We start from the raw sequence: 56,779 nt of genomic DNA, 5'->3' as shown, positions 1-56,779 counted from the left end.
ATCGAGATCAGGTCGTTGCAGACCGCGTGCACGGTCGCCCGGGTCATCCCGGTCGCCTCGATCAGGCCGGTCCCGGTCATCACCCCGGTCCTGATCAGCACGCCGAGCAGCTTGCCCGCGTTCACCCGGCGCAGCATCGGCGGCGTCGCCGTCGGCGGCGTGGCTGGTGGTTTCGCCATGAAAAAAGCCCTCTTGACCTGGTCGTGGTTCCGTGCGCAGAATACTGCAGATTCTAAATTTAGAGCCTATATAAACATCCGGGCAAGACTGACATCCGAGTGAGGCATCGTGACCAGTCCGCAGACGACCGACCCCGACTGGTGGCGGCAGGCAGTCGTCTACCAGATCTACCCGCGCAGCTTCGCCGACTCCAACGGCGACGGCGTCGGTGACCTGCCGGGCATCATCAGCCGAGTCCCGTACCTGGTGGCGCTGGGCATCGACGCAGTCTGGCTGAGCCCCTTCTACCCGTCCGCGCTCGCCGACGGCGGGTACGACGTCGACGACTACCGCAACGTCGACCCGCGGCTCGGCACCCTGGACGACTTCGACCGGCTGGTCGAGGCACTGCACGCCGAGCACATCAAGCTCATCGTCGACATCGTCCCGAACCACACCTCCGACCGGCACGAGTGGTTCACCGAGGCGCTCGCCGCCGCGAAGGGCGAGCCGGCCCGGGAGCGGTACATCTTCCGCGACGGCGAGGGCGACCAGCCGCCGTCGGACTGGGACTCGGTGTTCGGCGGATCGGCCTGGGCCCGGACCGACGACGGCCAGTGGTACCTGCACATGTTCGCGGCCGAGCAGCCCGACCTGAACTGGGAGCACCCGGAGGTCCGCGCGGACTTCGTCCAGACCCTGCGGTTCTGGTCGGACCGTGGCGTCGACGGGTTCCGGGTCGACGTCGCGCACGCCCTGGTGAAGGACCTGACCGAGCCGTTCCCGTCGAAGGCGACGCTGCCCCGGCAGTCGGAGTCGAACGGGAAGCACCCGCTGTGGGACCAGGACGGCGTCCACGAGATCTACCGCGACTGGCGCATGGTGCTGAACCAGTACGACCCGCCCCGGTCGGCGGTCGCCGAGGCGTTCGTGCCGGCCGCGCGACGGGCCCGGTACGCGAGTGCCGACGGGCTCGGGCAGGCGTTCAACTTCGACCTGCTGCAGGCCGACTGGGAGTACGACAAGTTCCGCAAGGTGATCGAGGAGAACCTCGCGCTCGCCGAGCAGAACGGCTCGTCGTCGACCTGGGTCTTCTCGAACCACGACGTGGTCCGGCACGCGACCCGGTACGGCCTGCCGAAGAACCCGAAGGGCGGCTGGCAGGACGGCAAGGACTGGCTGCTCAGCGACGGCACCGACCCGACGAACGACGTCGCGCTCGGACTGCGCCGGGCCCGGGCCGCGGTCCTGCTGATGCTGGCGCTGCCGGGATCGGCGTACCTGTACCAGGGTGAGGAGCTCGGTCTGCAGGAGGTCGGCGAGCTGCCGGCGGCGAATCTGCAGGACCCGGCGTACTTCCGCTCCAAGGGTGCCGAGAAGGGCCGCGACGGGTGCCGCGTGCCGATCCCGTGGACGATCGGCGGGCTGTCGTTCGGCTTCGGCTCGGGCGGGTCGCACCTGGTCCAGCCGAAGTGGTTCGGCGCGTACTCCGTCGAGGCGCAGGAGGGCGACCCGGGGTCCACGCTCAGCCTGTACCGCAAGGCCCTCGCGGTCCGCCGCGGACTCCAGGCCAGCAACTCGCTGACCTGGGTCGACGACACGGAATGGGTCCTGCACTTCACCCGTCCCGGCGGGTGGCAGTCCATCACGAACTTCGGCGCCGCCCCGGTCGAGCTGCCCGACGCCGCGGTGGTGCTGTCGAGCGGTCCGCTGGAGGGCGACAAGCTCCCGAGTGATACGAGTGCCTGGCTGATCTGATGCGGCAGGATGGGGGTCGTGACCCCCACGCTTGCTGATGTGATCGCCGTCCTCGACCAGCTCTACAACCCCGCCTGGGCGGAGTCGTGGGACGCGGTCGGGCTGGTCACCGGCGACCCCGAGCAAGCGGTACGACGGATCCTGTTCGCCGTGGATCCGATGCGGGCCGTGGTGGACGAGGCGATCGAGGGCGACTTCGATCTCCTCGTCACCCACCACCCCCTGTTGTTGCGCGGGGTCAACAGCGTGGCGGCGACGACGCCGAAGGGCCGGGTCGTGCACGACCTGATCCGGAGCGGTACGGCGTTGCACGTCTGCCACACGAACGCCGACAACGCGAACCCCGGCGTCAGCGACGCACTCGCGGCCACGATCGGCCTGCGGGACACCCGTCCGCTCAAGGCGATGCCCTCCGAGCCGATGGACAAGCTGGTCGTGTTCGTGCCGGCCGGCGAGACGCAGGCGATGCTCGACACGCTGGCCAAGGCCGGCGCCGGGCAGATCGGGGACTACGAGCGAGCCGCCTGGAGCGGTCCGGGCGAAGGCACCTTCCGCCCGCTCGAGGGAGCGAACCCGACCATCGGGCGGGTCGGCGAGATCGAGGTCGTGCCGGAGAACCGTCTGGAGATGATCCTGCCGCGGCGCAAGCGCCGGGCGGTCGTCGAGGCGCTGGTCGCCACACACTCGTACGAGGTACCGGCCTTCGATCTGTACGAGCTGGCGCAACTGCCGAGTGAACGCGGTGGCGGCCGGATCGGCGTCCTCGCGGAACCGTTGCCGCTGAAGGACTTCGGCCGGCTGGTCGCGGAGAGCCTTCCGCGGACGGAGCACGGCGTACGGGTGTCCGGGGATCCGGAGCGGACGATCGAGACCGTCGCCGTGGTCGGGGGAGCGGGCGACTCGGAGTTCGACCGCGTCCGGGCCGCCGGGGTCGACGCCTATCTCACCGCCGACCTCCGGCATCACCCCGCCACCGAGGCTCGTGCGTACGACGACCCCGCGCTGGTCGACGTTGCCCACTGGGCCAGCGAATGGCCGTGGCTGCGCGACGCCGAGCGCCTCCTGGTCGAAGGGTTGGCAGCCCGAGGCAGTACCGTGGACACTCACATCTCGACGCTCTGCACGGACGCATGGACCCTGCGGTTCTGAGCGCTAACTGAACGAACTGAGGTCGTGTCTGGTGGTTCAGCGCCTACTGCGCGGCACTCGGCACGGCACCTCGGCGCACTGGTGCAAAGGCCACGATGCTCCGCATCGAGACCTTCGCCCCAGCGCACCGATGCACCGCACCGAGCACCTGCTCGCTACGGCGCTGAACCACCAGACACGACCTAAGGAGCCGACTCTGAACGCCGAGCCCGCCGTCCAACGCCGGTTGCTGGACCTGCAGGATCTCGACCTGCAGCTGGATCAGGTCGCGCACAAGCGCAAATCACTGCCCGAGCACCAGGCCCTGACCGACCTGCTCGCGGAGAAGACCGTCGTCGATCGCGACCTGGTCACCGCGGACACCGAGGTCAGCGACCTGCAGCGGGAGCAGAAGAAGGCCGACTCCGACGTCGAGCAGGTCCGCCAGCGCCGGGCGCGGAACCAGCAGCGTCTGGACTCCGGTCAGGTCACCTCGCCGAAGGACCTGGAGAACCTGCAGCACGAGATCGGCTCGCTGGAGCGGCGGATCTCCGACCTGGAGGACGCCGAGCTCGAGGTGATGGAGAAGCTGGAGGCGGCCGAGGTCGTCCAGGCCGACCTGCGCACCCGCGCCGAGGCGTTCGCCGGCCGGCAGTCCGAGCTGGAGACGACGCGTGACGCCGCGCTGAAGGAGCTCGACGAGCAGCGCGCCGAGCTCGGCGACAAGCGTGCAACGGTCGCCGCGGAGCTGCCGGATGCGCTGATCACGCAGTACCAGCGGCTCCGGGAGCACAACGGCGGGATCGGTGCCGCGCCGCTGGTCGGCAAGCGCTGCATGGGGTGCCGGATGGAGCTCGCGCCGTCCGACCTGAACGCGATCAAGGCCGCCGCGCCGGACGCCGTACTGCGCTGTGAGGAGTGCGGACGGATCCTGGTGCGGACGCCGGAGAGCGCGGTATGAGCGAGCGGAGCGAGCTCATCATCAAGCACAGCGCGCCTCGTGTCTCATCCGCGCCCGGAGCGAAGCGAGGACGTGGATGAGCAGTCCTTCACACGTCATCGTCGAGGCCGATGGTGGATCGCGCGGGAACCCGGGACCGGCGGCGTACGGCGCTCTGGTGCGGGACCCGGCGACCGGGGCGGTGATCGCGCAGGACGGGAAGACGCTCGGGATCGCGACCAACAACGTCGCCGAGTACTCCGGTCTGATCGCGGGACTGCAGCTGGCCGCGGAGTACGCGCCGGACGCCTCGATCGAGGTCCGGATGGACTCCAAGCTGGTCATCGAGCAGATGGCCGGACGCTGGAAGATCAAGCACCCGGATCTGCAGCCGCTGGCGATCAAGGCGCAGGGCCTGGCGCCGTTCGGGACCGAGTGGACCTGGGTGCCGCGGGCTCAGAACGCGGCCGCCGACGCGTTGGCGAACATGGCGCTGGACGGCGTGGACATCCCGCTGACCCCGGAGGAGACCGGGTCTGCGCCGTCGGTGGCCAAGGAGCCGTCGGACCTGCAGAAGGCGTTGCAGGGCTGGGGTGTGCAGGCCGAGCCGCCGACCCAGCTGATCTTTCTGCGGCACGGCGAGACGCCGCACACCGCGGAGAAGCGATTCTCGGGTTCTGGCGGGGATGACCCTGGTCTGAGCGACACCGGACGGGCGCAGGCTCAGGCGGCGGCGGAGTACCTGTCCCGGATCGGTGGCGTCGACGCGCTGGTCACGTCGCCGATGCGGCGGACCCGCGAGACGGCCGAGGTCGTCGCCGCGAAGCTCGGGCTCGACGCGGCGGTGGACGACAACTGGCGAGAGGTCGCGTTCGGGGACTGGGACGGGCACACGTTCGCCGAGATCCAGCAGAAGTGGCCGGACGCGATGAACGCGTGGCTGGAGTCGACCGCGGTCGCACCGCCCGGAGGCGAGTCGTTCGATACGTGCGCGCGGCGGGCCCGCTCGGCCCGGGACGGGATCCTGGCCAAGTACCCCGGCAAGACCGTCGTCGTGGTCACCCACGTGACGCCGATCAAGCTGATGGTCCGGTCGGTGCTGCAGGCCCCGATGAGCTCGCTGTTCCGGATGGAGTTGCGCCCGGCAACCCTGACCGAGATCCACTGGTATGCCGACGGCCTCGCGTCTTTGCGTTCGTTCAACGTGCAGCCCTCGCTAGTCTGACCTCAGACGCACACCGACGTGCGCTGATGAGGACGGAGAGCTCACGTGCCGTTGCAAAGGGTTCACTTCGCGGAAGCCGTACCTGAGGTCTTCCGGACGTCGCTGCAGGACATCCGGCGTGAGCTCGAGGTGCCGGCGGAGTTCCCACCCGAGGTGGTTGCCGCGGCGCTCACGGCGGCGAAGAACCCACGGCTGCCCGAGCTGGACCGGACGGACCTCGAGTTCGTCACCATCGACCCACCGGACTCGATGGACCTCGACCAGGCGCTGCACATCGAGCGCACCGGCGACGGGTACACGGTGTACTACGCGATCGCCGACGTCGCCGCGTTCGTCCAGCCCGGCGACCCGATCGACCAGGAAGCGCGCCGCCGGGGCGAGACGCTGTACGCCCCGGACAAGCGGACGCCGCTGCATCCGCCGGAGCTGTCCGAGGGTGCGGCGTCGCTGCTGCCCGACCAGGTCCGTCCCGCCTTGCTGTGGACGATCACCGTCGACCCCACCGGCGAAGGTACGGGCGTGGTCTGCGAACGCGCGCTGGTGAAGTCGCGGGCCAAGCTCAACTACGCGGGCGTGCAGAAGGACCTCGACGCCGGCTACGCCTCGGAGTCGCTGCAGTTGCTGCGCGAGGTCGGCAAGCTGCGTGAGCAGCGCGAGCTCGACCGCGGTGGCGTCAACCTGCCCATCCCGGACCAGGAGGTCGTCACCTCCAACCACGGCTGGGGTCTGGAGTTCCGCGCGCCGCTGCCGGTCGAGGGCTGGAACGCGCAGATCTCGCTGCTCACCGGGATGGCCGCGGCGGAGCTGATGATGAAGGGCAGGATCGGCATCCTGCGCACGCTGCCCGAGTCGCACGACGACCTGCGGCGCAAGCTGGGCAACACCGCCAAGGCGCTCGGGATCACCTGGCCGGACGGGACGTCGTACGCCGCCTTCATCCACGGACTTGATCCGAAGGTACCGGCGCACGCGGCGATGCTGGCGGCCTGCACGGTGCTGTTCCGCGGCGCCGGCTACACCGCGTTCGCGGGGAGCGTGCCGGCCAATCCGGAGCATGCCGCGATGAAGGCGGAGTACACGCACGTCACTGCGCCGCTCCGGCGCCTGGTGGATCGGTGGGCCGGCGAGATCTGCGTCGCGCTGTCCGCGGGCACCGAGGTGCCGGCCTGGGTGCGTGAGTCGATGGACGAGATCCCGAAGGTCATGGACGAGGCGGACCGGCGGGCGCACGCGTACGAGCGCTCGATCGTCAGCATGGTCGAGGCGGGTCTGGTGGCCGACCACATCGGGTCGGAGTTCGACGGCGTCATCACCGATGTCGACGACCGCGAGAGCACCCGCGGCATCGTCGCCCTGAGCACGCTCGCGATCGAGGGCCGCATCACCGGCACGACGCCGTTGCCGCTCGGCCAGGCAGTCCGCGTCAAACTCGTCGAAGCCGACATAGCCAAGCGCACCGTGGCTTTCGAGTTAGTCCCGTAGGTAGTCCTCGACCGCCGCGGTCGTGCGGTCGAGGTCGCCGCTGGCGAGCAGGTCGATCAGCGCACCACGCAGCAACGCGAGTACGCCGGTCCGCCGCGCCTCGGCCGCGGCGGATCCTGGATCGGGCTGACTCGCCTTGAGCAGCTCCAGCCAGTCGTCGACGGTCGAGCGACCGTAGTCGGCCCACGGACCGTCCGGGGCGACCAGCGAACGCCCGTACGCCTCGACCCAGAACTTCATCAGCTGCCGCCGCTCCGGCGCCGCCAGCCACGTCCACAGCTCCCGCGCGACCACGGTCAGCCCGGGCGGTTCGTTGTACCGCTCGTCGATCTGCCGGAGGAGCTCGAGCTCGTCGACACGGGCGCGCGCCAGCAGCGCGCGGATCAGGCCGTCCTTGCTGCCGAACAGGAACAGCAGTACGCGCGGGCTGGAGCCGATCGCGGTGGCCAGCGGTCGCAGCGACAGGTCGGCCAGCCCGTGCGTGAGCGAGTAGGCGTACGCGCGCTCGAGCAGTTCCTGCTGGCGCGCGGAAGGGGCTGGCTTCGTGGTCGGCACGGGGCTAGTATCGCTTACTGAAACAGTCGTGTCAGTAGAACGGGCAGGGATTGATGACCACACTGATCAGGAAGCTGGGGACGCCGGGGGATCTCGGCTGGGTGGTGCAGTCGCATGCCGAGATCTACGCGGCCGAGTACGGCTGGGGTCTGCCGTACGAGGTGCTGATCGCGCAGATCGTGTCGGCGTACGGCTCCGAGCATGACGACGAGCGCGAGGCCGCGTGGATCGCCGAGGTGGACGGAGAGCGGGCCGGAAGCATCTTCTGTGTACGCGGTCCGGACGAGGCGACCGCGCAGTTGCGGCTGCTGTTGGTGACGCCGGCCGCGCGCGGTCTCGGCCTCGGTGCCGAGTTGGTCGACACCTGCCTCGATTTCGCCCGCGCGGCCGGGTACAAGCGGATGGTGCTGTGGACCAACGATCCGTTGGTCGCGGCGCGGCACATCTACCTGTCCCGCGGCTTCCGCCTGACCGGCTCCGAACCCCACGAACTGTGGGGCCAGAGCCTGGTCGGTCAGACGTACGAGATCGACCTCTGAGACTAGTCGCCGTTGAGTGGTCGAGTGTCGGTGTTCAGCGAGCGGAAGTAGATCGGGTCCGTGAACGGCCACGGGACGCGGTAGCGGCTCTGGATGATGGTGCTCGTCCCCGCCGCGTGGCCGACGGCGTACTCGTAGGCGTTGCCGGTGTCCTTGTCGATCCCGACCAGGAGACTGCCGTACTGCACGCAGCGGGCCGTGAGCAGTGTCTCGAACGCCTGCCAGGTCGACGTGCGGACCTTCGTCACCACGGGCCTCATGGTGGCCGCGATGGGGATGCGGACGGTGTAGAGCGCGCCGCCGCGGGTGGTCATCAGCAGGGTGTCGTAGCTGCTCGTCTCGCTGAGCACCGTCATCGCCTTCACTGCGGCGAATCCGGACGCCGTACCCAGCGCGGTCCACGTCTGGCTGGCACCACCGGTGGTGGACCAGCGGAACAGCGTGCCGTCGTCCCGGAGTGCGTACTGGTACTGCCGCGCACCGTTCGGCGACTTCGCGCTCTCGTACGCGATGAAGCGATCCCAACCGCCGCCGATCCGGGTGAGCTTGATGTCGTACGGCGTCGGCGCCTGCTGCTGGGGGAGCTTGTAGGTCAGCCGGTACATCGCCGATCCGATCACGACGTTCCCGGACACATTGCTCGGCTCGACGGCGTCGGTGTCCTGGAAGATCGGCCCGCTCATCCGGACCTGCCCCATGGTCAGCACCTTCTCGGCCAGGGTCTGGTCGAGAACCCGCTTCGGCGGTGACGAAGCGGACAGGATCTGCAAACGCTGGTTGCCGGCCGCGGTGAACGAGCCGACGTCGATCGAGCAAGTGTTCGGCTCCGCGGCCTGCGCGGGAGAGGTGACCATCGCCGCGAGGACGACGGACAGTACTGCGGCTGACACGGTCTTGACCATCAGCACTCCTGTCGGGTGGGTCGGTTACCCCACTCGATGCGGCGAGTGCCCGGAAAGTTAGGTCGCGCAGGCGGGCGCGCCCGGGGTCGGGGTGTTGTAGAGCGCGTGCGACAGGAACGTGGTGACGTACCCGTTCTGGACGGTGAGTGCGTGCCGGGAGCCGGCGCTGCCGAGCGGCAGGAACTTCCGCAGCGGGTACGCCAGGTAATAGGCGCCGTAGTCGGTGAAGTTGAAGTGCCGGGTGCCCGGGATCGTCGCGCACCACGACGTACCAGTGCTTGCCTTGAGCAACGAGAGTGCGCGGTCGCGGCCCGCGTCGTTCTTCGCGTCCGGGCCGCAGATGCTGGTGATGCACGAGTCGTCGGCGCCGAGCAGCATGATCGGCGCCCGCACACCCTTGGTCACCACGTCGCCGAACTGCGCACCGTCCAGGTCGACCGCGGCCGCACACCGCTGATCGAGCCGGCAGGCCTCCAACGAAGCCGCTCCGCCGAACGAGTGACCGACGTACGACGTGCCGAGCGCGGGCTCGACGCTGTTCGGGAGTTGCCGGGCGACCATGCCGGCCGCGAACCGCGCGTCCGCGGCCCAGACCCCGACCAGGTGATCGCCGGCCTTCTGCGCCTGCTCGTTGCTCTCGCCGAGGTTCGGCGGGTTGGCATCCGGTCTGCTCCCGATCGACTGCCCGTCGAGGACGGTCAGGTTCGCGCTGTACGTCGGGGTCACGCCGGCGACCAGGTAGCCGTGACTGGCGAGGTCCTCCGCGAGGGTCGCGTACATCGGCGCGGACAGTCCCATCCCCGGCATCAGGACGACGACGGGGAAGCGGCCGGGCGCGACCGCCACGCGATCCAGGGCGCGGTCCTCGAAGGTGTTGAACGGTCCCTGGAACAGCGAGAGCGGTGACTTCAGGCGGAGCCCGTTCCACAGGCCCGGGGCGTACTCGACCTTGCGGCCGGTGGTGCCCTTGACGACCGGGTACCAGAGCCACACCGAGAGCTTCCGCGGGCCGTCGGCGTACGGATCCCGGCGCGGGCTGTCGGTCCACTCGAACGTCCGGCGCCCGACCTGGAAGTTCCCGGTCGGCTCGGGCAGCGATACCGGCTCAGACCGTTTCACCAGGATCCAGCCGACGTACCCGGCGCCGGCGAGCAGGGCGAGGAGCACCAGGATCACGATCCCCGTGCGCATCCGGCGGAGTCCTCTGCGCGCCATACTCCAAGCGTGCCACTCCGGGGGTGTCGAAATCCGGATCTCGGCTCCGACGTCACCGACATCGTTACTGATCGATGGAGGAGCAGGGATGAACCTTCCGGATGTCGTGTCCCGGGACGAGTGGCTGGTCGCGCGCAAGGCGTTACTGGCGGAGGAGAAGGAGTTCACCAAGCAGCGCGACGCGTTGAACACGCGGCGTCGCGAACTGCCGATGGTCCTGGTCGACAAGCCGTACGTCTTCACCGGCCCGGCCGGCCCGGTGAGCCTGGCGGACCTGTTCGAAGGCCGGCCACAACTGGTCGTCTACCACTTCATGTTCCAGCCCGAGTGGGACGCCGGCTGCCCGAACTGCACCGGCTTCGTCGACGAGATCGGCTCGCTGGAGCACCTCCACGGCAGCAACACGACGTTCGCGCTCGTCTCCCGCGCGCCGTACGGGAAACTGACCGCCTACCGGGCCGAGCGCGGCTGGAGCTTCCCCTGGTACTCGTCCCACGGCAGCGACTTCAACTACGACTTCCACGTCACGCTCGACGAGTCGGTCACCCCCTTCGAGTACAACTACCGCACCAAGGCCGAGTGGGACGTCCACCCCAACAACGGCCACACCCAACTCCCACAACCCTTCGACCTCCACGGCCTGAGCTGCTTCCTCCGCACCGACGACACCGTCCACCACACCTACTCCACCTACGGCCGAGGCCCCGACGCCATGACCTTCACCCCCACAGCCCTGGACCTCACCGCCCTAGGCCGCCAAGAACCCTGGGAGAAGCCCGCCGGCCGCATCCCCGCCCCACAACCCGAGGACCACTGCCACTAGGCCAGCCCGGTCCAGCCCACGCGTGCTCCTGCGTTGCACGCGGTCGACGGCTTGGCCGGCCGCCTCCGCGAGGCTGCCGCTAGGCACGTCCTTTGACGATGGCGGCGATCAGCTCCGGGGAGCAGCCGATCGCCGCCGCCAGCGCCGGATAGGTCCACCGCTCCGGATCCTCCGCCCGCAGCTGCTTGATCAGCCGGTTGCGTTGCTCGCGGTGCTGCCGGGCCAACGCCTCGGCCGCAGCCTGCGCGCGATGGAGCTCGCGCGCCTGCTGGGCTCTGGCGTCAGACACCACGGGCGAAGTCGCCGATCAGTCCGGGTACGGCGCTGTCGAAACCGGACACGTCCAGCATTCCGGCATCCGACGGGTCGGCGATCGTCCGGCCGTTCGCGGTCATCGCGACCACCACCAGCCGAGCGTCGATTCCCATCTCCCGACGGTACTGCTGCAGCGCCTGGTGCGGGTGGATGTCCCCGTGCCAGGTCTCGTTGTCGGTGTAGATCACGAACGTGTCGACCGAGATCTTCCGCCGCAGCGCGTGCTGCATCGGCAGCGAGCAGTCGGTCGCGCCGAACGGCAGCTCCGACACCGCCCGGATCGCCGTGTCCAGCCGCAGTCGCGGACTGATCGCGAGCCGGGTCAGCCCGGTGTTGCGGAAGCCGCCGCTGCTGGTGAACCCGACGAGCTCGTACGACGACTCCGTACCCGCCGTGACCAGGGCCAGCGCCGCCGACGCCTCGCGGCAGGTGATCGGCAGACCCGACACCGGCGACGTCATCGACCCGGACACGTCCAGGGCGAGCAGCATCCGCTTCCCGGCCGGCTCGACGGCGTCGTACGCGAAGTAGAACGCCGCGTCGAGCGCGTCGACGATCGGCTGCGACGGGGTCCACTCCCGGGCCCCGCGCGCGCCGTGGCCGGAGGCGTAGGTGCGCTGGGCAACGAGCACGTTGACCGGATGCACCCGCGCCTTCCTCAGGCGTGCGGAGTCCGCAAGCTGGTCGGCGACGATCGGCGCCCACGAACCGAGCGGCTCGAGCACCCCCAGCCGGGTGAGGCGGGGGAGCTGCCGGAGCAGCGCGGTCTGCGGGAGACCGTTCGCGAGCAGAACATCCCAGACCTTCGGCTCGTTCAGGAACCGGTCGGGGATCATCTCCCACGACAGGCCCCGGTTGAGCGCGATGACGTCGACCACCTCGGTCACGTCCGTCGCTGTCTGAATCCGCTCGAAAGCGGTGAGCAGCGGCAGTCCGGACAGGTCGGCCGGGCGACCGTGGATCCAGTCGAACAGCTCCCGCCGTACCGGCTCCGTCGTCTTCGGGTGCGACAGCCGCAGCAGGTCCGCGTGCGACCAGCCGTCCCGCTGGCGGTACTTGAGCACCTGGTAGGCGATCGAGTCGACACCACGGGCCGGGTCGACGTACCAGTTGCCGATCGCCCGTCGCGTGCCGCGGCCCCAACCACCGAACTGCTGCAGGTAGCCGGCGAACAGGAAGAGGTGCGTCCCGGTCCGAGCCACCAGCGGTACGGCGGCCAGCGCGGCCCGGCGCCCGTCGTCGTCACCGAGCTTGGCCGCGGCGGCGAGCGCGAACAGTGCCGGCTGCTGCTTCGGCGCCCGGCCGGTCAGGGAGATGTCCAGTACGGCGGCCACGACCTCGGCGGCGTGCTTCCTTGCCAGCTCCACGACCAGTCCGGCGTTCTCCTGGGTCAGCTCACGCTGGGACGCGTAGTACGTGCCTCCCGTGGTGCCGAGAGTCAGGAACCGGTGCAGCCGGACGAAGTCGTCCTGGACGAAGCTGTAGCCGCCGGCGCGGTTCGGCCGCTGCCGTGGGTCGGCCTGCTCCGCCTGAGGCGTCTGCCGGGTGCTGATCAGAGCCAGCGGGTCGGTGGACATTCCTTTCTCTCCTGTCGGGTCTCCGGGCATGACAAAGACAGGTCCGGGTGGACGTGGTGTGCTGACCGGAGCTGCTCTAGCCATTTGAGCTACGCCGGCGAACCGACGGCGGGACTCGAACCCGCAACACGCCCATTAAGAGTGGTAACCGATCAACTCCGGCCCACCCGGCCTGTCTTGACCTCGACTGTAACGCGTTACAGGTAGCGGTCGCCAACGAATTAAAGGGGATTGGTTTGACCCACGCGTGCTACCACCCACCCGTGCGTTCCTTGCGCGCTGCCGCTTCGCGTCCGGCGGGGCTTGTCGCCCCGCGGTCTGCGGGCTACCGCCCAGCGGGTTGCGGGCTTGCGCCCGCGGGTTGCGTGCTCCTGCGTCGCACGCGGTCGACGGCTTGGCCGGCCGCCTTCACGAGACGACTGATCGCACGGGGCGATAAGCCCGCAGACCGCGGGCGGCAGCCTGCAAGAAAGGTTCGGGCGGGTGGGAGCGCGCGGAGCTGCCGCGTCGAGGAGTGGAGCGACGAGAGCGAGCGGGTGCGGAGCACGCGTGGGTGGACCACGGTTGCTGGAGGAACGGGTCGGTCTGTAAGCCGGATTCTGTGATCGGCGATCATCCATCTACGGTGTCCGTTGCCGGGCACCTCCAGCGGCCTACCCGCGAGCTCGGGCGGGCAGCCCTCGGACGCTCGCGCGGGCGGTGGTTGCCCATCGCCCTTCTTGGCCTTGCTCCACGTGGGGTTTACCGAGCCTCCGCAGTCACCTGCGGAGCTGGTGGTCTCTTACACCACCGTTTCACCCTCACCCGCACTCCCGTGAACCACGGGGTTCACCGGAGCCGCTGGCGGTCTGTTCTCTGTGGCACTGTCCCGCGGGTTGCCCCGGGTGGGCGTTACCCACCACGCTGCCCTGTGGAGTCCGGACTTTCCTCGGCGCCCGCTGTCGCGGACGACGCGATCGCCCGACCGACCCGTTCCGTCTCTCAGGATACGGCCTGCGCGGACACCGCCGGCCAGCGCCCGTCGGAGCCGCGCTCGTACGGGCGTACGTCGACCACCGCATCGAGGTTGAGCGGCCCGTAGATGTGCGGGAACATCTGCTCGCCCACCTGCTCCTCGCACACCGCCGACACCAGCCGCTCGGTGTCGATCACCAACAGGCACAGCGGCTCGTCGACGTCGGCGTACGCGAAGTTCGCCACCGGGGCGACCTGCTCCGGGCGGGACGCATGGATGAACGTCGCGCCGTCGTCGAGGCTCTTGCCGCGCGTCGACCACCGGTAACTGCCGGCCTCCCGAGCGGCCTCCCACTGGTCCACGAACGCGAGGTGAAGAATCGTCGCCATGCCCAAAGGCTAGTGCCGGCAGCGCGCGGAGCCGTGGACCGCAGCCAGCTCGGTGACGTGATCGGCTCCCCGATCGCGGCCGAGTGCAGGAGATCCGGAAGAGAGCGGTGAACTAAGGTGCTCGGCATGGCCACGGAGGAGAACGCTGAGTCCACGTCCACGTCGTCACCGTCGACCGCCGGTACGCCGGCGCCGCCGAAGCCGGTCGACGACCTGGTGACGACGCAGCACTCGCTGACGATCGACGGACAGGAGCTCAACTACACCGCGAGTACCGGACGGATCGTGCTGCGGCAGGAGGTGCTCACCGACGGCAAGTTCGACGGGTACCAGCCGAAGGCCGAGGTGTTCGTGACGGCGTACACGCTGGACGACGCGGATGCGGCCGACCGGCCGGTGACGTTCGCGTTCAACGGCGGACCGGGGTCGTCGAGCATCTGGTTGCATCTCGGTCTGCTCGGACCACGCCGGGTGGTGTCGGGTGACGCCGGTGAGCTCGCGCCCCCGCCGTACTCGCTGGTCGACAACGCCGAGACGCTGCTGCGGCACAGCGACCTGGTCTTCATCGACCCGGTCTCGACCGGGTACTCGCGGGCCGTCGAAGGCGAGAAGCCGGGGGAGTACCACGGGTTCACCCGCGACCTGGAGTCGGTCGGCGAGGTGATCCGGCTGTGGACGTCGCGCAACGGTCGGTGGATGTCGCCGAAGTTCCTGGCCGGCGAGTCGTACGGTACGACGCGCGCCGCCGGACTGGCCGCGCACCTGCAGGAGCGGTACGGCATGTACCTGAACGGGGTGATGCTGATCTCGTCCGTGCTGGAGTTCGGCACCCTCGACTTCACGCCGGGCAACGACCTTCCGTACACGCTGTTCCTGCCGTCGTACGCCGCGATCGCGCACTACCACGGGATGGTCTCGGACCGGTCGCTCGACGACGTGCTCGCCGACGCCGAGCGGTTCGCGGCCGGGCGGTACCCGAATGCGCTTGCCCAGGGCAACCGGATCCCGGCCGACTATCGCGCCGAGGTGGTCAGCCGGCTGGCCGCGCTGACCGGGTTGAGCGAGGACTACATCGACCGGGTGAACCTGCGGATCGAGCACGGCCGGTTCTTCGTCGAGCTGCTCCGCTCGCGACGGCAGGTGGTCGGTCGGCTGGACGGTCGCTTCACCGGGTGGGACGCGGACGCCGGCGGTGAGCGGCAGGGCAACGACCCGTCGTTCAGCGCGATCATCGGGCCGTACACGGCGGCGCTGAACCACTACGTGCGGGTGGAGCTCGAGTACCAGAACGACCTGCCGTACGAGATCCTCAACTTCGAGGCGGCGAAGAACTGGTCGTTCAAGGAGTTCGAGGGGCAGCAGATCAGCGTCGCCGAGAAGCTCGCGGAAGCGATGCGCGTCAACCCGGACCTGAAGGTCCACGTGGCCTCCGGGCACTACGACGGCGCCACGCCGTACTTCGCCACCGAGCACACGCTCTCGCGCCTGCAGATCCCGGCGGAGCTGGTGGGCAACATCGAGACGAAGTACTACGCGGCCGGTCACATGATGTACGTCCACGACGAGTCCCGGGTGCAGCAGTCCGCGGACCTGGCCGCGTTCATCCGGTCGGCGTCGAACCGGTGAATCTGCCGGAGGAGGTCGAGGCGATCACGTCGCAGTACCTCGCGCTGGTCGACGACGTACTGCCGGGCCGGGTCGTCGGGTTCTACCTCACCGGGTCGATTCCCGTGGGCGACTTCCGTCCCGGGCGCAGCGACATCGACGGGGTGGTGATCGTCGACGCGCCGGTGACGGAGGCCGAGGTTCGGCCGGTCCACGAGAAGCTTCCCGAGCGTCCGTACTTCGACGTCACGTATCTGACCGCGGCCGCGGTGGCTGTTCCGCCGGATCGCAGTATGCCGGTCGTCCACACGATCGATGGGGAGTTCAAGGACCCGGCGCATGGTGGGCCGGTGAGTCCGGTGCTGTGGTCGGAGTTGGCGCGGCAGTCGCTGGCGATCCGGGAGGTGCCGGGGCTGACGGTCCACGACGACCACCAGGCCTTGGTCGACCACACTCGCGCAAACCTCACGTTGTACTGGACGCCGATGCTCGACCGCCTCGAACAGCACTTCGCCGACGTCGCGGACGATCAGGTGATCGACGGCTGGATCATCCCTTGGTACGTCCTCGGCATCCCGCGCCTGCACGCATTACTTGCCACCGGCAACATCATCTCGAAGACCGCCGCCGGCGAACACGCTCGCACCACCTTCCCGCAGTACACCACCCTCTGCACCCAAGCCATCAACCACCGAGCCGGCGCCGAGCTCACCTTCACGGCCGCCGACGCCCGCGAGACCATCAGCTTCGGCCGGACGGTGATCGCTGCGGCTGGGTGAGGGTCACGGGAGGGTGAGGACCTCGGCGCCGGTGTCGGTGACTACGAGGGTGTGTTCGAACTGGGCGGTGCGGGACTTGTCCTTGGTGGTGGCGGTCCAGCCGTCGTCCCACAGGTCGTAGTCGTAGGTGCCCAGGGTGAGCATCGGCTCGATGGTGAACGTCATGCCGGGCTCGATCACGTCGTCGAAGCGTTCGTCGTCGTAGTGCGGGATGATCAGGCCGGAGTGGAACGACGTCGCGATGCCGTGACCGGTGAAGTCGCGGACGACGCCGTACCCGAAGCGCTTGGCGTAGGACTCGATCACGCGGCCGATGATGCTGACCTTGCGCCCGGGCTTGACCGCCTTGATGCCGCGGTTCAGCGCCTCGTGCGTACGCTCGACCAGCAGCCGGCTCTCCTCGTCCACGTCCCCGACCAGGAACGTCGCGTTGGTGTCGCCGTGGACGCCGTCCAGGAACGCCGTGATGTCGACGTTGACGATGTCGCCGTCCTCGAGCGGACGGTCGTCGGGGATGCCGTGGCAGATCACCTCGTTCACCGAGGTACACAGCGACTTCGGGTAGCCGCGGTAGCCGAGCGTCGACGGGTACGCACCGCGCTCGATCAGGTACTCGTGACCGATCGCGTCCAGCTCGTCCGTGGTGACTCCGGGCTTCGCCGCCGCACCGACCGCCTGCAGTGCCTGCGCGGCCAGCTTGCTCGCGACCCGCATCCGGTCCACCAGTTCGGGTGCTGTCACGTACGAACCGTCGTACGGCGTGGGGGCCGGTTTGCCGACGTACTCGGGACGTGGGATGGACGCGGGGACTTCGCGGCGCGGCGAGATGATGCCGGGAGTGATAGTCGACATGGTGAGATCATTCTAGTGAGCTGCGACAAGACTCCCAGGAGGTGGTCATCCAGATGAGCGACGATCACAGCAACGAGTGGTACTACAACACCAAGACCGGCAAGGTGGAGCAATACCAGGGGGCGAAGTCGGGCGACCGGCTCGGCCCGTACAGCTCCCCGGAGGAAGCCGCGCGGGCGCTGGAGAAAGTCCAGGAACGCAACGAGGCCTGGGACAACGACCCCAACTGGAACGACGACTGACACCCCGCTCCGCGGGGTGGATGCGCTGACGGGAACGACGACCGTCGCACCCCGCTGCGCGGGGTGGTTGTGCATCGCGCAGGGTGGTTGTGTAGGAGGAACGCCAACACCTCGCGATGCGGGGAGGTTGTGATGACGCACCGAGGGGCACCACCGGATGAGGTGGTGCCCCTCGGGTTTGTCGTGATTGGCGTCGCTGGTGTGCCGACGCCGGGATCAGCGGGTGACCCGCCGGGTTGCGGTCTTCCGGGCCGGCGCCTTGCGGGCCGGGGTCTTCTTCGCCGCGACCTTGCGCACCGGCGCCTTCTTGGCGGCGGTCCGCTTCGCCGGGGCCTTCTTGGCGGCGACCTTCGTGGCCGGGGCCTTCTTGGCGACGGTCTTCTTGGCGGGCGCCTTCTTCGCGACCGTCTTCTTCGCCGGCGCCTTCTTGGCCACGGTCTTCTTCGCCGTCGTCTTCTTGGCCACGGTCTTCGTGGCCGGCGCCTTCTTCGCCACGGTCTTACGGGCCGGGGCCTTCTTCGCCGGGGCCTTCGCGACGGTCTTCCGGGCGGCGACCTTCTTGGCCGGCGCCTTCTTCGCCACCGTCTTCTTGGCGGCGGTCTTCTTTGCCGCACTCACCTTCTTCGTCACTGTCTTCTTCGCTGCGCTGACCTTGCGCGCGGTTGTCGTCTTCGCGGCGCTGGCCTTCTTGGCGACAGTCTTCTTGGCGGGAGAAGCCTTTTTGGCTGTCGCCTTCCCTGCGGCTGCCTTCTTGGCTGGCACTCTGCCTCCTTGGTGCGGCTGAGGAAAACCACGGTGGATTCCTCGTCGTCATGATGATGACAACACTTGGTGCCTACGTAAAGCACCCGAAACGTCCGCAGGTTAAGGCGTGTGAGCCGCAAAGCGGCAGGCAAATGCCGAAAATCCTTGTGCAGAAGGGATTCCGCCGCGCTCCGAGCATGCCTGAGGTGCTCAAGAAATTCTTGGCGACACGCGCACAATCTGCGTGCCGAACCGTGCAATCGGACAGTGTTGTCGTCGGCAACGTCCTCGGCGAACAGAGGTGACAGACGTGCGAGAGAGCCCCTCCGACGACCTCGGCAACGTCGTCGCGATGCCGTCGGAAGTGACGCGCGTGGTCAGCATCGTGCCCTCGTTGACGGAGTCGATCGCAGCCACGCACGCGTCGTTGATCGTTGGTGCGACCGACTACTGCACACATCCCGCGGACCTCGACGTGACACGTGTTCGCGGTACCAAGAATCCCGATCTCGACCGCATCCGCGAGCTCGCTCCCGACGTCGTACTCGCGAACGCCGAGGAGAATCGCGCGGTCGATCTGGACGCGTTGCGCGCGAGCGGAATCGCGGTGTGGGTGACCGCGCCGACGACCGTCGGCGAATCACTCGACTCACTGACGCGCATGCTGTCCGCGATCATCGGTGACGTTCCCCGGTGGCTGCACGACGCGCGCGATGTGTGGAGTACGCCGTACGACGGGAAGCGGCGGCGGGCCGTCGTACCAATCTGGCGTAGACCATGGATGGCATTGGGACGGGACACGTTCGCGGGTGATCTGCTCAGCCGTATCGGTATCGACAACGTGCTGCGTGATTCCGGTGAACGTTATCCGCGGATCGACCCGGATGTGTTACCCGCCCACGACATCGTGGTGTTGCCGGACGAGCCTTATGCCTTTTCACCGGACGACGGACCGGAGGCATTCACCCGGCCGGCGAAGTGTGTGTCCGGGCGGCATCTCACCTGGTACGGGCCGTCGCTCGTGGAGGCGCGGGCGATGCTGCTCGGACAGCTGGAGTGACGTGCGACACGATCCTTGCCGGCTCAGGTAGACGGTTAGGTATGCCTCACCTACACTCGCTGCGTGCCGTCGATGACCGCGAAGAAGAAGTGCTGCAAGGACAAGCCGAGGTGCAAGAAGTGCCCGGTCGTCCTGCTGCGCCTGTCGAAGGCCGGCTGCGCCGAGCGGCTCGATCGCGTGCACTACAAGGTCGACAAGAAGGTCCCGAAGAAGGTCCTGAAGGACGCCCGCAAGCGCTGACCAGGGCTCCGCTGCAGGATGTGCTGATCAGGGGTGCGCTGATCAGGGGTGCGCGGATCAGGACGCGCGGCGGAGGGTGATCGCGTCGGCGGCCTGGCGGAGCAGTCCGGGGATGGTGACGTGCGCGGCCTGGCCGGTCGCTTCGAGGTCGTCGCCGTACCACCAGCCGTGCGCGCTGATCGTCTGCAGCTCGAGCTCTTCCTGGTTGGCGAACGTCACGTCGACCCCCTCCACCGCGACCGCGAAGAACGTCTGGTGCTGGATGATCGGGCACCCGCCCCACTCGAACTCGATCGTGTTCGTCGCCACCGGTGCGCCGAGCGCGTCGGCCGGCAGCAGGATGCCGACCTCTTCGCGCAGTTCCCGGCTCGCCGCCTGCGTGACTGTCTCGCCGGCTTCCACGCCACCGCCGATCGTGAACCAGTACGGCGTCTGTGGCTTCAGCGGATCCCACCCGTGCAGCAGCAACACCTTGCCGTCGGGACGCACCGGCAGCACGCGGGCCGTCGTACGACGTACGACGGTGCCAGGTGGTGGCAATCGGGATTCGCTCACACAACAAAACGCTAGACGACACAGGCCGTTCCGCGTCGCCCGATGCGGCGCGTCTCACAGTGGTTGCCGGGGACACCTAGGATCGGCACCATGGCAACCATCGGTCTGGGGCTCGCGGCACTCGGGCGTCCTGGGTACATCAATCTCGGTCATGACGAGGACCTGTCGGCGGGACGGGCGGTGGAGGATCTTCGGGCGCGCACGCACCAGCTGCTCGAGCAGGCGTGGCAGGCCGGAGTTCGGTACTTCGACGCCGCGCGTTCGTACGGACTTGCCGAGACGTTCCTCGGCGAATGGCTGACGCCGGAGCGACGTACGCAGCTGACTGTCGGGTCGAAGTGGGGTTACACGTACGTGGCCGACTGGCGGCAGGACGTGGCGACGCACGAGGTGAAGGACCACACCCTCGCGACGTTCGAACGACAATGGCCGGAGACCCTTCAAGCGCTGGGTGGGCCGCCGGACTTCTACCTCGTCCACAGCCTCACGTCGGACAGCCCGGCCCTCCGCGACAAGCCGTTGCTCGATCGGCTGCGGGAGCTCGCGGACAGCGGCGTACGCGTCGGTCTGTCGACGAGCGGACCACACCAGGCCGAGACACTGCGGCGGGCGCTGTCGTCGCACACTCCGTTCACAGCTGTGCAAGCGACGTGGAACGTCCTCGAGACATCGGTCGGCCCCGCTCTGGCCGAGGCGCACGCCGCCGGTTGGTTCGTGGTGATCAAGGAGGTTGTCGCGAACGGCCGCTTGACGTCGAAGGCCGGCGAGACACCCTTCAACGAGTTCGCCCGCCAGCACGGAGTCGCCCCCGACGCCCTCGCGATCGGCGCGGCCGCCGCCCAACCATGGGCCGACGTCGTCCTCAGCGGCGCAATCACAGCCGAACAACTCGAAAGCAACCTCGCCCACGCCACCGCCGGCCCTCTCACCGAGTTCATCCAACAACCCGAGGAGTACTGGACGGAACGCTCCGCCCTCCCGTGGATCTAGCAGCCCACGCGTGCTCCCGCAGTCACTCCTTCGTCGTGCCTGCTGCGCGCGCTCCCACCCGCCCGTTGTTTCCGTGCGGGCTGCCGCCCGCGGTGTGCGCGCTGCCGCGCGCGTGTGTGACAGCGCAGGCTGGCGTGGTCCGCGAGACGACTGTGGGTCACGGCCGACCAAAAGGGCACCCTCGCGCGGGGATATCCGGCTGTCGTGTCGTTCCCGTGCGGACGCGGACATGTGGCACTCACCAACTGCGTGGGTTCGAAGTGGATCACGCTCAGCTCGTGGGTTGTGATGGCTGGGCGTTGGTGAGTGGGACAGGTCCGCCCTGGCAGTCGGCGTCGCACGGATAGGTTCCCGGAGGAGGTTGGTGTGCGCTACTACCAAGCGGAGCATGAGTCTGCGTATCGCGAGATCGAACGGCTTGGGTATACGCAGTGGAACGACCTGTTCGACAGCGGTGCGTGGACCTACGACAACTTCCAGAACCGTGCGTTCCTCGAGCGTGTGCTTCCGCGGCTCGACCTTGGACCCGGTGCACGCGTGCTCGAGTACGGCTGCGGCACAGGTCCCGCGGCGTGCTTCCTCGCCGCTCGTGGCTTTGAGGTGGACGCGATCGACCTCATCCCCGAGGCGATCACGCTCGCGCGGCGGATGGCCGACGAGCGGGGCGTGGGTGTGAACTTCAGCGTGGCGGACATCTGTGCCCTGGCATCCGAACCGACGAGCAGCCGCTATGACCTCGTCCTCGACAGCTTCTGCCTGCAGTCGATCGTCACCGATCAAGATCGCGGCGCTGTGTTTGCGGCCGTTCGGGCTCGACTGAAGCCTGGCGGGTACTACGTGGTTTCGACGGCAGTGCACGTGCCAGGACGTGAAGACGAGCCTGGTTTCTACCACGACGCGTCCACCGGGACCTACTACCGCGAGGTCCCGGCCGACTCGACCGTCGATGAGGTCGTAGAGATCGACGGGCACTGGTACGTCCCTCACCGAAGGCACCTCTCAGCAGACGCGCTTCGGGATGAGCTGATCTCAGCGGGCTTCCAGGTCCTCAGCCTGGAGAGCTCAGACGCCGCCGACGTCGTCTGTCGCATCAGCCCGTCATAAGGCGCGACGACCGGCCCACGACGTGCGGGACCAGACGTGGGCTGGAGCCGGCCGGGACGACAGCAGCCGTGCGGGCGGGCGCTAGCCAAGCAGTCAGCCGCGCGCGGCAGCGCGCAGGGTCGTGGGCGGTAGCCCGCAACCAAACGACGGGTGGGTGGGAGCGCGCGTAGCAGGCGCGACGCAGGAGCGACTGCGGGAGCACGCGTGGGCTGGACCCGGCTGCCGGGACGACAGCGGCCGTGCGTGCGGGCGCCGGCCAAGCAGTCAACCGCGCGCGGTAGCGCGCAGACCGTGGGCGGTAGCCCGCAGGGAAACGACGGGTGGGTGGGAGCGCGCGTAGCAGGCGCGACGTAGGAGCGACTGCTGTAGCACGCGTGGGTAGGAACCGGGTAGGAACTAGAAGGTGTGTTCGTCGGCGGGGAAGGCTCCGGAGGCTACGTCGGCGGCGTAGGTGGTGGCGGCGGTGGTGAGGATGCCGCGGAGGTCGGCGTACTGCTTGACGAAGCGGGGCATGGTGCCTGAGCGGAGGCCGGCCATGTCTTGCCACACGAGGACCTGGGCGTCCGTGTCGCGGCCCGCGCCGATGCCGATGGTGGGGATGGAGACGCGTTTGGTGATCTCGGCGGCGACGTCGCCGGGCACCATCTCGAGGACGACGGAGAACGCGCCGGCCTCGGCGAGGGCGACGGCGTCGTCGATCAGGCCGGCTGCCTGGTCGCCGCGGCCCTGTACGCGGTAGCCGCCGATGCTGTGCTCGCTCTGCGGTGTGAAGCCGATGTGTGCCATCACCGGGATGCCGGACTGGGTCAGCTTCTCGACCATGGGGACCATGGTGCGGCCGCCTTCCAGCTTCACCGCGTGTACGCCGGCTTCCTTCATGAACCGTACGGCGGTGTGGAACGCCTGCTCGGGTGACGCCTGGTACGAACCGAAGGGCAGATCGGCGACGACCAGCGCACGCTCGACCGCGCCGGCGACGGCCCGGGCGAGTGGGATGAGTTCGTCGACGGTGACGCGGAGCGTGGTGTCGTAGCCGTAGACGTTGTTGGCGGCGGAGTCGCCGACCAACAGCACCGGGATGCCGGACTGGTCGAAGATCTCGGCGGTGTACTGGTCGTACGCCGTGAGCATCGCCCACTTCTCGCCGCGGCTCTTCATGTCGCGGAGGTGGTGCACCCGGTACCTGCGCGGCCGCTTGCTGCCGTCACCCGATCCGCCGCCGGAACCGCCACCGTCGGCCGGCTTGTTCTGCGATGGGGCCGACTGACCGCCGAGCTCCGAGGGTGCGGTGCTCGCCGTTGCCTGAGCCCTGCGGGCCGCGCGGTGCGACGCGGAGTGCTCGATCTGGCTCGGGGCATCCTGCTGGACGTCCGCGCGGCGTCGTCCGCCGACTGGCTTGGGTTCGCTCACTGGTGCGTTGCTCTCGTACTCCGCGCTCGGATCCGACAGGTAGCCGTTGTCCTGCTTCTGACCGGCCTCCTGCTGGTAGGACTCGATGGTGTCCGGCATGTACGCCGTGATGGTCGGAGCGTCCACGTAGTTCGCCGGGGGAGTGGCGGGCGCGGCCGGACGCGGCGGCTGCTGCGGCGTCTGGTTCTGCGCCGGGGCAGGTGGTGGCGTCTGCTGCTGCGGCGTGGGCGGCTGCTGTGGCGGGGTCACACCGTTGCTGCTGTGCCCGTTGCTCAGTCCATTGCTCTGAGCCGGCGGCGCAGGCGAAGGCGTCGGGGCCGGACTGCTCCAGCTGGTGCTCCCGTTCGAGCTGTGCGGTGCGGGCGGTCGCTGCGTCACGCCGTTGCTCGACTGCGGCGGTGCCGACGGGCGCTGGGCCTGCCGCGGCGGTCCGGCCGGCGGCTGCTGTGGCCCGGTCTGCGGCTGACGGTTCGGCGGGGTGCCGTTGCTGCCGGGACCGAACGGACTCGGCCGGCCCTGTGACGGCGGTGGTGTCTGCTGTGCAGGCGGCTGCGGTCGGAACGGGTTCTGGTCCGGGTACGCCGGCTGTCCGTACTCCTCACGCTCGCCACGGAGCTCACGCTCACGCTCTCGGGCGCGCTCACGCTCGGCGTAGTACTCCGGCCGCTGCGGCTGATCGCCGTACGGGCGGCCTTGCGGCTGGTCGCCGTACCGCTGCTGCTGGGGTTGCTGCGCCGGCGGTGGCGGTGCGGCCGGCAGGTACGGCGGTTTGGGCACGTACGGCTGCTGCGGGACCGGGCCGCGCTCGTACGACCGTGGTGCGTTCGGCAGTGACGGCGATGGGTCGAGACCGAGCCCGTTCGGCCGGTCCCGCCAGTTGTCGTCGCCGTAGTCCCCGCGACGCTGCTCTTCGGTTGTCCGGTTCTTCGGTCCGGTCCCGTACGGCGACGGCAGCTCCTCGTCGTCACCTGGGGTACCGGCCGACAGGAAGTTGTCAACCATGCCTTCATCGTCCCACCGTTGCGGAGGGTGAGCGCCACCGCCTGTGGGTGAGCGATCGCTCACATCGTCGGAGGGCAGGCCGGAGCGGCCGGGGGGCTCCTCGGTCGAGCCCCACGGGATGTCGGTGGAAGGGCGGTACCGCCAGGAGTCGCTCAGTGCTCGGCTGCCTTTCGTGCGTCCTCACGCCATGCGCTGGTGATCGGCAGTCGCCGGTCCCGGCCGAAGGCCTTGTGGGTGATCTTCGGACCCGGAGGATACTGCCGCCGCTTGTACTCCGCACGGTCGACCAGCTGGATCACCTTCGTGACCAGCTCGGTGTCGAACCCGGCGGCGACCAGTTCCGCGCTGCCGCGGTCCTGCTCGACGTAGTCGTCCAGCATGTCGTCGAGCAGGTCGTACGGCGGCAGCGAGTCGGTGTCCTTCTGCCCGGGGCGCAACTCGGCCGACGGCGGTTTGGCGATCGCGTTCTCGGGGATCGGCGGCTGCTGGCCGCGTTCCTTCGCGTCGGCGTTCCGCCACTTCGCCAGCCGCCAGACCAGGGTCTTCGGGACGTCCTTCAGCGGCGCGTACCCGCCGACCGCGTCGCCGTAGATGGTGGAGTAGCCGACGGACAGCTCGGATTTGTTGCCGCAGGCAAGCACCAGGTGGCCGTCGGCGTTCGACAGGCCCATCCAGATCACCGCGCGGACCCGGGCCTGCAGGTTCTCCTCGGCCAGGCCGGTCAGGCCGAGCGTGTCGAGGAACGGCTGGACCATCGGCTGGATCGGCACCACCCGGTAGTTGAGGCCGGTCCGCGCGGCCAGCTCGGCGGCGTCGTCCTTGGAATGGTCGCTGGAGTAGACGCTCGGGTTGGAGATACCGAACACGTGCTCGGCGCCGATCGCGTCACAGGCGATCGCGGCGACCAGCGACGAGTCGATGCCGCCGGAGAGCCCGAGCAGGACGGACTTGAACCCGTTCTTCTGGACGTAGTCACGCAGGCCGGTGACGATCGCGCCGTACATCTCGGCCTCGTCGGACAGCCGCGGCGCGACCGCGGGGTCCATCGGCTCGTACGGCGCCAGCGCGTCCTCGTGGAGCACGGTGTGGACGATCTCGATGCCCTCGTGGGTGCCTTCCGGCGTCCCCGACGCGGCGGGGAGGTCGAGGTCGACGACCATGCTGCCCTGCTCGAACTGCGGGGCGCGGGCGAACACCGTGCCCTCGGCATCGGCGATCAGCGAGTCGCCGTCGAAGACGAGCTCGTCCTGGCCGCCGACCAGGTTGACGTAGGCGAGCGAGCAGCCGGCCTCGCGGGCGCGGCGGCGGACCAGGTCACCGCGGACGTCGTCCTTGTTGGCCTCGTACGGCGAGCTGTTGACGACGAGCAGCAGACCGGCGCCGGCGGCCTTGGTGACGGCGACCGGGCCGCCGTCCTGCCAGAGGTCCTCGCAGATGACGAGGGCGACGTCGATGCCGTGGATCCGGATCACCTGCAGGGTGTTGCCGGGGACGAAGTGCCGGAACTCGTCGAAGACGCCGTAGTTCGGCAGGTGGTGCTTGACCGCGCTGGTGACGACCCGGCCCTGGTGGATCACCGCGGCGGCGTTGGTCGGGGAGCCCTTGGGACGGCCGAGCCGGTCGATGCCCATCGCCGTACCGCCGGCGCGGTCGAGGTAGCCGCAGACCACCACGATGTCGCCGAGGCCCTCGTCGGCCAGCCGCTTCGCCAGGGTCTTGATCTTGGCCTGGGAGGCGTCCACGAACGACGCCCGCAGCGCCAGGTCCTCCACCGGGTAGCCGGTCAGCCCGAGCTCCGGAAACGCCACCACGTGCGCGCCGCGCTCGACAGCGTTCCGGGTCCACGCGACGATCTTGTCCGCGTTCCCGTCAATGTCACCCACGGTCACATTGAGCTGAGCAAGAGCTACCCGAAGCTGAGGCACGGGAGCACATTACTGGTTCGCTGGCTCGAACCCACGCCCGATGCACTCGTTGATCAAATGCAGGTCTCGCGGCGGGCGCCCGGCCGGCATCCGGTCGCCGACGACGAAGGTCTCCCGGGCGGGGACTTTCGTTGGATGTGGGGGGTGGGGGTGGTGGATTGACTGGGGGTATGAGTGGACCTACGGGGTTGGGGGAGCGGGCGTTGGGGCCGGACTTGGCCCGGGGATTCATGTTGTTGTTCATTGCCTTGGCCAACTCGCATTACTTCGTCTACGGGGACCGTGTGTTCGGGGGATTCCCGGTCGATGCCGGGGTGGTGGGGATGGCGATCTCGACGTTCGTCGATGGGCGGGCGTTCCCGATGTTCGGGGTGTTGTTCGGGTACGGCGTCGCGCAGATCGTCCGCCGCCAGCGGGAGGACGGGGTGGAGTGGTGGCCGATCCGGCAGCTGTTGTGGCGGCGGAGTCTGGTGCTCGTGGCGCTCGGGTTCCTGCACGCGATGCTGCTCTACATCGGCGACATCCTGGCGGCGTACGGCGTACTCCTCTTCCTCGGCGTGTGGGCGCTGCGCTGGAAGGACCGCTGGCTGTTCATCGTCGCCGCGCTCGTACTCGTGCTCACGGCCCTGCCCAGTGACGATTCCTTGGCGACCGCGTCCGACGCGGCGGATCCGTCGATGCTGCCGCCGGACTTCCTGGGGCAGTTCGGTGACCGCATCGTCGTCCAGCCGTTCATCGCCGGACTCGGCTGGATCGGGTTCGTTACGCCGTTCCTGATCGGGCTCTGGGCCGGCCGGCGGCGCATCCTCGAGCGGCCCGCTGAGCACCGGACGGTGCTGATCACGACGGCGATCGTCGGCCTGACCATCGCCGTGGCCGGCGCTCTCCCGGTCTCACTCGTCGTCGGCGGCTTCATCGACCAGCCGAGCGACCACGCGCTGAGCTTCCTCGGCCCCTTGCACGACGCGTCCGGCGTCTTCGGCGGTTTCGGGTACGCCGCCCTCATCGTGCTGATCGCGCACCGGCTCAGCGATCGCGAGGGCCCGATCACCCTGGCGATCGCCGCCGTCGGCCAGCGTTCGCTGACGTGCTACCTCTCTCAGTCCGTGGTGTGGGCTGTCGTCTTCACGCCGTACCTGCTCGACCTGTCCCGCACGCTCACCACGACCACCACGGCGCTGCTCGCCGTCGCGACCTGGCTGGCGACCGTGCTGATGGCCGACCGGATGCGGCGCGCCGCCTACCGCGGGCCGTTCGAGCTGCTGATCCGGCGGATCACCTATCAGCCGAGCATCACCGCGGCCACGCGGTCGCGCAGCTCCGGCAGCCGGGCGTAGAACACGTCACCCGGGCACTGCGTCGAGTTGTTGTCGCGGTGGTACGCCGGGACATCCGGGCGCGTTGGATATTTTCTGGGACGGTCATGTCTTGGAAAATTCCCTACCAGTGACCTCTCGAAACCGAGGATGGTCTAATGACGGGCGTGACAGAAGGTGTACGGACGGGGGACGTCCGGCTGGGCCGAGTGGGCAAGGGCGTGCGGGTGGCGGTCGCCCTGGTCGGGATCGGCCTGCTGATCAACGGATCGGTGCGGGCCTCCGACGACGCCTGGCCGTTCGGCCCCATGTCGCAGTACGCCGGTTCGGTCGCGGACGACGCCGCGATCACGTTCACCCGGATCAGCGCGCGGACGGATGCCGGTACGACGGTCGACGTACCGCTGAACATCGAGGGTGCCGGTGTCGCCCGGGCCGAGATCGAGGCGCGGACCGGTGAGATCGTCAAGGATCCGTCGCTGCTGCAGGCGGTGGCCGACGGGTGGGCGCGGAAGCATCCGGGCAAGCCGAAGTACGTGAAGCTCGAGCTGATCCGGGACACCACGCAGCTGGTCAAGGGCCGGGTCGAGGGCCCGCCGACGTCCGAGGTCCTCGCCACCTGGGTGGTGCGCAAGTGAGCGCCGCCGAGACCGCGGGCCGGACCACCGACGGCCGGACCACCGACGGCCAGTCGACCTCCGGCCGGTCCGTCGCCGGTCGGGTTGCCGACTGGTTCACTCCGGGGATCGCCGTCGCCCGGATCGCGTGGCTGCGGACGATCCTCTACCTGTTCGTCATCCTCGACATGCACGCCTTCGTCCGCGACACCCGTGACAAGGGCGAGCACCCCGGCCTGTACCAGCCCCTACTCCTCGCCCGGCTGCTCGACCTCCCCAGGCCGTCGGTCGCGAACACGACCACCCTGTACGTCGTCCTCCTCGTGTTCTGCCTGATCGGCGCGACCAACCGGTTGCCGCGACTCGCGGGCTGGATCGTCGCCCCTGCGTTCACCTGGTGGGTGCTGATCGGGATGAGCGACGGCAAGGTCGACCACGACCATCTCGCCCTCGTCGTTGCGCTCTGGGTGCTGCCGACGGTGGCGCCCCGGACCGGCGGCTGGAACCTGCGCTGGCGCCGGGAGATCTCGCCGTACGCCGATCAGACGAAGTCCGAGGCGGCCGGCTGGGCGATCCGGTGCATCCAGATCTCGGTGATCGCGACCTACTTCCTGTCCGCGATCGCCAAGCTGCGGGGCGCCGGGTGGACGCTCGCCTGGCCGAGCAGCGCGATCCTGACGTGGGCGATCGTACGGCGGCCGCACCCGGTCGGAGAGTGGTTGCTGCACCACCCGTGGATGCTGCACGTGATGCAGTGGGTCGGCATCACCGCGGAGTTCCTCTCACCGGTGATCCTCTGGCTCAAGGGCCGGTGGCAGTTGCTCGGGGCGCTCTTCTTCCTCGGCTTCCACGCGGCGAACACGGCGATCCTGCTGATCCACTTCCTGCCGACCGTGGTCTGCTGGCTCGCGTTCGCGCCGCTCGAGCGGGTGGTGCCGTGGTTCAAGGCGCGGTCAGATCGCAACGCCCGACAGACCGAAGACCAGGCCGAAGAGAGCCGGCAGACCGAGCAGCAGGCCGGCGCGTAGCCGGAACCGGCGCCCGCCCGGGCCCGGTGTGCGGACGATCCGCGACAGCACGGCACCGGCGTACCCGAAGACCAGGGCGGCGAGCAGGATCTGCTTGGTCGGCAGATCGTCGGCGTTGTGGTGGGTCAGGCCGAGCGTGACCAGGCCCGGGCAGCAGAACGCGCACATGCCGAACCCGAGCTCCGGGATCGGCAGCCAGCGGCGACCGAGGACATCCCGCTCGGCCGGCCGCTTACGCCGTACCGACTGGACGAAGCGGCCGGTGCTGAGCAGGAGATCGCTCACACACAGCAGCGCGGCCACGATCAGGGCGACCTGGTAGCCGGCGCCGAAGATCGTCTGCACAACGGAACACGTTAGGCCCTGAGAGAGCTCCTGTCCGCCCGAGCACGTAACGTCTGCTTAACAGAGCCGGGGCACACTGTGTGCGGGCTTCACACCTGGAGGTGGACTGATGGACAAGCAGCAGGAGTTCGTGCTGCGCGCCCTGGAGGAGCGCGACGTACGCTTCGTGCGGCTCTGGTTCACCGACGTGCTCGGGTTCCTCAAGTCGGTGGCGGTGGCGCCGGCCGAGCTCGAGGGCGCGTTCGCCGAGGGGATCGGCTTCGACGGCTCCGCGATCGAGGGGTTCGCCCGGGTGACCGAGGCGGACATGCTGGCCAAGCCGGACCCGTCGACGTTCCAGATCCTGCCCTGGCGCGGCGAGACCATGGGCACCGCGCGGATGTTCTGCGACATCAACATGCCTGACGGGTCCGCCTCCTTCGCCGACCCGCGGCACGTCCTGAAGCGGACCCTGTCCAAGGCCGCCGACCTCGGGTTCACCTTCTACACGCACCCCGAGATCGAGTTCTACCTGTTCAAGTCGCTCGTCGGCGCCCCCGGTACGACGCCGGAGCCGGTCGACTCGTCCGGGTACTTCGACCACACGCCGCAGGGCATCGGCAACGACTTCCGCCGCGAGGCGATCACGATGCTCGAATCGATGGGCATCTCCGTCGAATTCAGCCACCACGAGGGCGGCCCGGGCCAGCAGGAGATCGACCTGCGGTACGCCGACGCGCTGTCGACCGCCGACAACATCATGACGTTCCGCGTGGTCGTGAAGGAGGTCGCGCTGTCGCAGGGCATCTACGCGTCCTTCATGCCGAAGCCGCTGTCCGACCAGCCCGGGTCCGGGATGCACACCCACATGTCGCTGTTCGAGGGCGACCGGAACGCGTTCTTCGAGGGCGGGGCGCAGTACCAGCTGTCGAAGACCGGGCGGGCGTTCATCGCCGGGCTGCTGCATCACGCGGCCGAGATCACCGCTGTGACGAATCAGTGGGTGAACTCGTACAAGCGGCTCGCGGTCGGTGACGAGGCGCCGTCGTTCATCTCGTGGGGGCACAACAACCGGTCCGCTCTGGTGCGGGTGCCGATGTACAAGCCGCACAAGGGGCAGTCCTCACGGGTCGAGTTCCGGTCGCTGGACTCCGCCGCCAACCCGTATCTGGCGTTCGCGTTGATGCTGGCGGCTGGGCTCAAGGGCATCGAGGAAGGCTACGAACTGCCGCGGGAGGCGGAGGACGACGTCTGGTCGCTGACGCCTCGCGAGCGGAAGGCGCTCGGGATCAAGCCGCTGCCGAGCAGTCTCGCCGAGGCGATCTCCGCGATGGAGGACAGCGAGCTCGTCGCTGAGACTCTCGGGGAGCACGTCTTCGACTTCTTCCTCCGCAACAAGCGCGCCGAGTGGCAGGACTACCGCCGCCAGGTCACCCCCTTCGAACTCAACAAACTCCTACCTGTTCTGTAGGTACTGCGGTCTGTCCCACGCGTGCTTTCGCCGTCGCTCCTCCGCCGCGCCGGCTATGCGCGCTCCCACCCGCCCATGCGTTCCTTGCGATGCTGCCGCCCCGCGGTCTACGGGCTGTCGCCCGCGGTCTACGGGCTGTCGCCCGCGTGCTGCGTGCTGTCGCCCGCGGTCGAGGGCCGGGGCGTCGCCCGTGGGGTGGGCGACTGTGGTCACGGCGCGCGTGGAGTTGTCCCACGCGTGCTATCGCAGTCGCTGCTCCGTGGCGCGCTTCCACCCGCCCGGATGTTCCTTGCTGCTGGCGCTCCCCGGTGAGCGGGCTTTCGCCCGCGTGCTGGCGGGCTGTCGCCCGTCGTGCTGCGGGGTTTGTCGCCCACGGTCGAGGGCTGGGGTCGGCGCCCGTTGGGGTGGATGGATGTGGTCACGGTGGGCGTGGGGTTTGACCAACGCGTGCTTACGCCGTCGCTCCGTCGCGCCGGCTACGCGCGCTGCCAGCGCTGTAGGTTCCCGCGGGCTGCCGCCGCCGCGGTGAGCGGGCTGCCGCCCGCTGCGTTGCGGGGGCTTTCGCCCGTGCGCTGCATGGTCTTGCGCTGCACGCGGTTGAGCGCCGGGGCGGCGGCGTCCGTGGGTTGGATGGCTGTGGTCGCGGGTTGGGTGGGTTGACCCACGCGTGCTTTCGCGCGCTCCAATCTGGCCGGTCGGAGTGGCCGCGCGGAGCGGGCTGGGGTTTGCGGAAAGAATTGGGCGCCAGGTGACCAGGATTCTCCGGAAAGCCGCGCAACCTGCGGGCTCGTCGCGCGGTGGAGTGCGGAGGGGGTGCCCGCGGGGTGGGTGCCCGTGAGATGGGGGCTGTGGCGTGGGTGCTCGTGGGATGGGTGCTCGCGGGGTTACTGGGGTTGGGAGGGGCGCGATGGGGCACGTGGTGCTGTCGCGGGCGGGTCGTGGACGATGCCGCGGTCGTCGGCGAGGTCGTGGGTGGGTGCTTGGGTGCGGGCGGTTGGTGGCCAGGCGGTGGATCTAGAATCGGCGGGATGCCGGAGCTGACTGTGGGTGGTGCGCGTGGGTAGGGCGCGCTCGCTTGCTGAGGTTTATCGGCGGTTCGGTGAGGTCGACGCGGCCAAGACGTCGCCGCTGTATGGACGCATCGCCGTGGCACTGAGCGAGTCTGACGAGGCCTTGCGGGCGATCGAGGCGGCGCCGGCGCGGAAGCGGAATCCTGCGTTGATGTTTGCCGCGCTGCATGATCTTGCGCTCGCCGGACATGCTCCGGCGCTGGCCGCGGCGTATGCGGCCGGCGACTCCCATGCAGCGGCGGACGCGGCGATCGACACGCTGGTGCGGATGACCGACTCGGTCGTGGCCATCGCCACAAACCGGCAGCCGCGGACTCATGAGACCGGACGCGGGCCGGTGCTGTATCCGGCCATCGCCGAGGTGGCCCGCCGGGTCGGCGCCGACGCGATCGGCCTGATCGACATCGGCTGTTCGGCGGGTTTCAATCTCACCGTCGATCGCGTCGGCATCAGCTACAGCAACGGGCAATCGCTGGGCGATCCGGCATCCCCGGTGCAGCTGTCCGCGAGGGTAGTGGGAGACCGGCCTATCCCGAGGACAGCGATGCCAGAAGTTGTCGCACGGATCGGTGTCGACCTCGACCCGATCGACGTGACCGACGTGGATGAAGCGCGATGGTTGCGTGCCTGCCTGCCACCTGATCAGCCGGAGCAGCTCGCAACGCTGGAAGCGGAGCTCGCGCTGGCGGCGACGGATCCTCCACTGCTCCTGCAAGGCGACGCAATCGAGATCCTGCCCGACGCCTTGGCCCGAGTGCCCGCGGACGTCCTGCCGATCGTCACCACGACCTGGGCGCTGGCGAAGTTCCCGCTCGAGGGTCGGCTGCGGTTCCTGCAGTGCCTCGATGCAGCGGCCACCCACCGACCGATCGCCTGGGTGTCGGCTGAGGGGGTCGGCGTCGCGCCGGCGATCCCGACCTTCGGCGACCGTCGCGCCTCCGGACACAGCATCATCGGACTGGCGGTGTTCGACCACTCGACCCTGCGCACCGAAGCGGTCGGCCGCTGCTGGTCGCAGGGCCGCCTGCTGGCCTGGCTCGCAGACGCCTAGCAGGCGGAAAAGTGGCGATTTGCCGCGTCATGGCGGCAAATAGTTTCCTGAGTCGTCATCCAGTGGTCGCCGGGGTCGCGTGGGATCAGGTCCCATGCGGCGTCTGCTGGTGGTCACCGGGTTGTTGCTCCTGCTCTTCCTGACCGGAGCCTCGTCGGCGTCGGCGCACGTGATCGCGTCGACCGGTTACTCCTCGGTCCACCAGGACGGCGGCCGCGTGACCTGGTTGCTCAGCCTCGAGTACGACGTACTCACGCGAGCCGTCGATCTCGGCGCACCCGTGAACGACGACGGGCAGCGGGCGCTGGCGCTGGACGCGGCCAAGGACCGGATCGCCGAGTACTTGCACGACCGCGTGGTCGTCTCCGTCGACGGTGCCGCGTGCGAGTCGGCGCTCGAGACGACCGCGGTCGGTCAGCGGGCGACCAAGGCGTACGCCGAGCTCGGCCTGGTGTTCGACTGCCCGGGATCGACCGGAGCGTTCAGCTTGAAGTACGACGTCTTCGACACCGCCGAGGCGGTCGCGGACGATCACACCAACCTGGTCGAGTACACGTTCGCCGACACGTCCGGCCGGACCGTCTTCGACCGGTCGCACCATGACTTCATCGTCGGCGACAACACGATGGCCAGTTCGAGCCTGCAGTTCGGGAAGATGGGCGTCGAGCACATCCTGCTCGGGCTGGATCACGTGCTCTTCGTCGTCGCGCTCATCCTCGGTGCCGGCAGTCTGCGCGGCCTGGTCCAGGTGATCTCGATGTTCACCGTGGCGCACAGCGTCACGCTCGTCTCCACGCTGCTGGGCGGGATCGCCGTACCCGCGGTGATCGTCGAACCGCTGATCGCGCTCTCGATCGCGTTCGTCGCGGTGGAGAACCTGCTCGGCTCCACCCGCCACCGGCTTCCGGTGGTCTTCGGTTTCGGTCTTCTGCACGGACTCGGCTTCGCCGGGTCGTTGCGGATCACCGATCAGGTCAGTCCGGAACTGCTCGTCTCGCTGCTGAGCTTCAACGTCGGCATCGAGGTGGGTCAGGCGTTGCTACTGCTCGCCGTGTTTCCGCTGGTCCTGATGATTCGCCGGACCCGCGTCGCGGTTCCGGCGGTTCGCTCGGCGACCGGGGTCGTCGCCGCCTTCGGCCTCTACTGGTTCGCAGAAAGGTTTTTCCTCACATGATCCGCCTGTCACACAGGTCGAACGATCATTCACCCGCCACAACGAAGTGGCACAAACTCTTGTACGGCGTTACTGGCGGGCTGGCCGTGATGGTCGTTGCCGTACCGCTCAGCGGCGTAGTCGCGGATGCCGTTGACGGGCCTAGCGCCACCATCACCGGCACGGTCTTCGAGGATCGGGATGCCGACAACCGGATCGACAACGGTGAGGTCGGGATCCCCGGCGTCAGCGTGTCGGACGGTCAGCAGAGTGTCGTGACCGACGCCAGCGGGCGCTACACGTTCACGACCGACGTCGAGCGTCGTGACGTCGACCTGGTGTTCGTCACCCAGCCGGCCGGCTACTCGGTCGGCACCGACGACACCATGACGCCGAAGTTCTACCGGAACCTCGGTCAGCTGGCCGACGGCGCCAGCCAGGAGGTGAACTTCGGCCTCCGCAAGGACAAGGAGTCCGCGAGCGGTGGCTTCACCTTCGCCAACGTCGCCGACCCGCACGTCAACGCGCAACTGCCCGAGCAGATCACCGAGATCAACTCGACCCAGCAGAAGCTCGCGTTCATCCAGGTCAGCGGCGACCTGACGAACAACGCCACCGACGCGGAGTTCGACACCTACCAGCGGGGGACCGCGAACTCGAAGGTCCCGGTCTGGCCGGCCGTCGGCAACCACGAGTACGCCGCGGGAGCGACGTACGCCGAGCGGATCAACAACTACCGCAAGCACGTCGGCCCGGAGTGGTACTCGTTCGACTACAGCGACCGGCACTTCCTGGTGCTGGAGAACAACGGCGCCGCGCCGTTCGCCGAGCAACTCGAGTGGGTCAAGGCCGACCTCGCCCGGAACATGAAGCGCGGCAAGCACCTGGTCGTGCTGACCCACCAGCCGATGAACGTGCCGTTCGGTTCGCCGTCGGTGTACGACGAGTACGGCAAGGTGCTGGAGCAGTACGGCGCCGAGCTGATCCTGGTCGGCCACGAGCACTCGAACGACGTGGAGCCGAAGAGCGACTTCGCCGGCACCGCGAAGCACATCCAGACGGTGTCCAGCTCGTACACGATCGACAACTCGCCGCGCGGGTTCCGGTTCGTGCACATGGACAACAAGGCCTTCGACAACCCGTTCCGGATCTACGGCGCGGAGAAGGACCTGACCGTCGTCTCGCCGGCCCCGGGCACCGCGGTCCCGCTGGACAAGTTCCCGGGCATCCAGGTGAACGCCTACGACACGACGGACAACCCGGTCCGGGTTCGGTACCGGATCGACAATCGCGAGTGGCAGCCGTTGCAGTCGACCGGTGAGTTCACCTGGTACGCCGACCTGCCGCACGGCACCAAGGCCGGCAAGCACCGGATCGTGGTGGAGGCCGCGGACAAGACCGGTGCGACCTGGACCCGGACGTCGGACTTCACCCTGACCGGGGAGAAGGCGATCCAGCCGGTCGCCGGAGCCAACTGGTCGCAGCACCACGGCGACGCCTCGCACAGCGGTGTCGCCACCGACGCGATCGCCGCCGGTCAGCGGCTGGCCTGGTCGTACCGGACCAAGGGCACGTTCCTCACCGGCTCGCCGGCGATCGTGGACGGCGTCGTGTACGCCGGAACGCGGGACGAGAACGGTGACGGCAACAGCGCGGTCCACGCGGTCTCGCTGGCCACCGGCAAGAAGTTGTGGAGCTACACCGTGCCGTCGTCGGTGCACGGCAGCGTGGCGGTGTCGGACGGTCTCGTCTACGTCCCGACCCTGCGCGGCACGCTGTTCGCGGTGGACGCCAAGACCGGCACGCTGAAGTGGCGGCACGACCCGGAGGCCGCGCCGGACGGCAACAACCAGCGCACCTACGGCTACTACGGCGTGACGGTTGCCGACGGCAAGGTGTTGTTCCCGTACCAGACCCGGTTCGGTGAGGCGGCGACCGGCCTGCTGCTGGCCCTCGACGCCAAGACAGGTCAGCGTGTCTGGGCCTCGCCGATGGCGGGCAACACGATGAGCGACGGTACGCCGGCAGTCGCCGACGGTCGCGTGTACGTCGGGAACCAGGACGGCAGCGTGGTCATCGCCTACGACCTGGCGACCGGCGCGAAGCTGTGGCAGGGCACCGACACCCTCGGCGGCTGGCAGGACGGCGTCCCGTCCGCGGCCGACGGCAAGGTGTTCATCGGTTCGAACAACGGCATCGTCGCCCGCGACGGTGCGACCGGCGCCGTGTTGTGGAGCTACACCAGCTCGCACCCGTCGCTGGTGAGCAGCGGCGCGACGCCGTCCGCCGCGGCGATCAAGGGCAACACGGTCTACATGTCCTTCCCGAGTGGCGCGGTCACCGCGCTGAACGCGACCACGGGTGCCGTGATCTGGGACCAGTTGCTGCCGGGTTCGCAGTACCGGGGTGGCTCGTTCACCTCGCCGGCGTTGTCCGGGAACACGCTGTTCGTCGGCGCGAACAGTGGCGGGTTCTACGCGCTCGACGCGCGGACCGGTCAGCCGTTGTGGTCGCAGGACATCGGCACCTGGGTGTCGGCCGGACCGGCGGTCAGCGGAAACACGGTGGTCGCCGGCGCGTTCGACGGCAACCTGTACGCCTTCACCCCGGGCGGCCCGACCGCCAAGGCCTGGCCGCTGGTGGCCGGAACGGTGAAGAACAAGACCACCGGCGCACCTGCCGCGAACAGCACCGTCCTGGTCGTGCAGGACGGTACGGCGATCGGCCGCACCACGACCGATGTCGCCGGCAACTACCAGGTCGGTCTCTCGCAGGGCGCGGGCAAGTACACCATCCAGGTGGCGCAGCTCGGGTTCGCGACCGCGGCCAAGGAGGTCGAGGCCGGCGACAGCGGAACCTACCAGGCCGATCTCGAGGTGGCGCCGGTCAACGTCGACGCGAGTATCGGCAAGCGGCTGCCCAGCGGTCTGGTCGAGGCCGGCGTCGGTGACATCGTGATCGAGAACAAGCACCTGGCGATGGCGATCGCGAAGGTCTTCCAGGACTCGCAGATGAGTCCGTCCACCCCGGGCAAGGTCGTCGACATGGCGATCACCGGGCAGCCGGACCAGCTGGACTGGATCAACCTGCCGTACGTGAGCACCACCGAGCCGACCGGCGGCAGTGCCTGGCAGCAGTTGCAGGTGCGGTCGACCGACATCCGGATCGTCGAGAACACCGGCGAGAAGGCGGTCGTCCAGGTCACCGGGACCTCGGCGGAGAACGCGAACCTCAAGGTGGTCACGACGTACACCGCGACCGCCGACGAGCAGTTCGTCACCGCGGCGACGACGTTCACCAACGCGACGGGTGCGCCGCTGACGGTGTGGGCCGGTGACGCGCTCGACCACGACGGTGCGGGCTCCCGCTCGGCGGTGTCGGGCAACGCCCCGGTCACCAGCGGTGGTCCGTTCGCCCAGACGCCGGACGCGAAGCGCTGGATCGGCCAGTCCGGGACCGGCGCGGACAACCAGACCTACGGGTTGGTGTACGGCGCCGACAGCGGGGCGTTCACCGGGTACTCGCAGGCGATCTGGACGATGAGCAAGTTCAAGCTGGACCTGCCGGCCGGTGGTGCACACACCATCACCCGGCGCGTCGTCGCGGTCTCCAACGGAGGCGCGGCGGACAAGTTCGCAGTACTGAACCAGTTCGCCTTCTGATCAACCGATCAGGACCGCGAGCACCCTGACGGGCTGCCGGGGCGAGGCCGAGATCCGGTCGAGCACCGGCAGCCCGTTGCTCACGGCACCGATGACGGTGGAGTCCTTCGGGACGCCGTCCAGCGACGCAGACAACCGAAGGCAACGCCTGGGTAGGCGGATTGCAACAGAGTGTGTTCAGACCCTGGCCGGCTCGGGCGGCGCGTCGTCGGAGGCGTGCTTCGAGGTCCACCGGGATGCCGCGGTGGAGTGCCGGTACGGCGTCTCGCCCGGGGAAGGCGGCGTGATGACCGGGGCCGGCGGGTCCTCCACGCGTGCGACCACCGGGGTGCCGTCCGCGGCGAGGGCGTGCACTTCTTCGACCGTGAGCAGCCCGACCGGGCGAACCCCTTCGGTGATCACTACCATGCACCCGGGGATCACCTGCTGGGCACGGTTTCCCTTGCCTGGCACGAGAATCCCTTCGGCCGGCGTCCGCCAGGCGCCCGGCGCGAACCGGCGCAGCGCGATCCCGGCCTGACCGTCCTCCGCCGTCCGCGGCGGCAGGTAGGCGGTGGCTGTGTAGTCGTAGTCGTAGTCCGGCTCAGGCGGCCCGGACACTCGCCCGCCCTGCTGGGGCGTCAACCAGACCACCGTGCCCCGAACAGCGAGCGACCCCGTCATCATGACCATGAGAAGCCATCATGCCGATTACTGAGCGAATCCGCTACACGACACCGTGTATTGACCGCAATCATCCCGCGATCTCTTCGCGATCTCATAACACTGAGTATGAGGGCTCCGGCAGAGGTTGAGCCCGGGCGTATCGCGACGGGGGCGTTTGGGTAGCCTGCAGAGGTGGCTGAGGCTCGGCGGGGTTCGTGGGAGGGACGGCTGGTCCGGCTTGGTTTCGCGGACCCGCGGCGGGCCGGGGTGATGCTGGAGCAACTGGACAGCCTCGATGTGCGCAGCCCGATGGCGACCCAGCAGTTGATCACCACCTTGTCGGAGTCGGCGGATCCGGATCTCGCGCTGCACGGGCTGTGCGGGATGGTCGAGGCGCTGCACCGGCACCAGTACGACCTCCCCGCCTTCGCGCGGACACTCGAGATGGACGACGGCTTCCGGCGCCGCCTGGTCTACGTGCTCGGCGCGAGCGAGGCGCTCGGTCGGCATCTCGGCGTGCACCCACGGCACTGGTACGACCTGGCCGATCCCGCGCTGGCCGGCGCGCGGCCGTCGGTCGAGGACGTCGCCGCGAAACTCGCCAAGGCCGTCGACGCCGAGAACCCGGTCGACGCGCTCCGGGTCGAGTACCGGCGGCTCCTGCTCCGGCTGGCCGCCCGCGACCTGGCCGAAGGGCTGCTGGTCGACGAGGTGGCCGCGGTCCTGGCCGACCTGGCCGGGGGAGCGCTCGAGACCGCGCTCCACATCGCCCGCAACGACTACTTCGCCGCCCATCCGGGTGCCGCGGACTGCCGCCTCGCGATCATTGCCATGGGCAAGTGTGGTGGCCGCGAGCTGAACTACGTCAGCGACGTCGACGTCCTCTTCGTCGCCGAGCCGCTCGACGGCGAGCCGGAGGCGCCCGCGCTCAAGACCGCGAGCCTGCTGGCCGCCGCGGCGATGCGGATCTGCTCGGAGCACACTGGCGAGGGCACGCTCTGGCCGGTCGACGCGGCCCTGCGTCCGGAGGGCAAGTCCGGCCCGCTGGTCCGCACCCTCGACAGCCACCTCGCCTACTACCAGCGCTGGGCCAAGACGTGGGAGTTCCAGGCCCTCCTCAAGGCCCGTCCGGTCGCGGGCGACGCGAAGCTCGGTCAGCTGTACGCCGAGAAGACCGCCGAGCTGGTGTGGTCGGCGGCCGACCGCGAGGGCTTCGTCGGCGACGTCCAGGCGATGCGGCGGCGGGTCATCGACCACATCCCCGCGGCCGACGTCGATCGCCAGCTCAAGCTCGGTCCGGGCGGCCTGCGCGACGTGGAGTTCGCCGTACAACTCCTGCAGCTCGTCCACGGCCGTAGCGACGAAGCGGTCCGCAGCGGTACGACGCTCGTCGCGCTGGAGTCGCTCACCACGAACGGGTATGTCGGCCGCACGGATGGCGCCGTACTCGCGGATGCCTATCGGTTCCTGCGGTCGATGGAGCACCGCATCCAGTTGTACCGGTTACGCCGTACCCATCACGTCCCGGACGACGAAGCCGACCTGCGCCGGCTCGGTCGCTCGCTCGGGTTCACGAAGAACCCGGTCGCCGACCTGACCGCGGCCTGGAAGAAGCACGCGCTCGAGGTCCGGCGGCTGCACGAGAAGCTGTTCTACCGGCCACTGCTCGCGGCCGTCGCGCGGATCCCCGGCGGTGAGGTGCGGCTGACACCCGAAGCCGCGAAGCAGCGGCTGACCGCTCTCGGGTACGCCGATCCCGCGTCCGCGCTGCGGCACATCGAGGCACTGTCCGAGGGGGTGTCGAGGCGGTCGTCGATCCAGAAGGCGCTGCTGCCGGCGATGCTCGGGTGGTTCGCGGAGTCGCCGGACCCGGACGCCGGGCTGCTCGCCTTCCGGACCATCTCCGACTCGCTCGGGTCCACTCCGTGGTACCTGCGTCAGCTCCGCGACGAGGGCGCGTCGGCAGAGCGGCTCGCCCACCTGCTCGCGAGCGGCCGGTACGCCGTCGACCTGTTGCAGCGCGCGCCCGAGGCGACCGCGATGCTCGCCGACGAACGCGAACTCGTGCCGCGGACCCAGGAAGCCTTGCTGACGGAGATGTCCGCGGCGGCCGGGCGGCAGGACGAGCCCGAGGCGGCGGTGGCCGCGATCCGGGCGGTCCGGCGGCGTGAGCTGTTCCGGGTGGCCGCGGCGGATCTGTCGGGGCTGCTCGACGTCGAGCAGGTCGGGCTGGCGCTGACGGTGATCTCGGTCGGCACGCTGTCGACCGCGCTGGAGGTGGCCCGGCGAGCGGTGGCGAAGGGGCAGCCGGAGCCGACTCGGATGGCGATCGTCGCGATGGGCCGGTTCGGCGGGCACGAGCTCGGATACGGCAGCGACGCGGACGTGATGTTCGTCCACGACCCGAAGCCGGGCGCGGACGAGAAGGCGGCGACCGATTTCGCCACGCAGGCGGCGACCGAGCTGCGGCGGTTGCTGGCGTTGCCCGGCGCGGATCCGGCGGTCGCGGTCGATGCCGATCTGCGTCCCGAGGGCCGCCAAGGACCGTTGGTCCGGACGCTGGCGTCGTACGCGTCCTACTACGCGCGTTGGTCGGCGGTGTGGGAGGCGCAGGCGTTATTGCGTGCCGATCCGCTGTGTGGCGACGCCGAGCTGTGTCAGTCGTTCCGTGAACTGATCGACCCGTTGCGCTACCCGGCGAACGGGATCAGTGAGCGCGACGTGATGGAGATCCGCCGGATCAAGGCCCGCGTCGACGCCGAGCGGCTCCCGCGTGGCGCCGACCCGGCCACACACACGAAGCTCGGCCGCGGCGGACTCGCCGACATCGAGTGGACCGTGCAGCTTCTGCAGTTGCGCGAGGCACACCGGATTCCCGCTCTCCGGACGACCCGCACCCTCGGCGCACTGCACGCCGGGGTCGAGGCCGGCCTGGTCGACCCGACCGAGGCGGACACCCTCCGCGTGGCCTGGGAGATGGCCACCCGGATCCGCAACGCGATCATGCTCGTCCGCGGCCGCCCCGGCGACTCCCTGCCCCGCGACCCGCGCGACCTGGCTGCCGTCGCCCAGATCTGCGGCTACCCACCCGGCGAGACCAGCCGCTTCTCCGACGACTACCTCCGCCTGACCCGCCGTGCCTCCAACACCGTCGCGCACCTGTTCTGGGACGACTGACGTACCGAAGAACGGGTAGTGGTCGACCGCACCCCACCCGCCGGCCCGGTGTCCCGCCTCACCACCCCCCGCGCTGAGCCTGCGCGGCCGCCCACTACCCGTCCTTCGGTACACATCCCTCGTTCTTCTAGACTCGTGCCGGTGAGTTCGGTGGATCAGGTCAGGCAGGAAGGTGTGTTCAGCCACGTCCGGCGGAGTGTGCGGATGACGGTTGGACAGAAGCGTGTCTGGGAGACGCACTGGTCCGAGTTGGGGCGCCGGCTTGAGGATTTGCCGCCGGGTCAGGTCGACCTCGTCGCGTGGTTCGAGCGGGACGCGCCGACCGTGCTGGAGATCGGGTCGGGGATGGGTGACGCGACCGCCCAACTTGCGGTGGCGGCGCCGGACGTGAATCACCTGGCCGCGGAGGTGTACCCGGCCGGGCTCGGGCAGCTGATGTTGTGGGTCGAGAAGTACGACCTGGACAACGTCCGGCTGCTGCACGGCGACGCGCTCGACTTCCTCCGGGACCACGTGGCCCCCGGCACACTGGCCGGCGTGCGGATCTACTTCCCGGACCCGTGGCCGAAGAAGCGGCACCACAAGCGGCGCCTGGTCACCCCGCCGTTCGTCGCGCTGGTGGCGTCCCGGCTGCAGCCGGGCGGGACGTTGCACCTGGCAACCGATTGGGCGGACTACGCGGACCGGATGCTCGAGATCTGCGAGGCCGAGCCGCTGCTGCGCAACCAGTACGACGGCTGGGCCCCGCGACCCGAATGGCGGCCGGTGACCAAGTTCGAGACCCGCGCGCAGGCCGAGGGCCGCGAGTGCCGCGACCTCCTCTACACCCGGGTCACGCCGAGCGGCTCGTGAAGTTCCACTGCCCGGCCGGCACCGTGTAGATCGTGTAGCCATCCTCGTACGCCGGTTCGCCCACGAACGGACCCGGTACGGCGGTGACGTCCGAGGCAGCCGCGGACGGTACGTGGACCTCGGCCGTCGTCCCGACCGGGACCTGCACCTCGATCGACAGCACCCGGCTCACCTTCTTCCATGCGACCGCGACCCGGCCGCGGATCGTCTCGGTGCGGATGCTCGCCGAGTCCACGTCGGCCCGCGCGTCCGGCCGGACCACGATCCGCTCCCAGCCGGCGTCGACGTTGCGGAGGCCGGCGACGTTCTCGAAGATCCACTGCACAACGGTGCCCTGGAAGTAGTGGTTCCGCGAGCGTGCGTCGTCCTCCCACATCTCCCACATGGTGTCCGCGCCGAGCTCGAACCAGTAGCCCCAGCTCGGATACGTCCGCTGCAGCGCGACCTTCATCGCGACCTCGCCGTACCCGTGTGCGGTGAGAACCGGCAGCAGCACGCCGACGCCCAGGCAGCCGGTGTTGAGATGGAATCCGCGTGCCTCGACGTCCGCGGCCAGGTTGGCGGCGACCCGCTCGACGAGTTCCTCGGGCACGATCCCGAACGCCAGCGGTACGGCGTTGGACGTCTGCCGGTAGTCGGGATCGTCGGCGGACCGGTAGCGACCGGCCTCGCGATCCAGGAACGCGCGGTTCAGACCGTCGGCGAGCTCGGCCGCGGCCTTGCGATAGTCGTTGGGACGGCCAATGATGTCGCCGATCTCCGCCGCCGCGAGCACGGCCCGGTACAGGTACGCCGTTCCCGTCAGCCGCCGGTCCTCCGGCGCCGGCCCGCTGCCGTAGCCCGGTGGCAGCCAGTCGCCGAGCACGCTCACGGACAGCCCGTCCTCGACCCGGTCGAGCTCCCACGCCAGGTAACGGGTGAGCGGTTCCCAGTGCTCGCGCAGCAGCCGGTCGTCGCCGTACGAGCGGTGCATCTCGCGGAGCAGGAACGGGTAGACGGTCGGCCACTCGGTCGCGGGGGAGAGGTCGGTGAATCCCCAGCCGCTGGAGGGCACGATCACCGGCAGCTGCCCCGACGCGGCCTGGCTGTCCCGGATGTCGCCGAGCCACTTGGTGAAGAACCGGGCCAGGTCGAACGTGGCCAGCATCGTCGGCCCGCCCACCTGCGCGTCACCGGTCCACCCGTTCTTCTCGAAGAACGGCGTATCGGTCGGGATCCCGTGCAGATTGCTGAGGATCGTCCGGCGCATCGCCTGGTCGAACTGCTCGTACGACGGTTGCGTCGAGGTGAACCGGGTGACCGCGCGAACGTCGGAGTTGACGACCCGCATCTCCACGTCCGGACGATCCGTGAGTCCCTCGATCTGGACGTAACGGAAACCCTTGTAGGAGAAGCGCGGCTCCCAGGTCTCCACGCCGGCGCCGGCGGCGATGTACTCGTCCCGCTGGATCCGGTCGCCCTCGACGTGCCGGTTGACCGCGACCACGTTGCCATCGGCAACCGTTTCGCCGTGGGTCAGGCTGATCGTCGTCCCGGCGGGAGCGGTCACCGTGAGTTTGGTCCAGCCGGCTCCGGTCCGGCCGAAGTCGGCGACCCACACACCGGGGGCGGCTGCGGTGACGTCGACCGGCTCGACGGTCTCGATCACCCGGATGGGTTCGTGCGCCTGGGCGACCAGCTTGCCCTTCGGTGCGTCGACGACGGTCGCTGCGGACCACGCTGAGGCGTCGAAGGCCGGCGTGTCCCAGCCTGGGAGGGCGCGGCGGGCGTCGTACGTCTCGCCGAGGTAGAGGGAGTCCGAGAGGGTTGGGCCGCCGGTGAGGTGCCAGGTCTCGTCGGTGACCACCTCGGTCGTGCGGCCGTCGGCGTACTCGATCACCAGGCGCGCGATCAGGCGTGGGTCGGCGGTCCAGGGGGTCTGGTGCCAGCGCCAGACGTTGGGGCTGGTGAGGCCGAAGAATCCGCGGCCGAGCTCTGCGCCGACCACGTTGTCGCCGGCGTGCAGGAGGTCGGTGACGTCGTGCGTGGTGTAGAGGACGGTGTGGTCGTACGCGGTGAAGCCGGGGTCGAGGACGGCGTCACTCACGGCCTGACCGTTGAGCCGGAGGTCGGCGTACCCGAGGCCGCTGGCGTACAGCCGCGCTCGCCGTACGGTCCCGTCGACCTCGAAGGCCCGGCGGAGGAGTGGAGCGCTGTCGACCGTGCCGCCGATCCAGCGACCCTCGGCGAAGCCCTCGTCGAGGAGAGCGGTCTCGAACCATTCCGGTGCGGCCCACTCGCCGATGCGGTCGAGGCCGTCCCACAGCCGCACCGTCCAGTGGTAGCGCGTGCGGGGTGCCGCCGGGCCGTCGTACTCGATGCCGAAGGTCCGCGCCGACGTCATCTTGCCGGAGTCCCACACATCCGCGCTCTCCGGCGTCAGCAGGTCCGGCGAGGTGGCGACGAGGACCTGGTACGCCGACTGCGTCGCGCCGTACCCCGGAGCCGTGGCGACCCAGCTCAGCCGCGGCTTGGTCACGTCGGTGCCCAACGGCCGGACGGTGTACTCGGTCTCGAGGGATCGGGCGGTCAGCGGACCACCAGGCGTCCATCCGTCCGGCTCGTGCATCAGGCGGCTCCTCAGGCTCGTCTCGGCACCCCGAGGACCCTAGGCAGCCGGGTCGCGCGCTTTCAACCGTGTGACCAGATCCGGCCGCTGATCGAAAATGATCGTTTGTCTCACTTCGCGATTTGTCGTCTCACATCGCGAAACCTGAGCATGTTGCTCGACTTTGTCCGCTTTCATGGAGGCATGCAGGTCACCTCGAACGCTCCCGGCGATGCGCTGACGCGCCGCCGGCACGTCGACCTGCTGCGCGTGAACTCCTCGGGTTGTTGACCTCGGCGTAGGACCTCCGCCGTCCCGTCCGCGTCTCCTCCCGACCCGTAGGAGCAGTTCCGTGCGTCGTCTCATCCTGATCGCACTGCTGGGCTCGATCGCCCAGCTGGTCGACGGAACCCTTGGCATGGCCTACGGCGTCACCGCCAGCACGGCCCTGCTGATCACCGGGATCACCCCGGCCGTCGCGTCCGCGTCCGTTCATCTCGCCGAGGTCGGCACCACGCTCGCCTCCGGGCTGTCGCACTGGCGGTTCGGCAACGTCGACTGGCGCGTGGTCGCGCTGATCGGGGTGCCGGGTGGGGTCGGCGCGTTCGCCGGCGCGACGTTCCTGTCCAGCCTGTCGACCGAGTCCGCCTCGGTCTGGGTGGCCGGTCTGCTGCTCCTGCTCGGCGTCTACATCCTGGCCCGGTTCGGGACCGGGCGGGTGCGCGCCATCGTCGAGGGTCGTCCGGCCGGCAGGTTCCTCGGCCCGCTGGGTCTGGTGGCCGGGTTCATCGACGCCACCGGTGGTGGCGGCTGGGGCCCGGTCGCGAACTCGGCACTGCTGAGCAGCGGCAAGCTGGCGCCCCGGCGCGCGGTCGGCTCGGTGAACGCCGCCGAGTTCATCGTCTCGGTCGCGGCCAGTGTCGGGTTCCTGTTCGGCCTCGGCCGGCAGAACCTGCCGTTCAGCATCGTCGGCGCCCTGCTGGTCGGTGGCGTCCTCGTGGCGCCGCTGGCGGCCTGGCTGGTGTCCCGGCTGGCCACCCGGTGGCTCGGGGTCGGTGTCGGCCTGGTGCTGATCCTGACCAACGCGCGCACGCTCCTCAACGGCCTCGACGTGGCAACGACGCCCCGCTACGCCGTGTACGGCGCTCTCGTCCTCGGCTGGGCCGCGGTCGTCGGCTACGGCGTTCGCTTCGCCGGCCGCCGCGCGGTCGCCGAGGCCGAGCGTCTGCTCGACGACGAGCGCGACCTCGAAACCGTCTCCTGACCTGCTCTTCTCTTCCGCTCGCGGCCACCCGGCCGCCCGCCACAAAGGTCTTCCTGTGAGCATCTCCAGCATCCGTCCTGCCCGTCTGCTCGTCGCCGCCCTGGCCCTCGCGGTCACCGCCGCCGGCTGCTCCCGGGCGGACCGGGACGAGGCCCCGGCCGCCTCGGCCGACAAGGGTCCGGCCACCGAGCTCCGGCTCGGCTACTTCCCGAACGTCACCCACGCCGCCGCCCTGGTCGGTCTCGGCAAGGGCCTGTTCACCAAGGAGCTCGGCAGCACCAAGCTGGTGCCGACCAAGTTCAACGCCGGCCCGGAGGCGGTCGGCGCGCTGCTCGGCGGCTCGCTGGACGCGTCGTTCATCGGCTCCGGTCCCGCGATCAACGCCTACGCGAAGTCGAACGGCGAGGCGGTCCGCCTGATCGCCGGTACGACGTCCGGCGGCGCGCAGCTCGTGGTCAAGCCGACGATCACCAAGCCGGAGGACCTGGTCGGCAAGACCGTCGTCACCCCGCAGCTCGGCAACACCCAGGACGTCTCGCTGAAGAAGTGGCTGGCCGAGAAGAACCTGACCGGCAAGGTCAAGGTGACCAACCTGGAGAACGCCCAGACCCTGGACGCGTTCAAGAAGGGTGACATCGACGCCGCCTGGCTGCCCGAGCCCTGGTCGTCGCGACTCGTCCTCGACGCCGGCGCGAAGGTGCTGCTCGACGAGGCCACGCTCTGGCCGGACGGCAAGTTCCCGACCACGGTGCTGATCGTCCGGACCCAGTTCCTGCAGGAGCACCCGGAGACGGTGAAGGCGCTGCTCACCGGGCTGGTCGCCTCGATCGACTTCGCCAACACCGACAAGACGGCGGCCAAGGCCGTGGTGAACGCGCAGCTGCTGGAGGCGACCGGCAAGGCGCTGAAGCCGGCCGTGATCGACCGGGCGTTCGAGAACATCCAGATCACCGCGGACCCGATCGCGTCCACGTTCCCGCAGCTGGCCAAGGACCAGGTCACCGCGGGGATCGCCAAGGAGGCGCCGGCGGTGGCAGGGTTCGCCGACCTCGGCCCGCTGAACGACGTACTGAGCAAGGCAGGCAAGCCGGCCGTCGACGCAGCCGGTCTGGACACGAAGTAACTCACGCAGTCACCGAGGAGGCAGCCATGACCGCGATCGTCGAGACCGACCGGACCGTGTCGGACAGTGTGGTGAGTCCCGTGCGGTTCCACCAAGTGGGCAAAGCGTTCGGGACCGGCCGGAAGGCGGTCGTGGCGCTGGACGGCGTGGATCTCGAGGTCGCGGCCGGCGAGTTCGTCTGCCTGCTCGGGGCCTCGGGCTGCGGCAAGACCACGTTGCTCAACCTGGTCGCGGGCCTGGACCAGCCAACGGGCGGCCGGATCGAGCTGAACTCGTCGCGGCCGGCCGTCGTGTTCCAGGAGCCCGCGCTGATGCCTTGGCTGACGGCCGCCGGGAATGTCGAGCTGCCGTTGCGGATGGCCGGCGTACCGAAGTCGCAGCGGCGGGCGAAGGCGGCCGAGCTGCTCGAGTTGGTCAGGCTGGCCGGGTTGGGTGACAAGCGGCCGCACGAGCTGTCCGGTGGTATGCGGCAGCGCGTTGCGCTGGCCCGGGCGCTTGCCTCGACGACGGACAACACCGGAGCCGGCGCGGGCAAGCCGTCGTTGCTGCTGATGGACGAGCCGTTCTCGGCGCTCGACGCGATCACGCGTGACGTGCTGCAGGGCGAGCTGCTGCGGATCTGGCGTGCCACGGGTACGGCGATCCTGTTCGTGACGCACGACGTCCGCGAGGCCGTGCGGCTCGGGCAGCGCGTCGTACTGCTCTCGTCGCGGCCCGGCCGGGTCGTGCGGCAGTGGAACGTCGACACGCTGTCCGAGGCCGACGCGGTGGACGAGATCAACGCCGCGCTGCGGAAGGTGATCAGCAGTCATGCCGCAGCCTGACCTTCGGGAAGAGGTGTACGACGCCGGGTCGGTGGAGGCCGGCCTGGATGCGCTGGACACTCCGGTCGTCACGTCGGAGGGCTCACGGACCCGGCGGATCGCTGCCCGCGTGCTGCCGCCGGTCGTGGCGATCGCGCTGCTCGTGCTGGTGTGGCAGGTGCTGTGGGCGGCCGCGTTCTGGCCCGAGTTCAAGCTGCCCGCGCCGGCCGACGTGTGGGGGCAGATCTGGCAACTCGTGACGAGCGGCGAGATCGTCGAGCTGTTCTGGGTATCGGTGCACCGGGCCGTGATCGGGTTCGCGATCGCGCTGGTGATCGCCGTACCGCTGGGCCTGGCGATCGCCAACATCAAGGTGGTCCGCCGCGGGATCGGGTCGCTGGTCTCGGGGTTGCAGAGCCTGCCGTCGGTGGCCTGGGTGCCGGCCGCGATCCTGTGGTTCGGGCTGAACGACGCCGCGATCTACTGGGTCGTGCTGCTGGGCGCCGTACCGTCGATCGCGAACGGGCTGGTGTCCGGGCTGGACCAGGTGCCGCCGATCCTGCCGCGGGTCGGCAAGGCGCTCGGTGCCGGCCGGCTGGGCGGCATCCGGTACATCCTGCTGCCGGCGGCACTCCCCGGGTTCCTCGGTGGCCTCAAGCAGGGCTGGGCGTTCTCGTGGCGGTCGCTGATGGCGGCCGAGCTGATCGCGACCTCGCCCGAACTCGGCGAGGGCCTCGGCCAGTACCTGCACAACGGGATGTCGCTGTCGGACATCTCGATGGTGTTCGCCGGGATCATGCTGATCTTCGTGGTCGGCGTCGGCATCGAACTGCTGGTGTTCCGGCCTCTGGAGAACTCGGTGCTGCGAGCGCGCGGACTGACCTCATCGGCCAACTGAGCCCGGGCCGCCTCCGGTTACGGGTTGGCTTCTTGACCGTCGTGCCGCGGGCGTGTTGCCGGATCCGCCGTACTGTTGGAGCGTGGTCCGATTCCTGCCGTTCCTGATCAGCCTGGTGCTCAGCGTCTACGCGCTGTTCTCCTGCATCCAGACGCCCGACGAGGACGTGCCGCACCTGCCCAAGCTGGTGTGGATCGTCCTGATCGTGTTCGTCCCGTTCGTCGGGCCGATCGTCTGGCTGCTTATGTCGCGGAACCGGTCCGGCCGCGCGGACGGCGCCGTCCGGCCGTCGAAGCCGGCAACCCGCCCCGTCGCGCCCGACGACGATCCGGACTTCCTCAAGTCGCTGGATCGCTACCGGGACCCGCGCACGACGATCAAGCCGCCGGAGCGCCCGAAGGACGTGCCGAAGGAACCGAAGCGCCCCAAGGACAAGGACAGGGACAAGTCCAAGGACAAGGAGGCGCCGACGGAGGAGACTCCGTCCGAGCCGGACGACGGTAAGGCCTGAGCTTTCGCCCGGGCCTCACCGGCCGGAACGTGGTGGGTGAAGAAGCAGCTCCCCGCTACGCGGACTTTCGGTGCTCGGGCAGGAGGGTGTTGTCGCGCTCGGACTCCGTGGTGCCGCCCCAGACGCCGTACGGCTCACCGACCGACAGGGCGTGCTGACGGCACTCGGGCTGGACCGGGCAGGTGCCGCAGAGCGACTTGGCCACCATCTCGCGGGCGCGTTTGCGAACGCCACGCTCCGATTCGGGCGAGAAGAAGAGCTCCGGGTTGACGTCCCGGCAGGCGGCTTGTGACTGCCAGTCCCACAGATCCATGAGCGGGCGGGGCAGGCGAGGCATCCCTCTCGACATGGCAACCTCCTTGACTCACCGTGAGCGCGGACGGGCGCTCGGTGAAAACTATGCTCAACTCACACCGAGTTCAACCCTTGTTGTCTCGAAGTTCGGTCCATTCGTTATCGCGGAGTTCGCTCGCGGGGGCGTCGCAGGCCGTGATCGGCGCTTTTCACGCGGCGCGGGTGTTCACGTCACCACGCGATGTGACATGGGTCACGTGGCGAGCCAGACGCCGAGGACGGCGGCCAGCAGACCCGTTCCGAGGTTGAGTACGACGTTGAGCACCGCCATGCCACGGCGTCCGGCAGCGGCCAGTGCGGTCGTCTCGGCGGCGAACGTGCTGTACGTCGTGAACGCGCCACAGAACCCGACGCCGACGAGCAAAGCGATCGTGTGATTGCCGACGCCGGTGAGCAGTCCGAGCAGCAAGCTGCCAAGGATGTTGACGGTGAAGGTTCCCCAGGGCAACGGGGTCCGGATCCGGGTGCCGAGCAACAACCGGGCGACCATGTGCTTGTCCACCAGGAAGCGCAGGGGCGCGCCGACCGCGGCGCCGAGGGCAACGAGCAGGACGCTCATCGCGCTCGGCCGTTCACCCGGCCGAGCCGGCCCCACTCGCCGAGCGCCGCGGCCAGCATCGCCGCGGTGACCGTGCCGAAGTAGTAGACCAGGGCAACGAGCATGTGCCCGTGCAGCAACTTCTCGGTGTCGACCGCGAACGTCGAGAACGTCGTGAAGCCGCCGAGGATCCCGGTGCCGAGGAACGGCCGCAGCAACGGATGCGATCGCGGCGTGAGCCGGGCCAGCAGGACGCCGATCGCGAAACAGCCCAGCACGTTCGTCGCGAACGTCGCCCAGGGGAAGTCGCCCGGCCCGTGCGGGAACGCCTCGGCCAGCCCGTAGCGGGCCAGCGAACCGATGATCCCGCCGAGCGCCACCACACCCACGATGCGAGGTAGTTCGGAGTCAGCCATTCTCCGCCGGATCGTAGCGGTAGTACTCATGCCCGCCGTGCGGAGTCCCGGTCTCACCGGTCAGCGCCCGGATCACCATCGCGTGCGTGATCGCGAGGACCGGGCCGTCGGTGCTGGCCGTGTGCCGGGCGAGCGCCGTACGAGCCCGCTCACGGACCCTGGACAGCGGCTCCCACGGCCGCTGGATCCCCTCAGGCCACTCCCCGTCGTAGGCCTCGAATTCGGCCTGAGCGGCCCGTACGTCGGCCACGCCGCGCCACGACCCGGTGTGGTCCGGCAGCCAGTCCCGGAGGTCGTAGTCGACCCGCACGCCGAGAGCCAGCCGGTGCCCGATGATCGCGGCACTCTGCAGCGCCCGGGTGAACGGCGAGCTCACCAGGTACGTCGCGCCGATCCCGCTGAGCAGGTCGGCAAGCTCCTGCGCCTGCTTCGCGCCCAGAGCAGTCAGCGGGGCGGAATCGGCCGCCATCCCCGGCCACCCCCGGGAATCGATCGGCGCGTAGTCCGCCTCCCCATGCCGGACCAGGTAAATCTGCGTCACGCCCATGTTCTACCGGAGATGGCGGGCGCCTGCCCATCCGCGGGCGTGGCTGGGTGCGGGCGGATCGGTCAGGGCGGTGGGTGGGCGGACCTGGTGGAGGTCGTCGAAGAGGTGGTCGATGCCCGCGGCGGCCGGCGGTTGTGGATCGATCCAGCGGACCTCGGTCGCGCCCTGGTGGCCGTGCACGGCGAGGACGGAGGTCAGATCCGGCCAGACCGCGGTCGCGGGGTTGTCACCTCGCCAGCGCAGCGCCACCGACCCGTCGCTGAACTCACATCCCTCGGCGACCACACCCGTCCCGGACACCCCACTCGGATCCCGGTATCGCACCAACTCGAAGGTTCGCGGCCCCACCACCGTGCTGCACTCCTCGTTGTCTCGACCCGTCGTTGCAGCCCTCAACGAGTCCGAACCACCTCCGGTTACTGACGGGCAACCGGACGGCGCCTGAAGATCCGTTCCGCCGGGTCCAGCCCGAACGCCGTCTCCCCGGCGATCACCCAGAGCCGGCCGGCCGTACGGAAGTGTTCGAAGACCTCGAGGTGCTGGAGGAGCGGGAGCTCGTCGGTCCGCGCCGGACGGATGTTCACCGGGTGAGACAACCATGACCAGGGCTCGGATGCCATCGGATTCCGTCCGGGTGCTATCGTCGTACTCGTGAAGCGCAGCTATTGGCGATTTTTTGAGTGGCCGGCCCTGGTGCCGGGCAGCTCAGCCGCTAGCTGACGCCCGACCGAAGACACCAGAGCCGGCACGAAGGCAAGGACATCCGTCCTTGCCTTTTCTCGTTCCCAGCCGGCTGCTGCGACCTTCCGCGGTCATCCGGCGGAAAGGTCCCCACTCATGAACACCCTTCCTCAGCAGGCCGGTCAGGCGGCCGTCGTCGACCGGCGGATCGAGAAGACGGTCCCGCTGATCACACCGCTCGCGTTGCACGACGAGCTGCCGCTGAACGACGCCCTGGCCCGGACCGTGGTCGACGGTCGCCAGGCCGCGGCCGACGTCCTGAACGGCGTCGACGACCGTCTGCTGGTCGTCGTCGGCCCATGCTCGGTGCACGACGCCAAGGCGGCCCTCGAGTACGCCGAGCGCCTGCGACCGGTCGCCGAGCGACTCTCCGACGGACTGCTCGTGGTGATGCGCGTGTACTTCGAGAAGCCGCGCTCGACCCTGGGCTGGAAGGGCCTGATCAACGACCCGGGCCTGGACGGCTCCGGCGACGTGAACCGCGGCCTGCGGACCGCTCGGCAGTTGCTGCTGCAGGTGCTCGAGCTCGGCCTGCCGGTCGGCTGTGAGTTCCTCGACCCGATCACCCCGCAGTACATCGCCGACACCGTCGGGTGGGGTGCGATCGGCGCGCGGACGGTCGAGAGCCAGGTGCACCGCCAGCTGTCGTCCGGCCTGTCGATGCCGATCGGGATGAAGAACCGGCCCGACGGCTCCATCGGTACGGCGGTCGACGCGATCAAGGCCGCCGCCGTACCGCACGTGTTCACCGGTATCGACCACGACGGCGCGCCCGCGATCCTGCACACCCGCGGAAACCCGGACTGCCACCTGGTCCTGCGCGGATCCGACAGCGGACCGAACTACGACGCGGAGTCCGTGGCCGGCGCTACCGAGCTCCTGCGCAAGGCCGGGCTGCCCGAGCGTGTGGTCGTCGACGCGAGCCACGGCAACAGCCGCAAGGACCACCGCCGGCAGCCGGTGGTGGCCGAGGAGATCGGCGCGCAGGTCGCGGCGGGCAACCGGGCGATCGTCGGCGTGATGCTCGAGTCGTTCCTGCAGGAGGGTCGCCAGGACCTCGACCCGACCCGGGAGCTGACCTACGGGCAGTCGATCACCGACGCGTGCATGGGTTGGGAGACCACCGAGGTGGTGCTCGAAAAACTGCGGGACGCCGCGGTCACGCGGCGCGGCTAGCGGGGGACAGCTGTTCATCTGGAGGTCTCGCAGCGGCTACAGGGCGACCCTAGGGTGCCGACCATGACTGAGATCTCCCGGCGCCTGGTGCTCGGTTCGGCGGTGGGTGGGGCAGCGGTCTCGCTGCTCCCACCCTCCGTCCATACCGCGATGGCGCAACCTGTGCGGCGCGGTGGTCTGCGAGCGATCGAGCACGTCATCGTGCTGATGCAGGAGAACCGCTCGTTCGACCACTACTACGGCACGCTCCGCGGGGTCCGCGGCTACGGCGACCGGCAGCCGTTGCGGCTGCGGGACGGCAAGAGCGTCTTCCACCAGCCGAAGACCGGCGGCGGCGAGGTGCTGCCGTTCTCGATCCGCAGGGCGGCCGCAGACGCGGGCCGCAACCCCGACGACATCCAGTACCTGGGCGCGCTGGCCCACGGCTACAAGGACGCCACCCAAGCCTGGGCGAACGGCTGGCACGACGACTGGGTGCAGGCGAAGACGTCCGCCACCATGACCCACTACGAGCGCCGCGACATCCCGTTGCAGTACGAGCTCGCCGAGACCTTCACGATCTGCGACGCGTACCACTGCTCGGTCAACGGCTCGACGAACCCGAACCGCAACTACCTGTGGTCCGGCACCACCGGCTACGAGCCCGGTACGACGCAGCGCGCGGTCACGAACGCGGCGTACTCCTACGACCACGCCGGCTACGACTGGACGTCGTACCCGGAACGGCTGGAGAAGGCCGGGGTGTCCTGGCAGATCTACCAGGAGTGGGACAACTTCACCGACAACGCGGTCGAGTACTTCAAGACCTTCAAGGAGCTCGGGCACCGGATCCTGGCGTCGGTGCCGGGTGGTTACCGGACCACCGAGGAGTTCTACGACAAGCTCTTCGCGAAGACGCCCGCGGAGCAGGCAGAGGCGCTGCAGCAGTTGAAGGCGGCGGTCGACAAGCTGCCGGCCACGGACCAGAAGCTGTTCCGCAAGGCGATGTACCGGTCCGAGCCGGAGTCGCTGATCCCGCGGCTGCGCGCCGACATCAAGGCCGGCACGCTGCCCCGGGTGAGCTGGCTGGTGCCGTCCGCGGTCGACTCCGAACACCCCGGATCGTCCACGCCGGTGGGCAGCGCGAACCTCGTGTACGACCTGCTCGACGCGATCGCGGCGGACCCGGAGACCTGGTCCAAGACCGTGCTTTTCATCAACTTCGACGAGAACGACGGGTACTTCGACCACGTTCCGCCGCCGGTCGCGCCCCGGCCCGACTCGGGTGCGGGCGACGACTGGTACGCCGGTCAGCCGATCGGGCTCGGCCCGCGCGTGCCGATGACGGTGGTGTCGCCGTGGTCGATCGGTGGACATGTGAACTCGCAGGTGTTCGACCACACGTCGGTGATCCGTTTCCTCGAGGAGTGGACCGGCGTCCGCGAGCCGAACATCAGCAAGTGGCGGCGGACCGCGTGTGGCGACCTGACGACGGCGTTCGACTTCCAGCGCTCGTACCGGCAGCCGTCGGTCGACAAGCCGGGTCCGGTGCCCGCTCCGATCGCTCGGTGGAAGCCGACCCCTCCGGTCGACCAGGCGGTTCCGCAGCAGGAGCCGGGTCGCCGGCCGGCCCGCGCGATCCCTTACCAGCCGTCGGTTTCCGGTCTCGTTGCTGATGGCAAGTTGATGTTGACCCTCGGCAACGACGCGGCCGAGGCGGCGCACTTCGCGATCTATCCGTACGGCGGTGAGCTGCCGGCGCCGGCGCATGTCGACGTCCGGTGGTCGCAGGTCGAGAAGATCGCGGTGGACGGCCCGTTCGAGCTGGCGGTGCAGGGACCGAACCGGTTCTGGGTCGAGCTGGCCGGCTCGGTCGACGGCGCGGCCGCCGGACTCGACGTCCGCGTGGACCGGCACGGCGACTCGCTGGAGCTCGAGCTGGTCAACACGTCACGCAAGCCGCTCACCCTCAAGGTGAAGGCCCGCGGCTACGGCAGCAAGACGTCCGTGGTCGAGCTGCGCGGCAAGCAGACCCGGTCACTGCCCTGGCCGACCGACCACGGCTGGTACGACGTCGAGGTCACGGTCGTCGAGGACACGACGTACCGTCGCCGGCTCACCGGGCACCTGGAGACCGGCAAGCCGAGCATCACCGGCTGATCGCAGGGTCGACGTACGGCGGTCAGCGGGCGATGGCCGCCGTACTCGCCCTGGTGATGGCGATCAGGTCGGTGGGGGACAGGCCGATGTCGAGGCCGCGGCGGCCGCCGGAGACGTAGACCGTGGCGTGGCCGGTGGCGGTGTCGTCGACGACCGTGGGCAGCGGGCGCTTCTGGCCGATCGGGCTGATGCCGCCGACGACGTACCCGGTCGTCCGCTCGGCGGCGGCCGGGTCGGCCATCACCGCCTTCTTGCCGCCGGCCGCGGCCGCGATCGCCTTCAGATCAAGCTGTTTGTCCACCGGTACGACGCCGACCGTGAGCTTGCCGTCGACCTCGACGAGCAGCGTCTTGAACACCTGCTCCGGCGCCAGGCCCAACGCCTCGGCCGCCTCCAGCCCGTACGACTTGGTGCCCGGGTCGTGGTCGTACGCATGCGTCGTGAACGCGATCTTCGCCTTCGTCAACGCCACCGTCGCCGGCGTCCCCGCCGCCTGCTTACTCTTCGCCACCCGCCGAGCTTAATCCGGCCGGTTCCAGGCGGACGCAGCAGTGGCCGGGGGTCGGGACGAGGCGGGCTTCGTACGGGATGTCGAGGGTGCTGACCAGGCCCGCCAGGAGATGCAGGTTCATGCCGCAGACGAGCTGAGGCTGCTCGGCGGCGATGCGCTGGAACGGGCAGTTCGCGAGCGCGATGCCGCCTTTGTCGGGACGGGGTTCGAAGCCGTGGGCGGCCAGGATGTCGGTGAGCGGCGCCTCACCGGCCGAGCGTCCGATGACTTCGCCGTACTCGCGGGCCCGGCGGTTCACCGCCTCGCGAGGTGAGGTCCCGGTCGACTCGGCGTCC

The 56,779-nt window shown here is 69.3% G+C and carries 54 protein-coding genes and 1 other RNA gene (2 of these 55 cut by a window edge); 30 read left to right on the top strand and 25 right to left on the bottom strand.

Going from position 1 to position 56,779, the window contains the following annotated elements; translation table 11 throughout:
* Nucleotides 1-179, bottom strand: partial view of an ROK family protein gene (locus ACZ6O0_RS33655; RefSeq protein WP_465769062.1) — the 5' end (the start) only. 1,036 nt of this gene lie to the left of the window's left edge; only the first 179 of its 1,215 coding nucleotides appear in the window; its start codon is at nt 177-179; its stop codon lies off the left edge, out of view.
* Between the two features lie 109 nt (nt 180-288).
* Between ACZ6O0_RS33655 and ACZ6O0_RS33650 the strand changes: the two genes are divergently transcribed.
* From ACZ6O0_RS33650 to ACZ6O0_RS33630, 5 genes are all read left to right on the top strand, one after another.
* Nucleotides 289-1,917 (top strand): glycoside hydrolase family 13 protein, encoded by a 1,629-nt coding sequence (locus ACZ6O0_RS33650; RefSeq protein ID WP_465769061.1) that lies wholly within the window; start codon nt 289-291, stop codon nt 1,915-1,917.
* Between the two features lie 18 nt (nt 1,918-1,935).
* Nucleotides 1,936-3,066, top strand: a complete 1,131-nt coding sequence (locus tag ACZ6O0_RS33645) for a Nif3-like dinuclear metal center hexameric protein (RefSeq protein ID WP_465769060.1) — start codon at nt 1,936-1,938, stop codon at nt 3,064-3,066.
* A 130-nt stretch (nt 3,067-3,196) separates the two neighbouring features.
* Complete coding sequence (locus ACZ6O0_RS33640; protein ID WP_465769059.1) at nt 3,197-4,006, top strand: zinc ribbon domain-containing protein; 810 nt, start codon at nt 3,197-3,199, stop codon at nt 4,004-4,006.
* A gap of 76 nt (nt 4,007-4,082) precedes the next feature.
* Nucleotides 4,083-5,210: a bifunctional RNase H/acid phosphatase gene (locus ACZ6O0_RS33635; RefSeq protein WP_465769058.1), complete on the top strand. Its 1,128-nt coding sequence runs from the start codon at nt 4,083-4,085 to the stop codon at nt 5,208-5,210.
* 45 nt (nt 5,211-5,255) lie between these two features.
* Entirely contained in the window at nt 5,256-6,692 is a 1,437-nt protein-coding gene (locus ACZ6O0_RS33630; protein WP_465769057.1) for an RNB domain-containing ribonuclease, read from the top strand.
* On the opposite strand, the gene ACZ6O0_RS33625 is transcribed toward ACZ6O0_RS33630, so the two are convergent.
* On the bottom strand, nt 6,681-7,247 hold the full coding sequence (locus ACZ6O0_RS33625) for a TetR/AcrR family transcriptional regulator (protein WP_465769056.1): 567 nt from the start codon (nt 7,245-7,247) through the stop codon (nt 6,681-6,683). The genes ACZ6O0_RS33630 and ACZ6O0_RS33625 overlap by 12 nt on opposite strands.
* 53 nt (nt 7,248-7,300) lie before the next feature.
* On the opposite strand from ACZ6O0_RS33625, the gene ACZ6O0_RS33620 reads away from it, so the two are divergent.
* The gene (locus ACZ6O0_RS33620; RefSeq protein ID WP_465769055.1) at nt 7,301-7,786 is read left to right on the top strand and encodes a GNAT family N-acetyltransferase; all 486 of its coding nucleotides are present in this window, start codon (nt 7,301-7,303) and stop codon (nt 7,784-7,786) included.
* 2 nt (nt 7,787-7,788) lie between these two features.
* Here ACZ6O0_RS33620 and ACZ6O0_RS33615 read toward each other — a convergent pair whose 3' ends face one another.
* Entirely contained in the window at nt 7,789-8,688 is a 900-nt protein-coding gene (locus ACZ6O0_RS33615; protein ID WP_465769054.1) for a hypothetical protein, read from the bottom strand.
* A gap of 57 nt (nt 8,689-8,745) precedes the next feature.
* Complete coding sequence (locus ACZ6O0_RS33610) at nt 8,746-9,903, bottom strand: alpha/beta hydrolase family protein (RefSeq protein ID WP_465769053.1); 1,158 nt, start codon at nt 9,901-9,903, stop codon at nt 8,746-8,748.
* A gap of 88 nt (nt 9,904-9,991) precedes the next feature.
* On the opposite strand from ACZ6O0_RS33610, the gene ACZ6O0_RS33605 reads away from it, so the two are divergent.
* Nucleotides 9,992-10,726, top strand: a complete 735-nt coding sequence (locus tag ACZ6O0_RS33605; RefSeq protein WP_465769052.1) for a DUF899 domain-containing protein — start codon at nt 9,992-9,994, stop codon at nt 10,724-10,726.
* Nucleotides 10,727-10,805: 79 nt separating this feature from the next.
* On the opposite strand, the gene ACZ6O0_RS33600 is transcribed toward ACZ6O0_RS33605, so the two are convergent.
* The 4 genes from ACZ6O0_RS33600 to ACZ6O0_RS33585 form a co-directional block, all read right to left on the bottom strand.
* The gene (locus ACZ6O0_RS33600; RefSeq protein ID WP_465769051.1) at nt 10,806-11,015 is read right to left on the bottom strand and encodes a hypothetical protein; all 210 of its coding nucleotides are present in this window, start codon (nt 11,013-11,015) and stop codon (nt 10,806-10,808) included.
* Nucleotides 11,008-12,618, bottom strand: coding sequence for a TROVE domain-containing protein (locus ACZ6O0_RS33595; RefSeq protein ID WP_465769050.1), 1,611 nt, complete (start codon nt 12,616-12,618; stop codon nt 11,008-11,010). The genes ACZ6O0_RS33600 and ACZ6O0_RS33595 overlap by 8 nt, the downstream gene beginning before the upstream one ends.
* Before the next feature lie 572 nt (nt 12,619-13,190).
* An RNA gene (gene rnpB / locus ACZ6O0_RS33590) (RNase P RNA component class A) lies at nt 13,191-13,590 on the bottom strand.
* A gap of 9 nt (nt 13,591-13,599) precedes the next feature.
* Nucleotides 13,600-13,962 carry a DUF952 domain-containing protein gene (locus ACZ6O0_RS33585; RefSeq protein ID WP_465769049.1) on the bottom strand — a complete coding sequence of 121 codons (363 nt, stop codon included), beginning with the start codon at nt 13,960-13,962 and terminating at the stop codon, nt 13,600-13,602.
* 126 nt (nt 13,963-14,088) lie between these two features.
* Here ACZ6O0_RS33585 and ACZ6O0_RS33580 point away from each other — a divergent pair, with 126 nt between their 5' ends.
* A complete protein-coding gene (locus ACZ6O0_RS33580; protein WP_465769048.1) occupies nt 14,089-15,588 on the top strand; it encodes a S10 family peptidase in 1,500 nt (499 codons plus the stop codon).
* The gene (locus tag ACZ6O0_RS33575; protein WP_465769047.1) at nt 15,585-16,346 is read left to right on the top strand and encodes a hypothetical protein; all 762 of its coding nucleotides are present in this window, start codon (nt 15,585-15,587) and stop codon (nt 16,344-16,346) included. Before ACZ6O0_RS33580 ends, ACZ6O0_RS33575 begins: the two co-directional genes overlap by 4 nt.
* Before the next feature lie 3 nt (nt 16,347-16,349).
* Here ACZ6O0_RS33575 and map read toward each other — a convergent pair whose 3' ends face one another.
* A complete protein-coding gene (gene map, locus ACZ6O0_RS33570; RefSeq protein ID WP_465769046.1) occupies nt 16,350-17,198 on the bottom strand; it encodes a type I methionyl aminopeptidase in 849 nt (282 codons plus the stop codon).
* 53 nt (nt 17,199-17,251) lie between these two features.
* Here map and ACZ6O0_RS33565 point away from each other — a divergent pair, with 53 nt between their 5' ends.
* Nucleotides 17,252-17,440, top strand: coding sequence for a hypothetical protein (locus ACZ6O0_RS33565; RefSeq protein ID WP_465769045.1), 189 nt, complete (start codon nt 17,252-17,254; stop codon nt 17,438-17,440).
* 216 nt (nt 17,441-17,656) lie between these two features.
* On the opposite strand, the gene ACZ6O0_RS33560 is transcribed toward ACZ6O0_RS33565, so the two are convergent.
* On the bottom strand, nt 17,657-18,202 hold the full coding sequence (locus ACZ6O0_RS33560) for a histone H1-like repetitive region-containing protein (RefSeq protein WP_465769044.1): 546 nt from the start codon (nt 18,200-18,202) through the stop codon (nt 17,657-17,659).
* A 292-nt stretch (nt 18,203-18,494) separates the two neighbouring features.
* Between ACZ6O0_RS33560 and ACZ6O0_RS33555 the strand changes: the two genes are divergently transcribed.
* Complete coding sequence (locus tag ACZ6O0_RS33555; protein ID WP_465769043.1) at nt 18,495-19,244, top strand: helical backbone metal receptor; 750 nt, start codon at nt 18,495-18,497, stop codon at nt 19,242-19,244.
* Between the two features lie 63 nt (nt 19,245-19,307).
* Nucleotides 19,308-19,484, top strand: coding sequence for a hypothetical protein (locus ACZ6O0_RS33550; protein ID WP_465769257.1), 177 nt, complete (start codon nt 19,308-19,310; stop codon nt 19,482-19,484).
* Nucleotides 19,485-19,541: 57 nt separating this feature from the next.
* Here the strand turns inward: ACZ6O0_RS33550 and ACZ6O0_RS33545 are convergent, their stop codons facing one another.
* A complete protein-coding gene (locus ACZ6O0_RS33545) occupies nt 19,542-20,039 on the bottom strand; it encodes an NUDIX hydrolase (RefSeq protein WP_465769042.1) in 498 nt (165 codons plus the stop codon).
* A 90-nt stretch (nt 20,040-20,129) separates the two neighbouring features.
* Here ACZ6O0_RS33545 and ACZ6O0_RS33540 point away from each other — a divergent pair, with 90 nt between their 5' ends.
* Together ACZ6O0_RS33540 and ACZ6O0_RS33535 are read left to right on the top strand one after the other, a co-directional pair.
* Complete coding sequence (locus ACZ6O0_RS33540; RefSeq protein WP_465769041.1) at nt 20,130-21,029, top strand: aldo/keto reductase; 900 nt, start codon at nt 20,130-20,132, stop codon at nt 21,027-21,029.
* 306 nt (nt 21,030-21,335) lie between these two features.
* Entirely contained in the window at nt 21,336-22,133 is a 798-nt protein-coding gene (locus tag ACZ6O0_RS33535) for a class I SAM-dependent methyltransferase (protein ID WP_465769040.1), read from the top strand.
* A 396-nt stretch (nt 22,134-22,529) separates the two neighbouring features.
* Here ACZ6O0_RS33535 and panB read toward each other — a convergent pair whose 3' ends face one another.
* Nucleotides 22,530-24,545, bottom strand: a complete 2,016-nt coding sequence (gene panB / locus ACZ6O0_RS33530) for a 3-methyl-2-oxobutanoate hydroxymethyltransferase (RefSeq protein WP_465769039.1) — start codon at nt 24,543-24,545, stop codon at nt 22,530-22,532.
* A 152-nt stretch (nt 24,546-24,697) separates the two neighbouring features.
* Nucleotides 24,698-26,470, bottom strand: a complete 1,773-nt coding sequence (locus tag ACZ6O0_RS33525) for an NAD+ synthase (protein ID WP_465769038.1) — start codon at nt 26,468-26,470, stop codon at nt 24,698-24,700.
* A 170-nt stretch (nt 26,471-26,640) separates the two neighbouring features.
* Here ACZ6O0_RS33525 and ACZ6O0_RS33520 point away from each other — a divergent pair, with 170 nt between their 5' ends.
* The 3 genes from ACZ6O0_RS33520 to ACZ6O0_RS33510 all read left to right on the top strand — a co-directional run bounded on the left by ACZ6O0_RS33520 (nt 26,641) and on the right by ACZ6O0_RS33510 (nt 29,431).
* Nucleotides 26,641-27,807, top strand: coding sequence for a DUF418 domain-containing protein (locus ACZ6O0_RS33520; protein ID WP_465769037.1), 1,167 nt, complete (start codon nt 26,641-26,643; stop codon nt 27,805-27,807).
* Nucleotides 27,808-27,953: 146 nt separating this feature from the next.
* Complete coding sequence (locus tag ACZ6O0_RS33515) at nt 27,954-28,424, top strand: hypothetical protein (RefSeq protein WP_465769036.1); 471 nt, start codon at nt 27,954-27,956, stop codon at nt 28,422-28,424.
* The gene (locus tag ACZ6O0_RS33510; RefSeq protein ID WP_465769035.1) at nt 28,421-29,431 is read left to right on the top strand and encodes a hypothetical protein; all 1,011 of its coding nucleotides are present in this window, start codon (nt 28,421-28,423) and stop codon (nt 29,429-29,431) included. Before ACZ6O0_RS33515 ends, ACZ6O0_RS33510 begins: the two co-directional genes overlap by 4 nt.
* Here the strand turns inward: ACZ6O0_RS33510 and ACZ6O0_RS33505 are convergent.
* Nucleotides 29,357-29,776, bottom strand: coding sequence for a hypothetical protein (locus ACZ6O0_RS33505; protein ID WP_465769034.1), 420 nt, complete (start codon nt 29,774-29,776; stop codon nt 29,357-29,359). The two genes, ACZ6O0_RS33510 and ACZ6O0_RS33505, sit on opposite strands and share 75 nt — an antisense overlap.
* A 109-nt stretch (nt 29,777-29,885) precedes the next feature.
* Between ACZ6O0_RS33505 and glnA the strand changes: the two genes are divergently transcribed.
* From glnA to ACZ6O0_RS33485, 4 genes are all read left to right on the top strand, one after another.
* A complete protein-coding gene (gene glnA / locus ACZ6O0_RS33500) occupies nt 29,886-31,226 on the top strand; it encodes a type I glutamate--ammonia ligase (protein WP_465769033.1) in 1,341 nt (446 codons plus the stop codon).
* A 1,056-nt stretch (nt 31,227-32,282) separates the two neighbouring features.
* The gene (locus tag ACZ6O0_RS33495; protein WP_465769032.1) at nt 32,283-33,347 is read left to right on the top strand and encodes a DUF2332 domain-containing protein; all 1,065 of its coding nucleotides are present in this window, start codon (nt 32,283-32,285) and stop codon (nt 33,345-33,347) included.
* A gap of 94 nt (nt 33,348-33,441) precedes the next feature.
* Entirely contained in the window at nt 33,442-34,521 is a 1,080-nt protein-coding gene (locus ACZ6O0_RS33490; protein WP_465769031.1) for a HupE/UreJ family protein, read from the top strand.
* Nucleotides 34,518-38,162, top strand: coding sequence for an outer membrane protein assembly factor BamB family protein (locus tag ACZ6O0_RS33485; RefSeq protein ID WP_465769030.1), 3,645 nt, complete (start codon nt 34,518-34,520; stop codon nt 38,160-38,162). Before ACZ6O0_RS33490 ends, ACZ6O0_RS33485 begins: the two co-directional genes overlap by 4 nt.
* Here the strand turns inward: ACZ6O0_RS33485 and ACZ6O0_RS33480 are convergent, their stop codons facing one another.
* Together ACZ6O0_RS33480 and ACZ6O0_RS33475 are read right to left on the bottom strand one after the other, a co-directional pair.
* Nucleotides 38,163-38,297: a hypothetical protein gene (locus tag ACZ6O0_RS33480; RefSeq protein ID WP_465769029.1), complete on the bottom strand. Its 135-nt coding sequence runs from the start codon at nt 38,295-38,297 to the stop codon at nt 38,163-38,165.
* Nucleotides 38,298-38,339: 42 nt separating this feature from the next.
* The gene (locus tag ACZ6O0_RS33475; RefSeq protein ID WP_465769028.1) at nt 38,340-38,834 is read right to left on the bottom strand and encodes a hypothetical protein; all 495 of its coding nucleotides are present in this window, start codon (nt 38,832-38,834) and stop codon (nt 38,340-38,342) included.
* Nucleotides 38,835-38,999: 165 nt separating this feature from the next.
* Between ACZ6O0_RS33475 and ACZ6O0_RS33470 the strand changes: the two genes are divergently transcribed.
* Together ACZ6O0_RS33470 and trmB are read left to right on the top strand one after the other, a co-directional pair.
* Nucleotides 39,000-41,984, top strand: coding sequence for a bifunctional [glutamine synthetase] adenylyltransferase/[glutamine synthetase]-adenylyl-L-tyrosine phosphorylase (locus tag ACZ6O0_RS33470; protein WP_465769027.1), 2,985 nt, complete (start codon nt 39,000-39,002; stop codon nt 41,982-41,984).
* Between the two features lie 141 nt (nt 41,985-42,125).
* Complete coding sequence (gene trmB / locus ACZ6O0_RS33465; RefSeq protein ID WP_465769026.1) at nt 42,126-42,836, top strand: tRNA (guanosine(46)-N7)-methyltransferase TrmB; 711 nt, start codon at nt 42,126-42,128, stop codon at nt 42,834-42,836.
* Here the strand turns inward: trmB and ACZ6O0_RS33460 are convergent.
* Nucleotides 42,817-45,444: a family 78 glycoside hydrolase catalytic domain gene (locus ACZ6O0_RS33460; protein WP_465769025.1), complete on the bottom strand. Its 2,628-nt coding sequence runs from the start codon at nt 45,442-45,444 to the stop codon at nt 42,817-42,819. The two genes, trmB and ACZ6O0_RS33460, sit on opposite strands and share 20 nt — an antisense overlap.
* Before the next feature lie 331 nt (nt 45,445-45,775).
* Between ACZ6O0_RS33460 and ACZ6O0_RS33455 the strand changes: the two genes are divergently transcribed.
* The 5 genes from ACZ6O0_RS33455 to ACZ6O0_RS33435 all read left to right on the top strand — a co-directional run bounded on the left by ACZ6O0_RS33455 (nt 45,776) and on the right by ACZ6O0_RS33435 (nt 50,022).
* Nucleotides 45,776-46,687, top strand: a complete 912-nt coding sequence (locus tag ACZ6O0_RS33455) for a sulfite exporter TauE/SafE family protein (RefSeq protein ID WP_465769024.1) — start codon at nt 45,776-45,778, stop codon at nt 46,685-46,687.
* 55 nt (nt 46,688-46,742) lie between these two features.
* Complete coding sequence (locus tag ACZ6O0_RS33450; protein WP_465769023.1) at nt 46,743-47,810, top strand: ABC transporter substrate-binding protein; 1,068 nt, start codon at nt 46,743-46,745, stop codon at nt 47,808-47,810.
* A 26-nt stretch (nt 47,811-47,836) separates the two neighbouring features.
* A complete protein-coding gene (locus tag ACZ6O0_RS33445; RefSeq protein WP_465769022.1) occupies nt 47,837-48,634 on the top strand; it encodes an ABC transporter ATP-binding protein in 798 nt (265 codons plus the stop codon).
* Nucleotides 48,621-49,511 (top strand): ABC transporter permease, encoded by an 891-nt coding sequence (locus ACZ6O0_RS33440; protein WP_465769021.1) that lies wholly within the window; start codon nt 48,621-48,623, stop codon nt 49,509-49,511. The genes ACZ6O0_RS33445 and ACZ6O0_RS33440 overlap by 14 nt, the downstream gene beginning before the upstream one ends.
* A gap of 82 nt (nt 49,512-49,593) precedes the next feature.
* Nucleotides 49,594-50,022, top strand: coding sequence for a PLD nuclease N-terminal domain-containing protein (locus ACZ6O0_RS33435; protein WP_465769020.1), 429 nt, complete (start codon nt 49,594-49,596; stop codon nt 50,020-50,022).
* 55 nt (nt 50,023-50,077) lie between these two features.
* Here the strand turns inward: ACZ6O0_RS33435 and ACZ6O0_RS33430 are convergent, their stop codons facing one another.
* The 6 genes from ACZ6O0_RS33430 to ACZ6O0_RS33405 form a co-directional block, all read right to left on the bottom strand.
* Nucleotides 50,078-50,371 (bottom strand): WhiB family transcriptional regulator, encoded by a 294-nt coding sequence (locus ACZ6O0_RS33430; protein WP_131350551.1) that lies wholly within the window; start codon nt 50,369-50,371, stop codon nt 50,078-50,080.
* Nucleotides 50,372-50,569: 198 nt separating this feature from the next.
* Entirely contained in the window at nt 50,570-50,935 is a 366-nt protein-coding gene (gene crcB / locus ACZ6O0_RS33425; RefSeq protein WP_465769019.1) for a fluoride efflux transporter CrcB, read from the bottom strand.
* Nucleotides 50,932-51,330: a fluoride efflux transporter CrcB gene (gene crcB / locus ACZ6O0_RS33420; protein WP_465769018.1), complete on the bottom strand. Its 399-nt coding sequence runs from the start codon at nt 51,328-51,330 to the stop codon at nt 50,932-50,934. The genes crcB (ACZ6O0_RS33425) and crcB (ACZ6O0_RS33420) overlap by 4 nt, the downstream gene beginning before the upstream one ends.
* Nucleotides 51,323-51,877: a histidine phosphatase family protein gene (locus ACZ6O0_RS33415; protein ID WP_465769017.1), complete on the bottom strand. Its 555-nt coding sequence runs from the start codon at nt 51,875-51,877 to the stop codon at nt 51,323-51,325. Before ACZ6O0_RS33415 ends, crcB (ACZ6O0_RS33420) begins: the two co-directional genes overlap by 8 nt.
* Before the next feature lie 3 nt (nt 51,878-51,880).
* Entirely contained in the window at nt 51,881-52,228 is a 348-nt protein-coding gene (locus tag ACZ6O0_RS33410; protein ID WP_465769016.1) for a hypothetical protein, read from the bottom strand.
* 65 nt (nt 52,229-52,293) lie between these two features.
* Complete coding sequence (locus tag ACZ6O0_RS33405; RefSeq protein ID WP_465769015.1) at nt 52,294-52,461, bottom strand: hypothetical protein; 168 nt, start codon at nt 52,459-52,461, stop codon at nt 52,294-52,296.
* Nucleotides 52,462-52,714: 253 nt separating this feature from the next.
* On the opposite strand from ACZ6O0_RS33405, the gene ACZ6O0_RS33400 reads away from it, so the two are divergent.
* Nucleotides 52,715-53,794 (top strand): 3-deoxy-7-phosphoheptulonate synthase, encoded by a 1,080-nt coding sequence (locus ACZ6O0_RS33400; RefSeq protein WP_465769014.1) that lies wholly within the window; start codon nt 52,715-52,717, stop codon nt 53,792-53,794.
* A gap of 63 nt (nt 53,795-53,857) precedes the next feature.
* Nucleotides 53,858-55,933, top strand: a complete 2,076-nt coding sequence (locus ACZ6O0_RS33395; RefSeq protein WP_465769013.1) for a phosphocholine-specific phospholipase C — start codon at nt 53,858-53,860, stop codon at nt 55,931-55,933.
* A 22-nt stretch (nt 55,934-55,955) separates the two neighbouring features.
* On the opposite strand, the gene ybaK is transcribed toward ACZ6O0_RS33395, so the two are convergent.
* Together ybaK and ACZ6O0_RS33385 are read right to left on the bottom strand one after the other, a co-directional pair.
* The gene (gene ybaK, locus ACZ6O0_RS33390) at nt 55,956-56,444 is read right to left on the bottom strand and encodes a Cys-tRNA(Pro) deacylase (protein WP_465769012.1); all 489 of its coding nucleotides are present in this window, start codon (nt 56,442-56,444) and stop codon (nt 55,956-55,958) included.
* Nucleotides 56,431-56,779: the 3' portion of a helix-turn-helix transcriptional regulator gene (locus tag ACZ6O0_RS33385; protein ID WP_465769011.1), read on the bottom strand. The gene runs 338 nt beyond the window's last position; the window shows 349 of its 687 coding nt (coding positions 339-687); its start codon lies off the right edge, out of view; it ends in the stop codon at nt 56,431-56,433. The genes ybaK and ACZ6O0_RS33385 overlap by 14 nt, the downstream gene beginning before the upstream one ends.

The organism is Kribbella sp. NPDC048837 (assembly GCF_055586945.1).
This window is presented reverse-complemented; position numbering and strand designations above follow the sequence as displayed.

Coding starts and splice junctions, on each gene's coding strand:
- ACZ6O0_RS33485 (WP_465769030.1), top strand. CDS start 34,518: ATGATCCGCCTGTCACACAGGTCGAACGATCATTCACCCGCCACAACG.
- ACZ6O0_RS33400 (WP_465769014.1), top strand. CDS start 52,715: ATGAACACCCTTCCTCAGCAGGCCGGTCAGGCGGCCGTCGTCGACCGG.
- ACZ6O0_RS33440 (WP_465769021.1), top strand. CDS start 48,621: ATGCCGCAGCCTGACCTTCGGGAAGAGGTGTACGACGCCGGGTCGGTG.
- ACZ6O0_RS33490 (WP_465769031.1), top strand. CDS start 33,442: ATGCGGCGTCTGCTGGTGGTCACCGGGTTGTTGCTCCTGCTCTTCCTG.
- ACZ6O0_RS33620 (WP_465769055.1), top strand. CDS start 7,301: ATGACCACACTGATCAGGAAGCTGGGGACGCCGGGGGATCTCGGCTGG.
- ACZ6O0_RS33595 (WP_465769050.1), bottom strand. CDS start 12,618: ATGTCCACCGACCCGCTGGCTCTGATCAGCACCCGGCAGACGCCTCAG.
- crcB (WP_465769018.1), bottom strand. CDS start 51,330: ATGGCTGACTCCGAACTACCTCGCATCGTGGGTGTGGTGGCGCTCGGC.
- ACZ6O0_RS33640 (WP_465769059.1), top strand. CDS start 3,197: ATGCACCGCACCGAGCACCTGCTCGCTACGGCGCTGAACCACCAGACA.
- ACZ6O0_RS33415 (WP_465769017.1), bottom strand. CDS start 51,877: ATGGGCGTGACGCAGATTTACCTGGTCCGGCATGGGGAGGCGGACTAC.
- panB (WP_465769039.1), bottom strand. CDS start 24,545: ATGGTTGACAACTTCCTGTCGGCCGGTACCCCAGGTGACGACGAGGAG.
- ACZ6O0_RS33520 (WP_465769037.1), top strand. CDS start 26,641: ATGAGTGGACCTACGGGGTTGGGGGAGCGGGCGTTGGGGCCGGACTTG.
- crcB (WP_465769019.1), bottom strand. CDS start 50,935: ATGAGCGTCCTGCTCGTTGCCCTCGGCGCCGCGGTCGGCGCGCCCCTG.
- ACZ6O0_RS33605 (WP_465769052.1), top strand. CDS start 9,992: ATGAACCTTCCGGATGTCGTGTCCCGGGACGAGTGGCTGGTCGCGCGC.
- ACZ6O0_RS33540 (WP_465769041.1), top strand. CDS start 20,130: ATGGCAACCATCGGTCTGGGGCTCGCGGCACTCGGGCGTCCTGGGTAC.
- map (WP_465769046.1), bottom strand. CDS start 17,198: ATGTCGACTATCACTCCCGGCATCATCTCGCCGCGCCGCGAAGTCCCC.
- ACZ6O0_RS33565 (WP_465769045.1), top strand. CDS start 17,252: ATGAGCGACGATCACAGCAACGAGTGGTACTACAACACCAAGACCGGC.
- glnA (WP_465769033.1), top strand. CDS start 29,886: ATGGACAAGCAGCAGGAGTTCGTGCTGCGCGCCCTGGAGGAGCGCGAC.
- ACZ6O0_RS33445 (WP_465769022.1), top strand. CDS start 47,837: ATGACCGCGATCGTCGAGACCGACCGGACCGTGTCGGACAGTGTGGTG.
- ACZ6O0_RS33585 (WP_465769049.1), bottom strand. CDS start 13,962: ATGGCGACGATTCTTCACCTCGCGTTCGTGGACCAGTGGGAGGCCGCT.
- ACZ6O0_RS33395 (WP_465769013.1), top strand. CDS start 53,858: ATGACTGAGATCTCCCGGCGCCTGGTGCTCGGTTCGGCGGTGGGTGGG.
- ACZ6O0_RS33635 (WP_465769058.1), top strand. CDS start 4,083: ATGAGCAGTCCTTCACACGTCATCGTCGAGGCCGATGGTGGATCGCGC.
- ACZ6O0_RS33430 (WP_131350551.1), bottom strand. CDS start 50,371: ATGTCGAGAGGGATGCCTCGCCTGCCCCGCCCGCTCATGGATCTGTGG.
- ACZ6O0_RS33580 (WP_465769048.1), top strand. CDS start 14,089: ATGGCCACGGAGGAGAACGCTGAGTCCACGTCCACGTCGTCACCGTCG.
- ACZ6O0_RS33610 (WP_465769053.1), bottom strand. CDS start 9,903: ATGGCGCGCAGAGGACTCCGCCGGATGCGCACGGGGATCGTGATCCTG.
- ACZ6O0_RS33475 (WP_465769028.1), bottom strand. CDS start 38,834: ATGGTCATGATGACGGGGTCGCTCGCTGTTCGGGGCACGGTGGTCTGG.
- ACZ6O0_RS33615 (WP_465769054.1), bottom strand. CDS start 8,688: ATGGTCAAGACCGTGTCAGCCGCAGTACTGTCCGTCGTCCTCGCGGCG.
- ACZ6O0_RS33460 (WP_465769025.1), bottom strand. CDS start 45,444: ATGCACGAGCCGGACGGATGGACGCCTGGTGGTCCGCTGACCGCCCGA.